The sequence below is a fragment of the Burkholderia metallica genome (genome assembly GCF_902832845.1).
GTDB lineage: Bacteria > Pseudomonadota > Gammaproteobacteria > Burkholderiales > Burkholderiaceae > Burkholderia > Burkholderia metallica.
The window spans coordinates 56,755-113,416 of the sequence record NZ_CADFDB010000004.1 but is presented as its reverse complement, the minus strand read 5'-3'; the positions used below and the strand labels follow the sequence as shown (position 1 = coordinate 113,416).

Annotated in this window: 53 protein-coding genes; 15 read left to right on the top strand and 38 right to left on the bottom strand. The window is 67.9% G+C overall.

The window, feature by feature from the left end; translation table 11 throughout:
* The first annotated feature begins 210 nt into the window (after positions 1-210).
* From cydP to HWX08_RS13305, 5 genes are all read left to right on the top strand, one after another.
* Entirely contained in the window at positions 211-492 is a 282-nt protein-coding gene (gene cydP / locus HWX08_RS13325) for a cytochrome oxidase putative small subunit CydP (RefSeq protein WP_174921515.1), read from the top strand.
* The gene (locus tag HWX08_RS13320) at positions 482-2,062 is read left to right on the top strand and encodes a cytochrome ubiquinol oxidase subunit I (protein ID WP_174921486.1); all 1,581 of its coding nucleotides are present in this window, start codon (positions 482-484) and stop codon (positions 2,060-2,062) included. The genes cydP and HWX08_RS13320 overlap by 11 nt, the downstream gene beginning before the upstream one ends.
* A gap of 31 nt (positions 2,063-2,093) precedes the next feature.
* Positions 2,094-3,230 (top strand): cytochrome d ubiquinol oxidase subunit II, encoded by a 1,137-nt coding sequence (gene cydB / locus HWX08_RS13315; protein WP_069257624.1) that lies wholly within the window; start codon positions 2,094-2,096, stop codon positions 3,228-3,230.
* A 63-nt stretch (positions 3,231-3,293) separates the two neighbouring features.
* Positions 3,294-3,416 (top strand): cytochrome bd-I oxidase subunit CydX, encoded by a 123-nt coding sequence (gene cydX, locus HWX08_RS13310; protein WP_174921487.1) that lies wholly within the window; start codon positions 3,294-3,296, stop codon positions 3,414-3,416.
* Between the two features lie 618 nt (positions 3,417-4,034).
* Entirely contained in the window at positions 4,035-6,518 is a 2,484-nt protein-coding gene (locus tag HWX08_RS13305; RefSeq protein ID WP_174921488.1) for a family 20 glycosylhydrolase, read from the top strand.
* Positions 6,519-6,705: 187 nt separating this feature from the next.
* On the opposite strand, the gene nagE is transcribed toward HWX08_RS13305, so the two are convergent.
* The 11 genes from nagE to HWX08_RS13250 form a co-directional block, all read right to left on the bottom strand.
* Positions 6,706-8,475 (bottom strand): N-acetylglucosamine-specific PTS transporter subunit IIBC, encoded by a 1,770-nt coding sequence (gene nagE, locus HWX08_RS13300; protein ID WP_069257627.1) that lies wholly within the window; start codon positions 8,473-8,475, stop codon positions 6,706-6,708.
* Between the two features lie 87 nt (positions 8,476-8,562).
* Positions 8,563-11,145, bottom strand: coding sequence for a phosphoenolpyruvate--protein phosphotransferase (gene ptsP / locus HWX08_RS13295; protein WP_174921489.1), 2,583 nt, complete (start codon positions 11,143-11,145; stop codon positions 8,563-8,565).
* A 15-nt stretch (positions 11,146-11,160) separates the two neighbouring features.
* Complete coding sequence (locus tag HWX08_RS13290) at positions 11,161-12,177, bottom strand: SIS domain-containing protein (protein ID WP_107313166.1); 1,017 nt, start codon at positions 12,175-12,177, stop codon at positions 11,161-11,163.
* Complete coding sequence (nagA, locus tag HWX08_RS13285) at positions 12,170-13,273, bottom strand: N-acetylglucosamine-6-phosphate deacetylase (protein ID WP_069257630.1); 1,104 nt, start codon at positions 13,271-13,273, stop codon at positions 12,170-12,172. Before nagA ends, HWX08_RS13290 begins: the two co-directional genes overlap by 8 nt.
* Positions 13,274-13,366: 93 nt before the next feature.
* Complete coding sequence (locus tag HWX08_RS13280; protein WP_069257631.1) at positions 13,367-14,101, bottom strand: GntR family transcriptional regulator; 735 nt, start codon at positions 14,099-14,101, stop codon at positions 13,367-13,369.
* A gap of 311 nt (positions 14,102-14,412) precedes the next feature.
* On the bottom strand, positions 14,413-17,616 hold the full coding sequence (locus tag HWX08_RS13275; RefSeq protein WP_174921490.1) for an error-prone DNA polymerase: 3,204 nt from the start codon (positions 17,614-17,616) through the stop codon (positions 14,413-14,415).
* 6 nt (positions 17,617-17,622) lie between these two features.
* A complete protein-coding gene (locus tag HWX08_RS13270; RefSeq protein WP_174921491.1) occupies positions 17,623-19,110 on the bottom strand; it encodes a Y-family DNA polymerase in 1,488 nt (495 codons plus the stop codon).
* Positions 19,043-19,750, bottom strand: a complete 708-nt coding sequence (gene imuA / locus HWX08_RS13265) for a translesion DNA synthesis-associated protein ImuA (protein ID WP_069257633.1) — start codon at positions 19,748-19,750, stop codon at positions 19,043-19,045. The genes HWX08_RS13270 and imuA overlap by 68 nt, the downstream gene beginning before the upstream one ends.
* Before the next feature lie 293 nt (positions 19,751-20,043).
* A complete protein-coding gene (locus tag HWX08_RS13260; protein ID WP_107309667.1) occupies positions 20,044-20,838 on the bottom strand; it encodes an ABC transporter ATP-binding protein in 795 nt (264 codons plus the stop codon).
* Between the two features lies 1 nt (position 20,839).
* The gene (locus HWX08_RS13255) at positions 20,840-21,736 is read right to left on the bottom strand and encodes an ABC transporter permease (protein WP_069257635.1); all 897 of its coding nucleotides are present in this window, start codon (positions 21,734-21,736) and stop codon (positions 20,840-20,842) included.
* 144 nt (positions 21,737-21,880) lie between these two features.
* Entirely contained in the window at positions 21,881-22,846 is a 966-nt protein-coding gene (locus tag HWX08_RS13250; RefSeq protein ID WP_011353263.1) for an ABC transporter substrate-binding protein, read from the bottom strand.
* A 330-nt stretch (positions 22,847-23,176) separates the two neighbouring features.
* Between HWX08_RS13250 and HWX08_RS13245 the strand changes: the two genes are divergently transcribed.
* The gene (locus HWX08_RS13245) at positions 23,177-23,485 is read left to right on the top strand and encodes a VF_A0006 family four-cysteine protein (RefSeq protein ID WP_107309670.1); all 309 of its coding nucleotides are present in this window, start codon (positions 23,177-23,179) and stop codon (positions 23,483-23,485) included.
* Positions 23,486-23,557: 72 nt separating this feature from the next.
* On the opposite strand, the gene HWX08_RS13240 is transcribed toward HWX08_RS13245, so the two are convergent.
* Together HWX08_RS13240 and HWX08_RS13235 are read right to left on the bottom strand one after the other, a co-directional pair.
* A complete protein-coding gene (locus HWX08_RS13240; protein WP_069257638.1) occupies positions 23,558-24,373 on the bottom strand; it encodes a MetQ/NlpA family ABC transporter substrate-binding protein in 816 nt (271 codons plus the stop codon).
* Positions 24,374-24,578: 205 nt separating this feature from the next.
* Complete coding sequence (locus tag HWX08_RS13235) at positions 24,579-26,219, bottom strand: methyl-accepting chemotaxis protein (protein ID WP_174921516.1); 1,641 nt, start codon at positions 26,217-26,219, stop codon at positions 24,579-24,581.
* A gap of 233 nt (positions 26,220-26,452) precedes the next feature.
* On the opposite strand from HWX08_RS13235, the gene HWX08_RS13230 reads away from it, so the two are divergent.
* A complete protein-coding gene (locus tag HWX08_RS13230; RefSeq protein WP_069257639.1) occupies positions 26,453-26,743 on the top strand; it encodes a YciI family protein in 291 nt (96 codons plus the stop codon).
* Positions 26,744-26,884: 141 nt separating this feature from the next.
* Here HWX08_RS13230 and HWX08_RS13225 read toward each other — a convergent pair whose 3' ends face one another.
* Genes HWX08_RS13225 through HWX08_RS13205 form a run of 5 tightly spaced genes read right to left on the bottom strand, consistent with a single transcriptional unit; the run spans position 26,885 to position 30,967 of the window.
* Entirely contained in the window at positions 26,885-27,502 is a 618-nt protein-coding gene (locus HWX08_RS13225; protein WP_174921492.1) for an SCO family protein, read from the bottom strand.
* A gap of 18 nt (positions 27,503-27,520) precedes the next feature.
* On the bottom strand, positions 27,521-28,423 hold the full coding sequence (gene cyoE / locus HWX08_RS13220) for a heme o synthase (protein ID WP_034189234.1): 903 nt from the start codon (positions 28,421-28,423) through the stop codon (positions 27,521-27,523).
* Between the two features lie 8 nt (positions 28,424-28,431).
* The gene (locus HWX08_RS13215; protein WP_069257641.1) at positions 28,432-29,544 is read right to left on the bottom strand and encodes a COX15/CtaA family protein; all 1,113 of its coding nucleotides are present in this window, start codon (positions 29,542-29,544) and stop codon (positions 28,432-28,434) included.
* A 25-nt stretch (positions 29,545-29,569) separates the two neighbouring features.
* Positions 29,570-30,196: an SCO family protein gene (locus tag HWX08_RS13210; protein WP_069257642.1), complete on the bottom strand. Its 627-nt coding sequence runs from the start codon at positions 30,194-30,196 to the stop codon at positions 29,570-29,572.
* A 60-nt stretch (positions 30,197-30,256) separates the two neighbouring features.
* Positions 30,257-30,967 (bottom strand): SURF1 family protein, encoded by a 711-nt coding sequence (locus HWX08_RS13205; RefSeq protein ID WP_069258077.1) that lies wholly within the window; start codon positions 30,965-30,967, stop codon positions 30,257-30,259.
* A gap of 84 nt (positions 30,968-31,051) precedes the next feature.
* Between HWX08_RS13205 and HWX08_RS13200 the strand changes: the two genes are divergently transcribed.
* Positions 31,052-31,261, top strand: coding sequence for a twin transmembrane helix small protein (locus tag HWX08_RS13200; protein WP_006477735.1), 210 nt, complete (start codon positions 31,052-31,054; stop codon positions 31,259-31,261).
* A 171-nt stretch (positions 31,262-31,432) separates the two neighbouring features.
* Here HWX08_RS13200 and HWX08_RS13195 read toward each other — a convergent pair whose 3' ends face one another.
* From HWX08_RS13195 to HWX08_RS13160, 8 genes are all read right to left on the bottom strand, one after another.
* Positions 31,433-32,290 (bottom strand): cytochrome c oxidase subunit 3, encoded by an 858-nt coding sequence (locus HWX08_RS13195; protein WP_039346195.1) that lies wholly within the window; start codon positions 32,288-32,290, stop codon positions 31,433-31,435.
* A 138-nt stretch (positions 32,291-32,428) separates the two neighbouring features.
* A complete protein-coding gene (locus tag HWX08_RS13190; RefSeq protein WP_021163748.1) occupies positions 32,429-32,629 on the bottom strand; it encodes a DUF2970 domain-containing protein in 201 nt (66 codons plus the stop codon).
* Positions 32,630-32,645: 16 nt separating this feature from the next.
* Positions 32,646-33,254, bottom strand: coding sequence for a cytochrome c oxidase assembly protein (locus HWX08_RS13185; RefSeq protein WP_039346202.1), 609 nt, complete (start codon positions 33,252-33,254; stop codon positions 32,646-32,648).
* Positions 33,255-33,289: 35 nt separating this feature from the next.
* Positions 33,290-33,430 (bottom strand): cytochrome oxidase small assembly protein, encoded by a 141-nt coding sequence (locus HWX08_RS13180; RefSeq protein WP_174921494.1) that lies wholly within the window; start codon positions 33,428-33,430, stop codon positions 33,290-33,292.
* Positions 33,431-33,515: 85 nt separating this feature from the next.
* The gene (gene ctaD / locus HWX08_RS13175; protein ID WP_021163746.1) at positions 33,516-35,123 is read right to left on the bottom strand and encodes a cytochrome c oxidase subunit I; all 1,608 of its coding nucleotides are present in this window, start codon (positions 35,121-35,123) and stop codon (positions 33,516-33,518) included.
* A gap of 43 nt (positions 35,124-35,166) precedes the next feature.
* Entirely contained in the window at positions 35,167-36,765 is a 1,599-nt protein-coding gene (gene coxB, locus HWX08_RS13170; RefSeq protein ID WP_069257643.1) for a cytochrome c oxidase subunit II, read from the bottom strand.
* A gap of 57 nt (positions 36,766-36,822) precedes the next feature.
* Complete coding sequence (locus tag HWX08_RS13165; RefSeq protein ID WP_069257644.1) at positions 36,823-37,347, bottom strand: DUF2244 domain-containing protein; 525 nt, start codon at positions 37,345-37,347, stop codon at positions 36,823-36,825.
* 195 nt (positions 37,348-37,542) lie between these two features.
* Positions 37,543-38,508, bottom strand: a complete 966-nt coding sequence (locus tag HWX08_RS13160) for a methyltransferase domain-containing protein (protein ID WP_174921495.1) — start codon at positions 38,506-38,508, stop codon at positions 37,543-37,545.
* 81 nt (positions 38,509-38,589) lie between these two features.
* On the opposite strand from HWX08_RS13160, the gene HWX08_RS13155 reads away from it, so the two are divergent.
* Both HWX08_RS13155 and trmL read left to right on the top strand, forming a co-directional pair.
* Positions 38,590-39,393 carry a ComF family protein gene (locus HWX08_RS13155; RefSeq protein ID WP_174921496.1) on the top strand — a complete coding sequence of 268 codons (804 nt, stop codon included), beginning with the start codon at positions 38,590-38,592 and terminating at the stop codon, positions 39,391-39,393.
* 103 nt (positions 39,394-39,496) lie between these two features.
* The gene (trmL, locus tag HWX08_RS13150) at positions 39,497-39,967 is read left to right on the top strand and encodes a tRNA (uridine(34)/cytosine(34)/5-carboxymethylaminomethyluridine(34)-2'-O)-methyltransferase TrmL (RefSeq protein ID WP_011353282.1); all 471 of its coding nucleotides are present in this window, start codon (positions 39,497-39,499) and stop codon (positions 39,965-39,967) included.
* Positions 39,968-40,008: 41 nt separating this feature from the next.
* On the opposite strand, the gene HWX08_RS13145 is transcribed toward trmL, so the two are convergent.
* The 5 genes from HWX08_RS13145 to HWX08_RS13125 form a co-directional block, all read right to left on the bottom strand.
* Positions 40,009-40,533, bottom strand: a complete 525-nt coding sequence (locus tag HWX08_RS13145) for an O-acetyl-ADP-ribose deacetylase (RefSeq protein ID WP_069257648.1) — start codon at positions 40,531-40,533, stop codon at positions 40,009-40,011.
* Positions 40,534-40,618: 85 nt separating this feature from the next.
* The gene (locus HWX08_RS13140; protein WP_174921497.1) at positions 40,619-41,617 is read right to left on the bottom strand and encodes an NAD(P)H-dependent glycerol-3-phosphate dehydrogenase; all 999 of its coding nucleotides are present in this window, start codon (positions 41,615-41,617) and stop codon (positions 40,619-40,621) included.
* Between the two features lie 28 nt (positions 41,618-41,645).
* A complete protein-coding gene (gene secB, locus HWX08_RS13135) occupies positions 41,646-42,128 on the bottom strand; it encodes a protein-export chaperone SecB (RefSeq protein WP_011353285.1) in 483 nt (160 codons plus the stop codon).
* A gap of 107 nt (positions 42,129-42,235) precedes the next feature.
* A complete protein-coding gene (grxC, locus tag HWX08_RS13130; protein ID WP_069257650.1) occupies positions 42,236-42,496 on the bottom strand; it encodes a glutaredoxin 3 in 261 nt (86 codons plus the stop codon).
* The gene (locus HWX08_RS13125; protein ID WP_069257651.1) at positions 42,493-42,915 is read right to left on the bottom strand and encodes a rhodanese-like domain-containing protein; all 423 of its coding nucleotides are present in this window, start codon (positions 42,913-42,915) and stop codon (positions 42,493-42,495) included. Before HWX08_RS13125 ends, grxC begins: the two co-directional genes overlap by 4 nt.
* Positions 42,916-43,050: 135 nt before the next feature.
* Here HWX08_RS13125 and gpmA point away from each other — a divergent pair, with 135 nt between their 5' ends.
* The 3 genes from gpmA to HWX08_RS13110 all read left to right on the top strand — a co-directional run bounded on the left by gpmA (position 43,051) and on the right by HWX08_RS13110 (position 46,480).
* Positions 43,051-43,797, top strand: coding sequence for a 2,3-diphosphoglycerate-dependent phosphoglycerate mutase (gene gpmA, locus HWX08_RS13120; protein ID WP_069257652.1), 747 nt, complete (start codon positions 43,051-43,053; stop codon positions 43,795-43,797).
* A gap of 277 nt (positions 43,798-44,074) precedes the next feature.
* Entirely contained in the window at positions 44,075-45,622 is a 1,548-nt protein-coding gene (locus HWX08_RS13115) for a S41 family peptidase (protein ID WP_107314119.1), read from the top strand.
* Positions 45,623-45,727: 105 nt separating this feature from the next.
* Positions 45,728-46,480 (top strand): HesA/MoeB/ThiF family protein, encoded by a 753-nt coding sequence (locus HWX08_RS13110; RefSeq protein WP_174921498.1) that lies wholly within the window; start codon positions 45,728-45,730, stop codon positions 46,478-46,480.
* A gap of 72 nt (positions 46,481-46,552) precedes the next feature.
* On the opposite strand, the gene ptsP (HWX08_RS13105) is transcribed toward HWX08_RS13110, so the two are convergent.
* From ptsP (HWX08_RS13105) to HWX08_RS13075, 7 genes are all read right to left on the bottom strand, one after another.
* Entirely contained in the window at positions 46,553-48,325 is a 1,773-nt protein-coding gene (gene ptsP, locus HWX08_RS13105) for a phosphoenolpyruvate--protein phosphotransferase (protein WP_069258078.1), read from the bottom strand.
* Between the two features lie 201 nt (positions 48,326-48,526).
* A complete protein-coding gene (locus HWX08_RS13100) occupies positions 48,527-48,796 on the bottom strand; it encodes an HPr family phosphocarrier protein (protein WP_006477716.1) in 270 nt (89 codons plus the stop codon).
* Positions 48,797-48,869: 73 nt separating this feature from the next.
* A complete protein-coding gene (locus HWX08_RS13095; RefSeq protein ID WP_069257655.1) occupies positions 48,870-49,340 on the bottom strand; it encodes a PTS sugar transporter subunit IIA in 471 nt (156 codons plus the stop codon).
* Positions 49,341-49,570: 230 nt separating this feature from the next.
* A complete protein-coding gene (gene gshB / locus HWX08_RS13090) occupies positions 49,571-50,527 on the bottom strand; it encodes a glutathione synthase (protein ID WP_069257656.1) in 957 nt (318 codons plus the stop codon).
* A 26-nt stretch (positions 50,528-50,553) separates the two neighbouring features.
* Complete coding sequence (gene gshA / locus HWX08_RS13085; RefSeq protein WP_069257657.1) at positions 50,554-51,843, bottom strand: glutamate--cysteine ligase; 1,290 nt, start codon at positions 51,841-51,843, stop codon at positions 50,554-50,556.
* A 246-nt stretch (positions 51,844-52,089) separates the two neighbouring features.
* Complete coding sequence (locus tag HWX08_RS13080; RefSeq protein WP_069257658.1) at positions 52,090-53,598, bottom strand: ammonium transporter; 1,509 nt, start codon at positions 53,596-53,598, stop codon at positions 52,090-52,092.
* 37 nt (positions 53,599-53,635) lie between these two features.
* On the bottom strand, positions 53,636-53,974 hold the full coding sequence (locus HWX08_RS13075) for a P-II family nitrogen regulator (RefSeq protein ID WP_027789049.1): 339 nt from the start codon (positions 53,972-53,974) through the stop codon (positions 53,636-53,638).
* A 355-nt stretch (positions 53,975-54,329) separates the two neighbouring features.
* On the opposite strand from HWX08_RS13075, the gene HWX08_RS13070 reads away from it, so the two are divergent.
* Both HWX08_RS13070 and HWX08_RS13065 read left to right on the top strand, forming a co-directional pair.
* Complete coding sequence (locus HWX08_RS13070) at positions 54,330-54,581, top strand: accessory factor UbiK family protein (RefSeq protein ID WP_006489451.1); 252 nt, start codon at positions 54,330-54,332, stop codon at positions 54,579-54,581.
* Between the two features lie 328 nt (positions 54,582-54,909).
* A complete protein-coding gene (locus HWX08_RS13065; protein WP_174921499.1) occupies positions 54,910-56,553 on the top strand; it encodes a YifB family Mg chelatase-like AAA ATPase in 1,644 nt (547 codons plus the stop codon).
* Positions 56,554-56,662 lie beyond the last annotated feature (109 nt).

Here is a 56,662-nt window from a genome sequence, read left to right as displayed (position 1 = left end):
GGTCGTTTTCCGGCCCCTTCCGCAAAACATTGATCTGCCTCAAGTTTCGGCCCGCGTTTCGCGACGGTCTGCCGCAGCGCAGCACTCGGCATCGGAAAGCCATCCTTTTAAAATTGGCATGTCAGGCGCAAAAGGATTAAAACAGCTTCACGGCCGTCACCAATCCGACGTAAAGTCGCCCCAAAATCCCGACCTAATCGATTCAGGATAATCGCCTTGATCTCGATCAATAAAGAGCCTGCGCCTCCCCCGCGGCCGGCCGGCACGATCGGCTGGCGCGCGCGCATCGCCGCGTGGGCACGCGGCCCGACCCTCGCCCGCGACATCACCCTGGTGCTGATCGTCAAGCTGATCCTCCTGATGTCGCTCAAATACGCATTCTTCAATCATCCGCAGGCCGAGCACATGTCGCTTCCGCCTGCCGCCGTCGCCGAGAAGCTGCTCTCGGTACCGGCGCCTGCACCCACCGAGGGAGACCACCATGATAAGTAGCGAAGTCGTCGATCTGTCGCGTCTGCAGTTCGGCATCACGGCGCTCTACCACTTCCTGTTCGTGCCGCTGACGCTCGGCCTGTCCTGGCTGCTCGTCATCATGGAAGCCGTGTACGTGATGACCGGCAAACAGGTCTACAAGGACATGACCCAGTTCTGGGGCAAGCTGTTCGGGATCAACTTCGCGATGGGCGTGACGACCGGCATCACGCTCGAATTCCAGTTCGGCACGAACTGGTCGTACTACTCGCACTATGTCGGCGACATCTTCGGCGTGCCGCTCGCGGTCGAAGGGCTGATGGCGTTCTTCCTCGAATCGACGTTCGTCGGCCTGTTCTTCTTCGGCTGGAACCGACTGTCGAAGGTCAAGCACCTGATGGTCACGTTCCTCGTCGCGCTGGGCTCGAACCTGTCCGCGCTGTGGATCCTCGTCGCGAACGGCTGGATGAACAACCCGGTCGGCGCCGAGTTCAACTATCAGACGATGCGCATGGAGCTGACGAACCTGTTCGACGTGCTGTTCAACCCGGTCGCGCAGGTGAAATTCGTGCACACGGTGTCGGCCGGCTACGTGACAGCCGCGATGTTCGTGCTCGGCATCTCGTCGTGGTATCTGCTGAAAAAGCGCGACACCGATTTCGCGCTGCGCTCGTTCGCGGTCGCGGCCGGCTTCGGCCTCGCGTCGACGCTGTGCGTGATCGTGCTCGGCGACGAGTCGGGCTACACGACCGGCGAAGTGCAGAAGATGAAGCTCGCCGCGATCGAGTCCGAATGGGAAACGCAGCCGGCCCCCGCGTCGTTCACGCTGATCGGCCTGCCGAACCAGGAAGAACAGCGTACCGACTACGCGATCAAGATTCCGTACGCGCTCGGCCTGATCGCGACGCGCTCGCTCGACGAACCCGTGATCGGCCTGCGCGAACTCGCGAAGCACAGCGAGGAGCACATCCAGAGCGGGATGGTCGCGTACGGCGCGCTGCAGAAGATGAAGGAAGGCGACACGAGCGCGGCCACGCGCGAACTGTTCGACCAGCACAAGCAGTATCTCGGCTACGGGCTGATGCTCAAGCAGTTCACGCCGAACGTGGTCGACGCGACGCCCGAGCAGATCAAGGCCGCCGCGAGGAAGACGATCCCGCCGGTCGCGCCCGTGTTCTTCTCGTTCCGGATCATGGTTTTCCTCGGCATCCTGTTCCTCGCGACCTTCATTGCCGCGTTCTGGTTCTGCGCGCGCCGCGAACTGCTGCAGGACAACCGCCGCTGGTTCCTGCGCTATGCGGTGTGGGCGATCCCGCTGCCGTGGCTCGCCGCGGAATTCGGCTGGGTCGTCGCCGAGCTCGGCCGCCAGCCGTGGACGATCGCAGGCATCCTGCCGACGCATCTCTCCGCGTCGAGCCTGACGCCCACCGATCTGTACCTGAGCCTCGCCGGTTTCATTGCCTTCTACACGGTGCTGTTCGTCATCGAGATCAAGCTGATGTTCAAGTACGCGCGCCTCGGCCCGTCGTCGCTGCATACCGGCCGCTATCACCACGAACTCGCGGCTGCCAGCGAGCGCGCCCCGGCGTGAGCACGCACCCGAAACGGAACAAGGAATCGCTATGGACTACGCAACTCTCAAGCTGATCTGGTGGCTGCTCGTCGGCGTGCTGCTGATCGGCTTCGCCGTCACCGACGGCTTCGACATGGGCGCGACCGCGCTGCTGCCGTTCCTCGGCAAGACCGACGAGGAACGCCGCATCATCGTCAACACGGTCGGCGCGACGTGGGAAGGCAACCAGGTGTGGCTGATCACGGCCGGCGGCGCGATGTTCGCGGCCTGGCCGCTCGTCTACGCGGCATCGTTCTCCGGCTTCTACTTCGCGATGCTGCTCGTGCTGTTCGCGCTGTTCTTCCGGCCGGTGGGCTTCGACTACCGCAGCAAGCGGCCCGACCCGCGCTGGCGCGCGGGCTGGGACTGGGGCCTGTTCGTCGGCGGCTTCGTGCCGGCGCTCGTGTTCGGCGTCGCGTTCGGCAACCTGCTGCAAGGCGTGCCGTTCAAGTTCGACAGCGACCTGCGCGTGACCTACTACGGCGGCTTCTGGGCGCTGCTGAACCCGTTCGCGCTGCTGTGCGGGCTCGTCAGCCTCACGATGCTCGTCGCGCACGGCGCGGCCTTCATCAAGATGAAGACGGAAGGCGTGATCGCACGCCGCGCGTCGGTCGCGCTGCGCGTGGCGTCGTTCCTCGCGGTCGTGCTGTTCGTGCTGGCCGGCGTGCTGATCGCGTTCACCATCGGCGGCTTCCACATCACGCACGCCGCGCCGACCGATACGGTCGCGAACCCGCTGCTCAAGGACGTCGCCGCCGGTTCGGGCCTGTGGCTCGCGAACTACGGCGAGTATCCGTGGATGATCGCGGCGCCCGTCGTCGGGATCGCGGGCGGCCTGCTCGCGCTGCTGCTCGCGGGCTCGAAGCAGGAAAAGACGGCGTTCTTCTGCACGGGCCTGATGATCGTCGGCGTGATCCTCACCGCCGGCTTCTCGATGTTCCCGTTCATCATGCCGTCGTCGCTCGACCCGCGCAGCAGCCTCACCGTGTGGGATTCGACGTCGAGCCACATGACGCTGCAGGTGATGCTGTTCGCGGTGATCGTGTTCCTGCCGATCATCCTGCTCTACACGAGCTGGGTGTATCGCGTGATGCGCGGCAAGGTCACGCACGAGGTGCTCGAAGAGAACAAGCATTCGATGTATTGATGCATTGAACCCGGGCCGGGGCGCGCATGCGCCCTCGCCCACCGTTTCGCAAGGAGTCGGATCATGTGGTATTTCAGCTGGATTCTCGGTATCGGCGTCGCGCTGTCGTTCGGCATCGTCAACGCGATGTGGCTCGAAGCGCGGCAGAAGACGGAACAGGCACCCGTACGCGCGCGCCGCGACTGACGCGCGGCACGCGCGGCCGATCGCGCCGCCGGCCGGAACGAACCTCGCCTCGCGCGAGGTTTTTTTTCGTCCCGGGCGCCCGCGGCAGGCGCTTCATGTCGATGCCAATTTAGCGCCAGATTGATACCACTTGAATACCAATAAAAGGTTTCATAAGATCGTTGGACACGGCCGCTGACAGGCCGATTCCTTCTGGGTGGGGGAGACATGCGAATCCCGTCTGTGGCGCGCGTGCGCGCGCCGTTTCGCCGTCGGCGCGCAGCGGCCGGTTGCGCGTGGCCGACGCGCGGTGCCGCAATCGTTCGCGCCGGTCGGGCGAGCGCCTGTGCCGCTGGCCATGCCGCCTCGCCCGCAGCACTTGCGAGCGCCGCTGCATCCGCAAGCGCCGTTGCATTCGCCGCCGTGCACCGCCGATGAAGACGCGCACCCGCCCGCGCCGATCCGACCGGCACGCGTGCCCGCCTCCCGTTCCATAGCGCACGCCCCGGCGTGCAGATTGCGCGCAGTGCGGCCGCATCGCCCTGCGTGCCGGTATCTCCCGCAGCTCCACTGAAAGACCCGCTCGCAGCGACGTCGCCTCACGACGCCGCCACGCCCCTTTTTTTCTCAGGAGTTCGAATGAAGCGTACCCTGCCTTCCCTCGTTGCCGGCCTGCTGGTAGCGGTGCTGTCGCCCGCTGCGATCGCCGCGCAGCCGACGTCGGTCACCGCCGCCGCCCCCGCCGGCACCGCGCAATCGGCCGCGCAGGCGGCCAGTCTCGCGGCGCAGCTGTCCAACGGCCTCGCACTGCGCGTCGCCGTCGACAACAACCACGCGGCCGCGGCCGGCGTGCCGTGCGCCGATCTCGGCGCCGACGGCGCGGCCTGCGCGACGGGTCGCCTGATCCTGCAGAACCGCGGCCATCAGGTGATCGCCGACGGCGGCTGGAAGCTCTATCTGCACAGCATCCGCCGCCTGCTGCGGATCGACCGCTCCGGCTTCGCGCTGCGGCGGCTCACCGGCGACCTGTACGAATTGACGCCGCAGCCGGGCTCGGTGCGGCTCGCCCCTGGCGAGCGCATCGAGCTGCCGTTCGTCGCCGAATACTGGCTGCTGCGCTACAGCGACGTGATCCCGCGCCCGTACGTGGTCGTCGATGGCGCGCCGCCCGCCGTGCTCCGTTACAACGACACCGACGACGAGCTGCGCTATGTCGAATCGCTGCCGGCCGACGCGCAGAACAACTCGACCGGCAATGCGCCGCCCGTGGCCGCCCGGCCCGATGCACGCCGCGCGCTGCCGAGCGTGAAGCGCGAGCTGCCGCTGCCCGGCGCGCTCGACCTGCGCGGCGTCGAGCTCGCGCTGCCCGATCTGCGGGACGCGCAGGTCGCGGCGCTGCGCGATCGCGCGACGACACTCGGGCTCGACGGCGCGCCCGTGCCGGTGCGCGGCGTCGTCGCGCCACGCCGGCTGCCGGCCGACATCGCGACGCCGGGCGGCTACCGGCTCGCGATCGGGCCGCGCGGCGTGCTGATCGAAGGCTACGATCGCGCCGGCCTCTACTACGGCGTGCAGACGCTCTACTCGCTCGCGCCGGCCGGCGGCGGCCCGATCCCGGCGATGCTCGTCGAGGATGCACCGCGCTTCACGCATCGCGGGATGCACGTCGATCTCGCCCGCAACTTCAAGCATCCGGCGACGCTGCGCCGCCTGATCGACCAGATGAGCGCATACAAGCTCAACCGCCTGCACCTGCACCTGTCCGACGACGAAGGGTGGCGCATCGAGATTCCGGGCCTGCCCGAGCTGACCGAGATCGGCGGACGGCGCTGCCACGACCCGAGCGAGACGCGCTGCCTGCTGCCGCAACTCGGCTCCGGCCCCGACAATCGTTCGGGCGGCGGCTACCTGACGCGCGACGACTACGTGGCCCTGGTGCGCTACGCCGCCGCGCATTTCGTCGAGATCGTCCCCGAGATCGACATGCCCGCGCATGCGCGCGCGGCCGTCGTGACGATGGAGGCGCGCTACCGGCGGCTGCACGCGGCCGGCCGCGAGCAGGAAGCGAATGCGTACCGGCTGCTCGACCCGCAGGACACGACGAACCTGACGACGGTGCAGTTCTACGACCGCCGCAGCGACCTGAACCCGTGCGTGCCGGGCGCGCTCAATTTCGCGTCGAAGGTGATCCGCGAGATCGCGGCGATGCATGCGGACGCGCAGGCGCCGCTGCACATCTGGCACTACGGCGGCGACGAGGCGAAGAACATCTTCCTCGGCGCGGGCTTCCAGCCACTGAACGGCACCGACCCGACCAAGGGCCGCATCGATCTCGCCGCGCAGGACAAGCCGTGGGCGCGTTCGCCCGCGTGCACGGCGCTGCTCCAGCGTGGCGAGATCAAGTCGATCGACGAGCTGCCGACGCGTTTCGCGCAACAGGTGAGCGCGGCGGTCAGTGCGAACGGCGTCGACACGATGGCCGCGTGGCAGGACGGCATCAAGCATGCGAACGGGCCGCAGGATTTCAGCACGCGCCACGTGATGGTGTCGCTGTGGGACACGATCTTCTGGGGCGCATCGGACAGCGCGCGCGACCTGAGCGGCAAGGGCTACCTGACGGTGCTCGCGCTGCCCGACTACCTGTACTTCGACTTCCCGTACACGCTCAATCCGCGCGAGCGCGGCTACTACTGGGGCTCGCACGCGACGGACGAGTACAAGGTGTTCTCGCTCGCGCCGGAGAATCTGCCGCAGAACGCGGAGGTGATGGGCGACCGTGACGGCAACACGTTCGAAGTGACGGGCACGGGCCCCGCGCCGCGCATCGAAGGCATGCAGGGCCAGGCGTGGGGCGAGGTGATGCGCAACGAAACCTTCCTCGAATACATGACCTATCCGCGGCTGCTCGCGCTCGCCGAGCGCGCGTGGCACCGGGCCGACTGGGAGCTGCCGTACGCGGCCGGCGTGCGCTTCAAGCGCGGCGACACGCACCACGTCGACACGGCCGCGCTGCAGCGCGACTGGGCCGGCTTCGCGACGCTGCTCACGCAACGCGAATTGCCGAAGCTCGACCGGGCCGGGGTCGGCTACCGGAAGCCGACCTTCACGCTGACGAATCCGTGATCGGCTGAGCAACTGAACGGCTGAGCGGCTGATCCGCCGATCGGCGACACAGTCGAGCGATGCGCGATGGGCAAACGCATCGCGCCATCCTCCCCGCCAAAGAAAAACGGCTTGCGACGTATCGCAAGCCGTTTTCGTTTTACCGCCCGGCCGACCCCGCATCGGGGATCGAGCCGGCTTCATCGCGTCAGGCCGGTTGCGCGGCGGCCCCGCCGCCCGACGGCGGCAAGCGTGCGCCGAGCTGCTCGGCATAACGCGCGGCCGCGTTGCCGCAGACGATGTGGAACGTATCGAGCGACACCCATGCGACGTCGAGCGCACCGAGACGATCGCGATCGACCGCCGACGGATCGCGCACCACCACCCGCAGGCGCGTGGTCGCCACCGCGTCGAGCGACACGACGTTCGTCGCGCCGCCGAACACCGCGAGCCAGCGCGTCGGCTCCGGATCGAGCGGGCCGGCGGCCGCGCCCGTGACGGGCTGCGCGGCGACGGCCGGCGCCGTCGATGCCGCGGCCGCCGCGCCGCTGCCGATCGCGGCGCGCATTTCGTCGGCGATGATGTCGGCCTCGGGCCCGATGATCACCTGCACGCTGTTGCCGCCGCGCTTGAGCACGCCGCGCGCGCCGATCGACTTCAGTTCCGGCTCCGACACCTTCTCCGGATCGACGACGGTCAGGCGCAGGCGCGTCGTGCACGCGTCGACCACCGACAGGTTGCCTGCCCCGCCGAGTGCGGCGATGTAGCGTTGCGCGCGCGGTGCGGCGGCAACCGCGGCTGCGCCCGCGGCCGGTGCGACGAAGCCGCCCGATGCGTACGATTCCGTGGCCGCGTCGGCCGATGCCGGCTCACGTCCCGGCGTGGCCATGTTGAACTTGCGGATGAAGAAGCGGAACAGCCCGTAGTACGCGGCGCCGTACGCGATACCGAGCGGAATCGCGATCCAGCCCTTCGTCGACAGCCCGTAGTTCAGCACGTAGTCGATCGCACCGGCGGAGAACGTGAAGCCGAGCTTCACGCCGAGGATCTGGCAGATCGCGAGCGACAGCCCGGTCAGCACCGCGTGGATCACGTACAGCACCGGTGCGAGGAACATGAAGCTGAATTCGATCGGCTCGGTCACGCCGGTCAGGAACGACGTGAGCGCCATCGAGAACAGCAGGCCGCCGACCATCGCGCGGCGTTCCTTCGGCGCTTCGTGCAGCATCGCCAGGCACGCGGCAGGCAGGCCGAACATCATGATCGGGAAGAAGCCGGCCATGAAGGTGCCCGCGGTCGGGTCGCCCGCGAAGAAGCGGTGCAGGTCGCCGTGCACGATCTCGCCGCCGGCCGGCGGCGTGAAGTTGCCGAACACGAACCATGCGAGCGAGTTGATGATGTGGTGCAGGCCCGTGACGAGCAGCAGCCGGTTCAGGAAGCCGAACACGAACGCACCGATCGCGCCCGCGGTCGTCAGCCACTGGCCGGCCGCGTCGATCGCATGCTGGATCGGCTGCCAGACGTACCCGAACGCGATGCCGAGTATCACGCACACCAGCCCCGTGATGATCGGCACGAACCGTTTGCCGCCGAAGAACGCGAGGTAGTCCGGCAGCTTGATGTCTTTATAGCGGTTGTACAGCAGGCCCGCGACCACACCCGCGATGATCCCGGACAGCACGCCCATGTTCAGCTTGGGATCGATGTCCTTCATGATCGCGGTTTCGATCAGATAGCCGATCGCGCCCGCAAGCGCCGCCACGCCGTTGTTGTCCTTCGCGAAGCCGACCGCCACGCCGATCGCGAACAGGAGCGGCAGGTTGTCGAAGATCGCACCGCCGGCGTCGGCGATCATCTTGATGTTGAATACGTCCGGCTGACCGAGCCGCAGCAGGATGCCGGCGACCGGCAATACCGCGATCGGCAGCATCAGCGCCCGGCCCAGGCCCTGTATTTTCAGAAACGGATTCCCGTTCATTCAGTCCTCCAATCCTTGTCTCATCGTTAATCGTCGTTGACCTAATTGCTTTCGTCGTGAAACCGGTCGCGAACCTGCCGTCGACGCTCAGTCGAGCGGCCAGACTTCGCGGCTTGCTGCCCTTACCGCCTGTGCCGAATCGAGCGCGAGCAGATCCTGCGCGCGCTGACGGCACAACTGGTAATCGAGACGGCGCACACGCGCCTTGATGCCCGGCACCGATACGGGGTCGACCGACAGTTCGGTCACGCCGAGGCCCACCAGGATCGGCACCGCGAGCGGATCGCCGCCGAGCGCGCCGCACACGCCGACCCACTTGCCGTGCTTCGCGGCGCCGCGCACCGCGATGTCGATCAGGCGCAGCACGGCCGGATGCAGGCCGTCGGCTTGCGCGGCCAGATCGGCCTGGCAGCGGTCCATCGCGAGCGTGTACTGCGTCAGGTCGTTGGTGCCGATCGACAGGAAATCCGCGTGCTGCGCGAGCTGGTCGGCCAGCAGCGCGGCTGACGGCACCTCGATCATCACGCCGACCTCGATCGGCTCGGTACGGCCCTGCGCGCGCGCGAATTCGTCGATGCGCTTTTTCAGGCGCACGAGCTCGCCCGCGTCGGTGACCATCGGCAGCAGGATGCGCACCGCGCCGAACGGCTTCACCGCGAGCAGGCCCTGCAACTGATCGTCGAGCAGGTCGGGGCGCACCTGCGCGAGACGGATGCCGCGCAGGCCGAGCGCCGGGTTCGGTTCGGGCGGCAGCGTCAGGTAGTCGACTTCCTTGTCGGCGCCGACGTCGAGCGTGCGGATGATCGCGGTGCGGCCCTGCAGCGCGTCGACGATCGACTGGTAGCTCTGCTGGTGTTCGACGACCGTCGGCGCGGCCTGGCGATGAATGAACATCAACTCGGTGCGCAGCAGGCCGACCGCGTCGGCGCCGTTGTCGACCGCGGTATGCGCGTCGTCGAGCGTCGCGATGTTCGCGGCGACCTCGATCGCGCGGCCGTCCACCGTCGCGGCGGCTTCACCCGCCAGCTGCCGGTTCGCCTCGCGCACGCCGTCCAGGCGCTGGCGCTCGTGCCGCGCGCGCTCGACGTCGAGTGCGGTCGGTGCGTGTTCGAGCCGGCCCGCGCTCGCATCGACGACGACCTGCGTGCCGTCCGGAATCGCGTACAGCGCATCGCCGACGGCGACCAGCGCCGGAATGCCGAGCTGGCGCGCAATGATCGCCGCATGCGACGTCGCGCCGCCGCGCGCCATCACGAGCGCGATCACGCGCTGGCGATCGAGCGACGACAGGTCGGACGGCGTGAATTCCTCCGCCGCGAGCACCGCTTCGTCGGGCAGCGCACGGGCGGCGCCGTTCGTGTGGCCGAGTGCGCGCAGCACGCGCTTCTCGATGTCGCGCAGGTCGGCCGCGCGCTCGGCGAGCAGTGCATCGTCGAGCTTCGACAGCGTGTCGATCTGCGTGCGGATCGTCGCGCGCCAGGCGAAGCCCGCGCTCTTGCCGAGGCTGATCAGGTCGCGCGCCGCGTCGATCAGCGTCGGATCTTCGAGCAGCACGCGGTGCACCGCGAAGATGCCCGCCTCGCCGACCGCGCCGCGCGCCGATGCGTTGCGCACCGTTTCGTCGAGTTCGGCGTCGACGGCCTTCAGCGCCTGGTCGAGCCGGCGGCTTTCCGCGGCGGGCGTGCCGGCAGCCTGCTCGGGCGGCACGATTTCCGCATCGTCGAGACGCACCAGCGTGCCGACCGCGATGCCGGGCGCCGCGCACACGCCCGCGAGCGTGTTCGGGTCGATGGGGGCGCCGAGGTTGCGCGCGATCGTCTGCGGCGCCGGCGAGCTCAGTCGCGCCGGCTTTTCCTCGACTTCGCCGTGCGCTTCGCGCAGCAGCTCGTGCTCGACCGCGTCGACGGCCTGTTGCGCGTGCGCGCCGCGGCCGACCAGTTCGACCGTCGCGCCTTCACCCGCGCCGAGGCCGAGCAGGCCGACGACGCTCGCGATCGACGCCTTGCGGCCGTCGAACAGCACGTCGACGGTCGCGTCGAACCCGCGCACGGCTTCGCGCGCCCGCGCGGCCGGCCGCGCATGCAGGCCGCCCGGCTGCGCCAGCACGATTTCGCGGCGCACTTCGTTCTGCGCGGCCGCGCCCGGTTGCGCCGCCTGGGCGGCCGCTTCGCCCTTCCCGCGCAACGCGAGCAGCGGCGTCTCGCCGGCCGTCGCGAAACCGCTCGCGCGATCGACGACTTCGAATGCGTCCGAGTTCGCGATCGCGATCACCGACACGAGCGAATGCGCGCTGCGCGCCACCGCGTCCTGGTCGAACTCGATCAACAATGCACCGGCTTCGACGCGCGCGCCGGCCTCGACGTGCGCGACGAAGCCCTGCCCGTTCAGCTCGACGGTGTCGATGCCGATGTGCAGCAACACTTCCGCGCCTTGCGGCGTCGTGATCGTCACCGCATGGCCCGTGCGCGCGAGATGCGACACGACGCCCGCGCACGGCGCGACGAGCCGGCCCGCGAGCGGGTCGATGCCGATGCCGTCGCCGAACATCCCGCCGGAGAACACCGGATCGGGCACGTCGGCCAGTGCGACGATCGGCCCCGTCAACGGGCTAAGCAGAACGATCTGATCGGGGGTGGGGTTCTTCAACTGGGACTCCTCGGCGCGTCTCATCGGCTGTCTCGGCTATCAGTGCGTTTCGGTGACTTTGTTCAGGTGGCGCGGCGTGTCGGGATTGCGGCCGCGCGCGACGGCGAGATCCGCCGCCATGACGTAGAACGAGAGAATGGCGGCGATCGGGTCGAGCGCCGCATGGGCGGACTGCGCCAGCGGCAGCACGGTGCCCGATACGCCGGGCGTGCCGGCGGGCGCCGCGAGCAGCACGGCGGCGCCGCGTGCGCGCATGTCTTCGGCGAGCTGCAGCAGCCCGGCCTGCTCGGGCCCGGGCGGCGCGAACACGAGCAGCGGATAGTCGCGGTCGATCAGTTCCATCGGGCCGTGACGGACTTCGGCGCTCGAGAACGCCTCGGCCTGGATGCCGGACGTTTCCTTCAGCTTCAGCGCGGCTTCCTGCGCGATCGCCAGGCCGAGGCCGCGGCCGATCACGATCATCCGCTCGACGCCGGCCAGCGCCGCAACGGCGGGCGACCAGTCGAGCCGGCCGGCCTGCGCGAGCACGTCGGGCAGGCCGCGCAGCGCGGTCATCAGCGCGGCGTCGCGCTGCCAGTACGCGACGATCTGCGCGGACAGCGACAGCATCGCGATATAGCTCTTCGTCGCGGCCACCGACAGTTCGGGACCGGCGAGCAGCGGCAACTGGTGTTCGCACGCGTCGGCGAGCGGCGACGGCAGCACGTTCACGGCGGCGACGGTGCGCGCGCCGGCTTCGCGCAGCGCGGCCATCGTATTGACGAGATCGGGGCTCTTGCCCGACTGGGAGAACGCGATCGCGAGCTGGTCCTGCACCTTCAGCGGCGCCTGCTGCAGCGTCGCGACCGACATCGGCAGCGACGCGACCGGCACGCCGAGGCGGCTCATCGTCAGGCTCGCGAAATAGCTCGCGGCGTGATCCGAGCTGCCGCGTGCGACCGTCAGCGCGACGGCCGGCGGGTGATCGAGCAGTTGGCCGGCGAGCGCTTCGACGCGCGTGGTGTCGGCGATCTGCGCGGCGACGACCTGGGCGGACTCGCGCGCTTCCTTAAGCATATTCGACAATCGATTCTCCTTCGACGTAGGTCGCGGTGAGGTTCAGGTCGCGGTCGAACACCGCGAGATCGGCCCATGCGCCGCGTTCGAGGCGGCCGCGATCGGCGATGCCGAGGTAGTCGGCCGCATAGCGCGACATCCGGTTCGACACGTCGGCGATCGGCAGGCCGAGCGACACGAGGTTGCGCAGCGCCTGGTCCATCGTCAGCGTGCTGCCGGCGAGCGTGCCGTCGGCGAGCCGCACGCCGCCGAGGCATTTGGTCACGTGCTGGCTGCCGAGCCGGTATTCGCCGTCGGGCATGCCGGTGGCGGACGTGCTGTCGGTCACGACGTACAGGCGCGGGATCGCGCGCAGTGCGGCGCGAATCGCACCAGGGTGCACGTGCAGCAGGTCGGGAATGATTTCCGCGTATTCGGCATGCGCGAGCGCCGCGCCCACGAGGCCCGGGTTGCGGTGATGCAGCGGCGACATCGCGTTGAACAGGTGCGTGAAACCGCATGCGCCGTGTTTGAGCGCGGCGACCGCGTCGTCGTAGGTCGCGAGCGAGTGGCCGAGCTGCACGCGCACGCCGCGCGCGGCCATCTCGCCGATGATCTCGATGTGGCCGGCGATTTCCGGCGCGAGCGTGACGACGCGGATCGGCGCGATCGACAGGTACTTCAGCACTTCGTCGAGCACGGCCGACACGGCCGCGTCGGGCTGCGCGCCGAGCTTGCCGGGATTGATGTACGGGCCTTCGAGGTGCACGCCGAGCACGCGCGCGCCACCCGGCGTACGCGTGCGTGCGACGGTGCCGAGATTCGCGACGACCTGCATCAGTTCGTCGCGCGGCGCGGTCATCGTCGTCGCGAGCAGGCTCGTCGTGCCGAACTGCGCGTGCGTGCGCGCGATCGTCTCGATCGCATCGCCGCCTTCCATCACGTCGGCGCCGCCGCCGCCGTGCACGTGCAGGTCGATGAAGCCGGGCAGGATGTAAGGTGCGTCGTTCTTCGCCGGATCGACGGGCTTGCCGTCGAGCGTCGTGATGCGGCCGTTCTCGCTATCGAGCGAACCGTGAATCCAGCCGTCGGGGGTAAGGATGTTTCCAGTCAGCATGACGTTCTCTTGATGATCTGGTGACGCGGGCAACCGCGTCGTGATGTGCCAATCCGTGTCGTCGCTTCACGCCGGTCGCGCAGGCAGCGCGCGTCAGCGTTTCAGTTCGGCGACGAAGTCGTAGTAATCGTCGCGGCAATACGTTTCACTCACTTCGATCGCGCGCTGGTCGGCGCCGTAGCCGATCCGCGTGATCACCAGCAGCGCCGAGCCCGGCTTCACCGCCATCCATTTCGCGATCGCGTGAGTCGCGTTCGCCGCGCGAAAGTGCTGCAGCGCGCGCACGACGGTCATCCCGCGCGCTTCGAGGTATTCGTACAGCGACGCGCCGAGCGCCTGCGGGTCGGGCACCACCGCGGCCGGCAGCGTCGAATGCTCGACGGCCATCACGATGCCGTCCGCGCGGCGCAGCCGTTCGAGCCGCGCCACCGTCGCGCCGGGCGCGAGGCCGAGATGCGTGATCTCGTCGCGGCTCGCGGCGCGCAGCGTGCGCGACAGCCACACCGAATCGGGCACGAAACCGCGCTGCCGCATCTTCGCGGTGAAGCCGACGAGACGCGACAGCGGATCGGCGACGCGCGGCGTGATGAAACTGCCCGCCCCGCGCGCCCGCTTGATCAATCCCTGCTCGACCAGCAGCGCGAGTGCGCGACGGGCCGTGATCCGCGACACGCCGACCGACACCGACAGCAGTCGCTCCGACGGCAGCGCTTCGCCCGCCTGCCACGCACCCGCATGGATCGCGCTCGCCAGATTGCGGGCGAGCTGCAGATAGAGCGGCGTGTCGCTGAGGGGATCGGGCGCCAGTTCGGGCCAGCCGGTTTCCATGTGCCTCCGGGTGTCGGACGACGACCTCAGGCCGTCGAAAGTGAGGGCATTATATAACCACAATAATACCAGTCAATGAACTGGTATTAGCGACGCCGAAATCGCCGAAAGCCTTGCCCGGCAAGCGTTTTAGTGCCGACAAACCCTTTGTTTACAACGAAGTGCGAGGTAGGGATTTACCCGAAGTGGTATGCAAGGGGACAGTTCCCCTGCGCGTTGCGGCCGTGTTTTGGGCAGGAATATGAGACCGGAATAGAACCAGTTGAGCCAACTGGTATGCCCGGCAGCAGCACGCGCATCCGCGCGAGGCATCAGTGGAATTCGCGGCTCGACGTGCGCAGGCCGCCGAGCAGCGGCGTCAGATCCTCGAAATGCTGCACGACCAGGTGCCTCACGTCGCTCGCGACCTGCCACACGCCGGACGCCGCGAGCAGCCGCGAATCGAGGGTTTCGCGGCGCTGCCGCGCGAGCAGCTCGGGCCGCACGATCAGGTTCACGCAGCCCGTCTCGTCTTCCAGCGTCATGAACATCACGCCTTTCGCGGTGCCCGGCATCTGCCGCGCGGTCACGATCCCGCACGCGCGGGCGAGCCGGCCGTCGGGGCGGTCGTGCAGTTCGGCAGCGGACGACAGCCGCCGCGCGCGCAGCGCGGGCCGCAGCAGCGCGACGGGGTGGCGGTTCAACGTGAGACCGGTGGTGTGATAGTCGGCGAGGATGTCATCGGCTTCCGACGGCGCGCCGAGCGCGGGCCGCTCCGCTTCGTCGATCGGCGCGACGGCCAGCAGGTCGCGCTCCGGCGCCGCGGCGACGGCCTGCCACAACGCATCGCGACGATGGCCCGCGAGCGTCGCGAGCGCGTTCGCGGCGGCGAGCGCTTCGAGATCGCGGCGTTCGAGCTGCGCGCGGCGCGCGAGCGTGTCGACGTCGTCGAACGGGCCGGCGGTGCGTGCAGCTTCGATGCGGCGTGCGGCGGCTTCGCCAAGGCCGCGCACGAGCGACAGGCCGAGCCGCACGGCCGGCTGGCCGTGTGGCGGCGGCTGGTCGGGCAGCGCTTCGAGCGCGGCTTCCCAGTTGCTGTGCGTGACGTCGATCGGCAACACCTGCACGCCGTGGCGCTTCGCATCCTGCACGAGTTGCGACGGCGGGTAGAAACCCATCGGCTGGCTGTTCAGCAACGCGGCAAGGAAGATTGCCGGTTCGTGGCATTTGAGCCAGCTGCTCGCGTACGCGAGTTTCGCGAAACTCGCCGCGTGGCTTTCGGGGAAGCCGTAATCGCCGAAGCCCTTGATCTGCTCGAAGATCTGTTCGGCGAATTCGGGCGGATAGTCGCGCTCGCGCATCCCGTCGACGATCTTGCGATGATATTGCTCCAGATTGCCCTTGCGCTTCCATGCGGCCATCGCGCGACGCAGTTTATCCGCCTCGCCCGGTGTGAAGCCGGCCGCGATCATCGCGATCTGCATCACCTGCTCCTGGAAGATCGGTACGCCGTACGTCCGTTCGAGCGCGGGCTTCAGGTCCTCCTTCGGATAACTGACCTTTTCGATGCCCTGACGCCGTTTCAGATAAGGATGCACGGCCCCGCCCTGGATCGGCCCCGGCCGCACGATCGCCACCTCGATCACCAGATCGTAGTAAGTCCGCGGGCGCAGGCGCGGCAGCATCGACATCTGCGCGCGCGACTCGATCTGGAACACGCCGATCGTGTCGGCGCGACAGATCATGTCGTAGGTCGCGTCGTCGTTCTGCGGAATGTGCTTCAGCGTGAACGGCTTGCCATCCGGTAACGGCGGCCCGCGCCACGCGGTACGCATGTCGAATGCGCGATGCAGCGCCGACAGCATGCCGAGCGCGAGCACGTCGACCTTCATCAGCCCGAGTGCTTCGAGATCGTCCTTGTCCCACTGGATCACGCGCCGCCCGTCCATTGCGGCGTTCTCGACGGGCACGAGCCGTGTGAGCTTGCCGCGGCTGATCACGAAGCCGCCCGAGTGCTGCGACAGGTGGCGCGGGAAATTGAGTAACCGCCCCGCCAGTTCGGCCCAGGTGCGAATCAGCGGCGTTGCGGGATCGAGCCCGGTCGACGCGAATTGCTGCAGCAGATCGCGGCTACCGTCGAACCAGCGATGCCCTTTCGCGACGCGATCGATCAGCATCGGATCGACGCCGAGCGCCTTGCCGGTTTCGCGCAGTACGCCGCGCGGGCGGTAAGTCGATACGGCGGCCGCGATGGCCGCGCGATCCTTGCCGTATTTCCTGTAGATATGCTGAATGACCTCTTCCCGGCGCTGGTGCTCGAAGTCGACGTCGATGTCGGGCGGCTCGCCGCGTTCCTCGCTGATGAAGCGCTCGAACAGCATCGTGCTCTGCTCGGGTTTCACCTCGGTGATACCCAGGCAGTAGCAGACGACCGAGTTCGCCGCCGAGCCTCGCCCCTGGCACAGGATGTTCTGGCTGCGCGCGTATTTGACGATGTCGTAGACGGTCAGGAAAAACGGCTCGTACTTCAGTTTCGCGATCAGGCCAAGTTCATACCTGATCTGCTTCGCCACTTTCTCCGGCACACCATTCCAATAACGTCGAGCGACCCCGGCCCACGTCTCCTGCTTCAGGTAACTGGTCGGCGTATGTCCGCGCGGCACGAGTTCAAGCGGATATTCATACTTCAACTCGTCGAGAGAGAAATGGCACGCATCGAGCATCGCGCACGTCTGCGCGATCTCGTCCGGCGCGAACAACAGTCCGATCCGCTGCCGCAAACGCAGATGCTGTTCCGCATTCGGCGCCAGCGCATAGCCGCATTCCGAAACCGGCATCCCGATGCGAATCGCCGTCATCACGTCCTGCAACGGCTTGCATGAGCGCCTATGCATCGTCACGTCGCCGAGCGCGACGATGGGCACGCCGCGCCGTTTGCCGGCCGCACGAATCTCGTCGCGCTGCACACCATCCAGCGCGCGCTGCAGTTGCACGAGTCCGAGCCGTGCCCGCTCGCCGAAGGTCGCGCGAAACCACGCGACCTGCGCATCGAGTACATCGGCACGCACCGGATACGTGGGCACGAGAATCGCAAAGCAGTCGGACATGCCGCGCAAGTGCGCAAACTCGGCAGGCGGTGCCGACAGCATCCGCGAAGTCAGCCGGTAAGTTCCCTTCGGCGCCTCCATCCGCCGCCACGAAATCAGCTCGGACAGGTTGCCGTAGCCCTCGCGGTTTTGCGCGAGCAGCACGAGCCCGAACGCGCCGGGGCCCGGATCGTGGCCGGGCGCGACCTCATCCGGCGTGACTTCGAAATACGACCCGATGACGAGCGGCAGCCCTTTCGCCTTCGCCGCGACATGCATGCGCGGCGCGCCGGCGAGCGAGCATTCGTCGGTGATCGCGATCCCGCGATAACCGAGTTCGGCCGCACGCTCGACCAGCTCCTCCGCATGCGACGCGCCATGCAGGAACGAAAAGTTCGAACGGCAGAACAACTCCGCGTAATCGGGCAGCCAGCTGAATTCCGCAACCATCGCCACTCACCCGAACAGGCCGTGCAGGAACCAGCGCGGCTCGGCCTCGCTCCCTGCCCGCTCCTTGAACACCCAGTAGCACGCACCGGCCTCGTCCTGCGCGACGCAGTAATCGCGCGCCGCGAACTGATCGTCGAACCACCCGGCCTCGATCCGTTCCACCGACGACATCATCCTGAGCGGCGTATGAAAGACCGGCCGATTCTCACGCATCAGCAACGGCAGCGGCTCGTCCAGCAGCCACGCGGGCCTCGGCGGCACCGCCGGCGGCCCGGCCGCCGGCTTGCCGGCCTGCGCATCGAGCGGCAGCCAGCGGTTCGCGGCCTCGGGCCGGTGATCGGCAACGGGTGCCGCGCGCAGCACGTTGTCCGCGCCGAGCCGCGCGACCAGCAGCTCGAACAGCCGCGCGCGTGTCTCGCGCGTGCCGCCCGGCTCGGGAAAGAGATCCTCGGCCGGCGGTGCGACCGATTCGACGCGCGTGGCTTGCAGACGCACCGCGATCACCGCGGCCGGCAACTCGACGCGCGCGAGCCGCTCGCCGAGCAGCCGCATGAAGTGCGCGTCGTCGCGCACGGGCACGGCGAACGCGAGTTCGAGCGGCGTCGGCGGCACGGCCTGGCGGCCGCGCTCGTGCTCGAGATCGAACGTCATCGCGGCCAGCGACAGTTGCCGCGCGGCCAGCCAGCCGCACAGCTGCGCGACGAGCCGCCGCGCGGCGAACAGCACGGCTTCCGCGTATTCGACGCGCTCCGGCAATTCGAGCCGCACGTCGAACACGGGCGGCACCGCCATCCATGCAAGCGGCTCGACCGCATCGCCGTACGCACGATCGAGCGCGGCCAGCAGCGCGGGGCCGCAACGGCGCTGCAGCCCCGCGCGCGGCAGGCCGCGCAGATCGGCGAGCGTGCGGCAGCCGAGGCCGTCGAACCAGCCCGCATACGGGCGCGCATCGGGCAGCAGCACGCACGGCAGCCTGTCGAGCGAACGGACGAGCGAAGCCGGGCTCGCGATGCGGCGCCGGATGCGCGCCCGGGCCGACGTGCGCGCGAGCAGCCACGCGCCGCGCCCGGTCGGCGCGGCGGACAGGCGCGCCGCATAGCCGAGCGCCGCGAGCGTCGCGCGCACCTGGCGGCACAGCGACGGCAACCCGCCGAACAGCCGCAGGCTCGGGCCGACGTCGACGATCAGCGTGGCTTCGTCGTCGAGCGCGACGCACGGCGAAAAGCGCAGCAACGCGAGCGCGACCGCGCGCAGCGCATCGGCCTCGCGGGCGGGATCGCGTTCGACGAGCTGCGTGTGCGGGGCGAGCGTGAGCACGCCGCCGCGCTTCATGCCCGCGCGCACGCCCTGCCGGCGCGCGGCCGCGTCGGCGATCAGCACGACACCCTGCTCGAGCACCGCCCGGCCGGCGCCGCCAGCCTCGCCGTCAGACGGAGGCGCGACGCACACGTCGAGCGGCAGGCGCGGCAGATGGATGCCGAGCAAGACGCGCATAGCGGCTCTCCACGATGGGCGACGGCAGGTCGAGCACGAGCGGCTCGCTGCGTGCGGGGCCGCGCCGCTTGACGATGTCGAGCGACACGCCGCCCGGCACCGGGTACAGCGCGACGCGCAGCACGGCCGGCGACGGTTGCCGCTCGGCCGACAGCGGGCGCAGCATCACGAACAGCGTGTCGCCCGTGCGCGCGGCCGCGAGATGCAGCCGCCGCAGCGCGTCGGGCCGCGCGTCCTGCCACAGCAGCAGCGCGCCGCAGCAGCCGGTCTTGAGCGCCTGCTCGGCGGCCCACAGCGCATCCGTGCGGGTGCCGGCGCGCAGCCACAGCAGCGCGTCGGCCGGCACGCCGAGACTGGCGAGCGCGGTTGCATGCGGGGCTTGCGGCGGCGCGACGAGCGCAAGTGGCCGCCGGGCGCTGACGGTGCGGGCAAGCGCGGGTGCGAGCAGCCGCATCTCGCCGCAGCCCGGCTGCGCGGCCAGCAGTTCGACGAGCCCGCCGACCGGCCAGCCGCCGCCCGGCAACTCGGCCGACAGCGGCGCGAAACCGGTCTCGATCGTGCGCGGACCGCCGCGCGCGAGCTGCGAGCCGCGCCAGAGCGATGGATGAAGGGATTCGGGAGAAATGGAGGATGCGAGCATGACGCCACCCACAACTGTATGGATATACAGTATATGGCAATGCGTGCACGTCGCACAGTCCTGGTACGAAACCGCTCTTTCGTCAGATCAAAGACCGGTGAAAAGCCGGCGAAGTCACCCTGTTACGGCGCGTCGTTCCCGGCCTCGCCGGATCGCGCGGGCGAATGCCCGCCACGCCTTTGCGGCGCCGGGGCGACCCACGTGAACCGGATCGCGCAACCGGGCCGGATCGTGCCGAGCGGCCAGCCGGCACGATGCGCACATCGCACACCGCGCCGGCCCGCCCGCCGCCGTCAGCCGAGCAGCAACGCGTCGTCGTCGAGCTGCTCGTGACGCACCTTCTCGAACATCTGCAGCAGATCCGGCACGTCGAGCCCCTTGCGCGCGTCGCCCGACACGTCGAGCACGACCTGCCCCTGGTGCAGCATCACCGTGCGCTCGCCGTAATCGAGCGCCTGCCGCATGCTGTGCGTGACCATCATCGTCGTCAGCTTGCTCTCGGCGACGATGCGCGCGGTCAGTTCCAGCACGAACGCGGCCGTCTTCGGGTCGAGCGCGGCCGTATGCTCGTCGAGCAGCAGGATCCGCGACGGCCGCAGCGACGCCATCAGCAGGCTCACCGCCTGCCGCTGGCCGCCCGACAGCAGCCCGATCCGGTCGGTCAGACGGTTTTCGAGGCCGAGGTTCAGCAGCCGCAGCTTGTCGCGGAACAGCTCGCGCGACGGCCGGTCGAGCGCGGCACGAAAGCCGCGCCGCGCACCGCGCGCCATCGCGAGCGCCATGTTCTCCTCGATCGTCAGCGCCTCGCAGGTGCCGGCCATCGGATCCTGGAACACGCGCGCGACGAGGTGCGCGCGATCCCACGCGGCCTTGCGCGTGACGTCCGTGCCGTCGATCGCGATGCGCCCCGAATCGACGCGCTGGTCGCCGCTGACCGCATTGAGGAAGGTCGACTTGCCGGCGCCGTTCGAGCCGATCACCGCGACGAACTGGCCGTCGGGAATGTCGAGCGACAACCCGCGCAGCGCGCGCGTCTCGATCGGCGTGCCGGGATTGAACGTGAGTTTGAGATCGTGTGCGGACAGCATGTCAGGCCCCTCCGTTCTTGCGCGCAAACAGCTTCTTGCGCGTCGCCGGCAGCACAAGCGCGATCGTGACGAGCGCGGCCGTCACGAGGTTCAGATCCTGCGCCTTCAGACCGATGAATTCGCTGTTCAGCGCGAGCGCGATGAAGAAGCGGTAGACGATCGCGCCGAGCACGACGGCGAGCGTCGTCAGCACGAGCCGGCGCGCGGGCAGCAGCGTCTCGCCGATGATCACGGCGGCCAGCCCGATCACGATCGTGCCGATCCCCATCGAGATGTCCGCGCCGCCCTGCGTCTGCGCGAACAACGCGCCGGCGAGCGCGACGAGCGCATTCGACAGCGCCATCCCGGCGAGCGTCGCGCGGCCCGTCGCGATGCCCTGCGCGCGCGCCATCCGCGGGTTCGCGCCGGTCGCGCGCATCGCGAGGCCGAGCTGCGACGAGAAGAACCAGTCGAGGCCGAGCTTCGCGACCACGACGACGATCGCGAGCAGCGCCGGGCGCAGCACGTAGTCGGGCATCCAGTCGGGCTGCAGCACGGTGAAGAGGGTGGGCTCGGTGATGAGCGGCACGTTCGGCCGGCCCATGATCCGCAGGTTCACCGAGTAGAGCGCGATCATCATCAGGATACTGGCGAGCAGATCCATGATCTTCAGGCGCACGTTGAGCCAGCCGGTGATGAAGCCGGCCACCGCGCCCGCGACGATCGCGATGCAGGTCGAGCTGAACGGGTCGTAGCCGGCCGAGATCAGCGTCGCGGCAACCGCGCCGCCGAGCGGAAAGCTGCCGTCGACGGTGAGGTCGGGGAAGTTGAGGATGCGAAACGAGATCAGCACCCCGAGGGCGACGAGGCTGAAGATCAGGCCGATCTCCAGTGCGCCCAGAAACGAGAACAGAGACATGATGGGGAAATCCTGTTGCTTCCCGGCCTCACGTGTACGGCCGGGCGAAGCGAACGGGCGGCCCCGGGTGGGAGCCGCCCGTCCGGCGGTGTCGTTCAGGCCCGGATCGGGCCCGCAAGCGCGGCGGTCGGACCGCTTACATGCTTACTTGATGACCGTCTTCGCGTCCTTGAGCAGATCCGGCGACAGCGTGACGCCCTGCTTCGCGGCCGCGCCCGTGTTCGCGAACAGTTCGAGGTTGCTGCTCGTCTCCGACGCGATCGCGCCCGGCTTCTCGCCCTTCAGGATGCGCGCGACGACCTTGCCCGTCTGGCGGCCGAGGTCGCCGTAGTTGATGCCGAGCGCCGCGATGCCGCCGCGCTTCACGCTGTCGGTGTCGCCGGCGACGAGCGGGATCTTCGCTTCGTTCGCGACCTTCACGAGCGCTTCGTACGCGGACACGACGTTGTTGTCGGTGTTCGTGTAGATCACGTCGACCTTGCCGATCAGGCTCTTCGCGGCCGGGCCGATGTCGACGGTACGCGGCGCGGCCGCTTCTTTCAGCGTCATCCCCTGCTTCGCGAGAATCTCCTTGAGCTCCTTCACGACGACGACCGAGTTCGCCTCGCCCGGGTTGTAGACCATGCCGACCGTCTTCGCATTCGGCACGACGCGCTTGATCAGCGCGACCTGGCGATCGAGCGGCAGCTTGTCGGATACGCCCGTCACGTTGGTGCCCGACGGGCCCCAGCCCTTCACGAGCTGCGCGGCGACCGGATCGGTCACGCCCGAATAGACGACCGGCACACTCTTCGTCGACGCGACCACCGCCTGCGCGGCCGGCGTCGCGATCGCGACGATCACGTCGGGCTGGTCGCCGACGAACTTGCGCGCGATCTGCGCGGCCGTGCCCGTGTTGCCCTGCGCGCTCTGGTATTCCCACTTGAGCTTGTCGTCGCCGTAGCCTTCCGCCTTCAGTTCGGCGCGCACGCCGTCGCGGATCGCGTCGAGCGCGGGGTGATCGACGATCGACAACACCTTGACGGTCTGTGCGTGCGCGGCGCCGGCCAGCGCGAGCGCGGCCACGCCGGCCGTGATCGAACGGATCGCGAAAGTCTTGAAACGCTTCATGGGTGTGTCTCCCCCGTATTGTGTCGGTTCTGGATGATGGATTCCCGCCGCCGTCGGACGGGCGCCGCCGCGCGTACGCGACGCGGCGATCGGCCCGCGCACGCCCCGGGAAAGGGTGCGGCGGCGAACGCACGAGGATACCATTTCCACAGACCACCGCCTGACTTCCAGCTTTCGCGCGACGCGCCGGGCGCAGCCTCCCCGAATCGTCGCGAATGCGCCCACAGCCCCGCCGGTGGCGGCACCGGCCCGAGCCGGCCAACGCGTCGGCCGCGCTCGCGACTTTACGCTATGCTGTCGGCCGACCCAATCCACTCCATCGGAGGGCAGATGAAACGGGGGATCCGAGCCGTCGCATTCGTCGCTGCCGCGCTGGCGCTGCCGGGCGCGGCGTTCGCACTGACCGACGGCAACGCGCAATACGACGACTGCATGCTCAATGCGCTGCGCGAAAGCCGCAACGGCGCGGCGGCCCAGTTGATCCAGCGCTCGTGCGATGCGCTGTACCGCAACAACGCGATGCTGCTGCCGCGCGAGCGGCGCTTTCACGAGTGCGTCGTGCAGTCACTGCCCGGCGTGCGCGACAACTACGCGATCCAGCAGATCATGTCGATCTGCTCGCGGCGCGGCGAGATGTGAGCGGGGCTGAACGCGCCACACGAAAAAAAGGCCTGCACACGTGCAGGCCTTCGTTCGATCATCCGATCGCGTTCAGAACGACGCGACCATCGAGCCCTTGAACTGCTTCTTGATGAATTCCTTCACTTCCGGCGACTGGTACGCCTTGACCAGCTTCTTCACCCACGGCTGATCCTTGTCCTTCGCACGCACCGCGATCAGGTTCGCATACGGGCTCGTCAGCGACTCGAGCGCGATCGCGTCCTTGGTCGGCTGCAGGTTCGCGGCCAGCGCGTAGTTCGTGTTGATCACGGCCGCGTCGACGTCCGACAGCACGCGCGGCAGTTGCGCGGCGTCGAGTTCGGAGATCTTCAACTTCTTCGGGTTGTCGGCGATGTCGAGCACCGTCGCGTTGTTGCCGCCCGTGCCGGCGCCCGCCTTCAGCTTGATCACGCCTTGCGTCTGCAGCAGCAGCAGCGCGCGATTCTCGTTCGACGGATCGTTCGGCACCGCGAGCTTCGCGCCTTGCGGCAGGTCCTTCAGCGCCTTGAACTTCTTCGAGTACACGCCGATCGGCGAGATGTAGGTCAGGCCCGCGCTGACGATCTTGTAGCCGCGCTGCTTCACCTGGCTGTCGAGGTAGGGCTGGTGCTGGAAGCTGTTCGCGTCGAGGTCGCCCGAATCGAGCGCCGCGTTCGGCTGCACGTAGTCGTTGAACTCGATGACCTTCACGTTCAGGCCTTCCTTCTCCTTCGCGACCTTCTGCACGAGCTGCCACACTTCCGAATCCGGGCCGGCCACGGTGCCGACCTTGATCACCTTGTCTTCGGCATGCGCGCCTGCCGACAGCGTCAGCGCTGCACCGGTGGCCAGCACGGAAAATACCTTCAGGAGACTGCGACGCTTCATCTGTTTCTCGCTTTCTTGCATGACTGAAATGGGGCGCGATACGGGTATGCCCCGACTCGCAGGAAGGGCCAAATGGTGTCACAGGATCGGCGGGAAGTGAAATACATCCCGCTCATATGGGTATGCACCGCAGCGGTGCCGGCGAAGGCCGGACGACTCGGCCGTTAGTTGCGTTTGTGCGAGCCGCGCCCAAGGCGGTCGCCCCTTACGCCAACGCGCGGCCGGCGTGCGCCCCGGCGGCGCCGAACGCGGGGTCGCCCGCCTGCCCGCCGGCCCCGCGCGATGACAGGCCGTCGGCATCGCCGACCCGGAACGCGCCGACCGCATCGTGCAGCCGCGCGGCCTGCTCCTGCAGCGACGCGGCCGCCGCCGCGGCTTCCTCGACGAGCGCCGCGTTCTGCTGCGTCACCTGGTCCATCTGCGTGACCGCGCGCCCGACCTGCATGATGCCGCTCGCCTGCTCCTCGGACGCCGCCGCGATCTCGCCCATGATGTCGGTCACGCGCGCGACCGCCTGCAGGATCTCGCCCATCGTCGTGCCGGCCTGGCCGACCAGCGTCGAGCCGTTGCGCACGCGCTCGACCGAGTCGACGATCAGCGCGCGGATCTCCTTCGAAGCCGTCGCACTGCGCTGCGCGAGCGAGCGCACCTCGCCCGCGACCACCGCGAAGCCGCGGCCCTGCTCGCCGGCGCGCGCGGCTTCGACCGCCGCATTCAGCGCGAGGATGTTGGTCTGGAACGCGATGCCCTCGATCACGCCGATGATGTCGGCGATCTTGCGCGAGCTGTCGTCGATCTCGCCCATCGTGCCGATCACGCGGTTCACGACGTCGCTCCCCGTGCGCGCGATCTCCGATGCGCTGTTCGCAAGCCCGCTCGCCTGCCGCGCGTTGTCGGCGTTCTGCTTCACGGTCGCGGTCAGCTGTTCCATGCTCGCGGCGGTTTCTTCCAGCGACGCGGCCTGCTCCTCGGTGCGCTGCGACAGGTCGTCGTTGCCGGCCGAGATCTGGCGGCTCGCCGACGCGATCGAGCCGGCCGACTGGCGAATCCCGCCGATCGTCGCCTGCAGCCGTACCTGCATGTCGTGCATCGCCGCCATCATGCTCGTGCGGTCGCCCGCGCGGACGGGCACCGGCTGCGTCAGGTCGCCCTGCGCGATGCGCGTCGCGAGCGCGGCCGCTTGGTCGGGCTCGCCGCCGAGGCTGCCGCGCACGTTGCGGATGATCACCAGCATCGCCGCGCTGATCGCGAAGCCGATCACGAACACCACCGCGAGGTGGCCGAGCAGCGTTCGGTAGTAGATAGTGTCGATGTCCTTCAGGAACACGCCGCTCGAGATGTTCCAGTCCCACGGCGCGAAACGCGTGACGTAGCTGATCTTCGGCACGGCGGTCTCGCTGTGCGGCAGGCGCCCGCGGTATTCGGCGAAGCCGCTGCCGGTTTCCTTCGCGGCGTTCAGGATCGTGACGAACAGCGGCTTGCCGTCCGGGTCGAGATAGTCGCCGACCTGCGTGCCGACCAGCTTGGGCAGCGTCGGATGCATCAGCACGACCGGCTTCGAATCCATCACGAACACGTAGCCCGAATCGCCGTAGCGCATCGCGGCCAGGCTCGCGAGCGCGTCGCGCTTCGCGTCGGCCTCCGGCAACGTGCCGTTCTGCGCGAGCGCGTGATACGCATTCACGATGCCGGCCGCCGAGTCGACGAGATTCGCGATGCCGGCCTTGCGTTCGGCGAGCATCGTCGCGCGCGTCTCGTACGCGCTCCACGCGCCGACGCCCAGGAGACCGATCCATACCAGCGCAAGCGCGAGCCACAGCTTGCGGTTCAAACTCATTCTGCTCATCTGCGTGCCCTTGTCGATGTCGATGCGCACGGTGCGCGCGAACGGCCTGCCGCGCGCAAACGCTTGCCCATTCATTTACGGCACCGAGGCTTACAACTTGAATACGCGCGATCGCGGCGAACCGGCCATCGACGCCCCCTCCCGCCGCGTGCCGGCGCGACAGCCCGCATCCGCTGTGCTACAAAGACCGGCCGACCGGCGCGCGACGCGCCGGCATCATTCCAGGGCCATCCATGTACGTCATCGACATCCACTACACCGCGTCGCTCGAGCGCATCGACGACGCGCTCGAACGCCACCGCGCGTTTCTGCAGCCGCAGTTCGACAAGGGCATCTTCATCGCGGCGGGGCCGAAAGTGCCGCGCGAAGGCGGCGTGATCCTCGCGGCCCGCATCGACCGCGACGAACTCGACGCGATCCTCGAGACCGATCCGTTCGTCACCGAGGGGCTCGCCACCTATCGCGTGACGGAATTCCGGATCACGCGCGCCGCTTCCGGCTTCAACGTGCCGGCGCTGCCGTAACGGCGCACCGGCGCATCACGCGCGCATGCCGACGCGCCGCCGGGCAGGCAGGCAGCGCATGCGGATGATGTGGGAAAAGAAACGTGACGGCGCGGAACGGCCGTCACGGGGTCGCCGGGCGGAGTGCCCGGCGGCGGCCGGTCAGTCGACCAGCAGCTTCAGGTCGTGAACCCACGGGCCGGGCCCCTGGCCGTCGCGCACGAACAGGCGCAGCTTGCCGTCGCGGTCGAACACGTAGCTCGCGGCCGTGTGATCCATCGTGTAGCTGCCGGACGTCTTGCCGGGCACCTTCGCGTAGTACACGCGGAAATCCTTCGTGACCTTCTTGAGCTGCGCTTCGTCGGCCGGCCGCAGGCCGATGAACGACGGATCGAACGCGGGCACGTACTGGCCGAGCAGCGCCGGCGTGTCACGCTCCGGGTCGACGGTGACGAACAGCACCTGCACGCGCTTCGCGGCATCGGGCCCGAGCTGCTTCAGCGCTTCGGACAGCTCGGCCATCGTGGTCGGGCACACGTCCGGGCAGTGCGTATAGCCGAAGAACATCACGACGGCACGGCCCTTGAAGTCGGCGAGCGTGCGCACCTTGCCGGTCGTGTCGGGCAGCGAGAAGTCGTTGCCGAACTGCGTGTTGCCGGTGATGTCGAGATTCTGGAATTTCGGCGCGTTGTCGCATCCGGCGAGCAGCAGCGCTGCCGTGACTGCGCAGGCGAGCATCCAGCCTTGGCGCGCGCGGCGCCCGAACCGTGATTGGAGCATTGCGTTCAAACCGTGCGGTTACACGCCGAGCAGCGGGCGTGCATAGTGATCGACGAGCAGCGCGGCGAACAGCAGCGACAGGTAGACGATCGAGTAGCGGAAAGCCTTGCGGGCGAGTTCGTCCGAATAGTCGCGGTGGATCTTCCACGCATACGCGAGGAACACCGCGCCGAGCAGCACCGCGCTCGTCAGGTAGACGGCCCCGCTCATTCCGGAGATGAACGGCATCAGCGTCACGGCGAACAGGATCACCGTATACAGCAGGATGTGCAGCCGCGTGAATTTCTCGCCATGCGTGACGGGCAGCATCGGCAGCCCCGCGTTCTCGTAATCCTTGCGGCGATACAGCGCGAGCACCCAGAAATGCGGCGGCGTCCACACGAAGATGATCAGCACGAGAATCCACGCATCGCCCGGCACCGCGCCGGTGACCGCGGCCCAGCCGAGCGCCGGCGGCATCGCGCCCGACGCGCCGCCGATCACGATGTTCTGCGGCGTCATCGGCTTGAGCAGCAGCGTGTAGATCACCGCGTAGCCGACGAAGGTGGCGATCGTCAGCCACATCGTCAGCGGGTTCGTGAACGTGTAGAGCGTCCATGCGCCGACGCTGCCGAGCACGGCCGAGAACAGCAGGATCTGCGGCGTGGTGATCTCGCCGCGCGCGGACGGGCGCCACGCGGTACGGCGCATCATCGCGTCGATCTTCTGTTCGACGAGGCAGTTGATCGCGAACGCGGCGCCGGCCAGCAGCCAGATGCCGATCGTGCCGCCGATCAGCACGTGCCACGGCACCATGCCCGGCGTCGCGAGGAACATGCCGATCACCGCGCAGAACACCGCGAGCTGCGTGACACGCGGCTTCGTCAGCGCCATGTACTGCGAAAACCGGCTACCGGGCGATTGGGAGAGGGTGCTTTGCATGGGGACGGTCACGCCGGGGCGGCGTCGCGCGCAGGCTGCGCGACACGGCCGGGGCGGCTTGAAAGGATGCGAAAGTTTAACATGACGACGAGCAGCAGCAGGATCGCGGCCCCGCCGTTGTGCGCGACGGCGACCGGCAGCGGCCACTGCAGCACGATGTTGGTCAGGCCCGTCACGAACTGCAGCAGCACGACCAGCAGCACGCCGTTCGCGGGCCGCCGCAGCGACTCGAAGCGACGCATTTTCAGCGCGAACGCGACCAGGTACGCGACCACCACGAACGCGAACGTGCGGTGCGTCCAGTGGATCGCGACCAGCGCGTCCTGCGTGATGGCCTCGCCGTCCTTCGTCATCCCGAGCGCGCGCCACAGGTGGAAGCCGTGCTGGAAGTCCATCGGCGGGATCCACTGGCCGTTGCAGGTCGGGAAGTCGGTGCACGCGAGTACCGCGTAGTTGGTGCTCACCCAGCCGCCGAGCGCGATCTGCACGACCAGCAGCACGAGCGCCGCGAGCGCGGCCGCGCGATAGCGGCCGGCTTCGGGGTCGTGCGACGGCAGCGGCGTCTGCCGCGCGGCGAGCCAGCCGAGCGTGCCGAGCAGCGTGAGGCCGAGCAGCAGGTGGATCGTGACGATCACCGGCTGCAGCTTCATCGTGACCGTCCACGCGCCGAACGCGCCCTGCACGAGAATCAGCAGCAGCAGGCTCGTCGGCCACCACGGCGACACGTGCAGCGGGCGGCGACGCAGCCGCGCGGCCCATGCGATCACGACCTGCGCGATGATCAGCACGCCGATCGCCATCGCGAAATAGCGGTGGATCATCTCGATCCACGCCTTCGTCATGCTCACCGGCCCGGTCGGCATCGCCTGGTGCGCGGCCGTGATCGCCGCATGCGCGATGAACGGCGACGACGTGCCGTAGCAGCCCGGCCAGTCGGGGCAGCCGAGCCCCGAATCGGTCAGGCGCGTGAAGCCGCCGAACATCACGAGGTCGAGGGTCAGGAAGGTGGTGATCCACACCAGCTTGCGAAACTTGTCGTCGTCGGCCTTCACCCACACGTACGACAGCGGCAGCAGCGCGATGCAGAAGCCGATCAGGCCGAGTTGCAGTAGATACGACATCGGAATGGTGCCTCGTTCTCTTGCCTTAACCGATGCTCGACCACTTCAGCAGCTTCGTCACGTCCGACTTGATCTTGCTGGGATTCGGGTCTTTCGGGAAACGCATCATCAGGTTGCCGTTCGGGTCGACCAGGTAGATGTGGTCGCTGTCCTTCGTGCCGGCGTCGGCCGGCAGCCATGCGGCCACCGCGGCCGGATCGGCGACCAGCCGGCGCGTGTCCGGATAGGCATCGAGCACCTTCTGCGGCGTCGCGCCCGCATCGCTGCGCAGCCACACCATCGTGATCCGGTGCCGCTCGCCCGCCTGCGTGACGCGGATCTGGCGCATGAAATAGAGCTTCTTCGCGCATGCGTCGTCGCACGCGCTGCGATCGGTCATCACGAACAGCCACACGCCGCGCAGCGACGACAGCGGCACGGTCTTGCCGGTTTCGTCGGTCACCTGCAGATCCGCCGGAATCGGGCGCTGCGGCTCGATCAGCGTGCCGTAGTTGGTCGACCCGCCCTTCGGCTTGATCACGTAATAGGTGAAGTACGACGCGATCATCGGTGCGGCGCACACGAGACCCAGCAGCACGAGCATCCAGCGGCCGCGCTTGCGGGCCGCCGGCGACATCGGCGCAGCGGCCGAACCCTGACGGGGGGATTGCATGGACAAATCAGACCTCTCGAAACGAACCCGCGGCGCCGGCGCCGCGTCCCGGCATGGCGTTCACGCGCCGGCCGACTTCTTCGCCGCACGCCGCGCGGCGTACAGGCCGAAACCGAGCGCGGCCGCCGCCATCGCCCACCATTGAAACATGTAACCGTAATTGCGCTCGACGCCGGTCGTCGCCGCCGGCCAGTCGCGCACGAGCTTGTCGCCGTCGTCGCTCGTCTGCTGGATCACGAACGGCTGCAGCGGCAGCCCCGTTTCCTTCGCATACGCGGCGACGTCCAGGTTCTGCCGGATCTTCTGGTGCGCGGCCGACCCGCCTTCGCCCAGCTCGAACGCGCGCGACGCATCGGCGCGCGCGATGCCGACGATCTCGACGTCACCCGCAGGCGTCGCAAACGGCTCGATCGCGGTGCGATCGGCGATATTGCGCGGCAGCCAGCCGCGGTTCACGAGCACGACGCCGCCGCCCGTGAGTTTAAACGGCATCACGACGTAAAAACCCGGCTGGTCGTTATACGGCCGATTGTCGAGGAACACGGCATGCTCGGGCAGGAAGCGGCCCGTTGCACGCACGCGATGGAATTCGATCGACGCGAGCGGCATCGGCTGCGCGCCGACGTCGACGGGCGCCGCCTGCTCGTAGCGCGCGATGCTCGCCTGCAGCGCTTCCTTCTGGTGCGCGCGGTCGCGCTGCCAGAAACCGAGACGGATCGTGACCGCGACGACGACGAGAATCAGCAGCGCGGGCAGCCAGCGTATCTTCATCATGCGGCCCGCCCGGCACCTGCTGACAAGCGAAGTGCGATAATTATCCCCTTCCTTCCGAATTGCCGTCGTCCGGTTCGTGCCATGCACATACTCGTTCCCATCGCCTTCGTCCTCATCATTGCCAGCATGGGCTCGGCGCTCTACTTCATGATGCACGACCGCGGCCACACGAAACGCATGGTCTGGTCGCTCGCCACCCGCGTCGGGCTGTCGGTGTCGCTGTTCCTGCTCATCCTGTTCGCGAACTGGATGGGCTGGATCCATTCGACCGGCCTGCCGATCGGGCGTTGATCGCATTGCCGCCGCGGCCGCTGTGACATTTCGCCGCACAGCCGCGCCACCAAGCAAAAGCGCCGCCTGACTGAGTCGCGGCGGCGCCGGGTGGTGAAGGCCGGCAGCCACGCTGCCCGGCCGCCTCCAATGAAAACGGCCCGCGCATTGCTGCGCGGGCCGTTTTTCCATTTACAGCCAGTAGACGACGACGTACAGGCCGAGCCAGACGACGTCGACGAAGTGCCAGTACCACGCGGCGCCTTCGAATGCGAAGTGGTGATCGGGCTTGAAGTGGCCGCGGATCATCCGCACCAGCACCACCGCGAGCATCGTGCCGCCGAGGAACACGTGGAAGCCGTGGAAGCCGGTCAGCAGGAAGAACGTCGAACCGTACACGCCCGAGTTCAGCGTCAGGTTCAGTTCGTTGTACGCGTGGTAATACTCGAAGCCCTGCAGGAACAGGAAGCAGATACCGAACACGAGCGTCGCGGCCAGCCACGCGATCGCCTTCTTGCGATGATCGTCACGCAACGCGTGGTGCGAGATCGTCAGCGTCACGCCCGACGACAGCAGGAACGCGGTGTTCAGCGTCGGGATCGGCCACGGGCCCATCGTCTTGAAGTGCCCGGCGAGCGCGGCGGGGCCTTCGTTCGGCCACACGGCGGAGAAATCCGGCCAGATCAGCTTGTAGTCGAGGCTGCCGAGCTGGTGCAGCGCGATTTCACGCGCATAGAACAGCGCGCCGAAGAACGCACCGAAGAACATGACTTCCGAGAAGATGAACCAGCTCATGCTCCAGCGGTACGACTTGTCGACGTTCTTGCCGTAGTGACCGCCTTCCGATTCGGCGATTGCGTCGCCAAACCAGTGATACAGCGTGAAGAGCAACCAAAGCAGGCCGAGCAGTGCCGTAAACGGCGCCCAGTCGTGACCGTTGATCCACAGCGCTGTCGATCCGAGCATGACCAGCAGGCCGATGGCCGCGCTGATCGGATGCTGCGACGGATGCGGCACGAAATAGTACGGGGTCTGGTTTTGACCGCTCATGCTTGATTCTCCACTTCAGTCCAATTTGTGTACCGGAAACCGCTCCGGCTTTATTTCTTGCGCGGCGTGACCACCACCGCGCCTTCCTGCACGCGCCGCCGTGGCGCCGCGCACTGCATTCTTTCGTGGCCGCGGGCGTCAGCCCACGACCGCACGCACGATCAGGATCAGCACCCCGATGAACACACCGGCCGCCAGCAGCGCGACGATCAGCACGTGCAGCGGATTGAGCTGCGTCGCGTCGGCCTCCAGGTCGCGCCGCTTGCGCACCCCGAAGAACGACCACAGCACGGCTTTCAGCGCCTGGCCGAACGACCCGCCCCGCTTGACCTCCGTCATCGCCGCGCCTCCGTCGTCATGCGTCCGGCTTCGCCGCGCCCTGCGCCGCGGTCTTGCCCGGCGCGGGCGCCGGCGTGGCCGGCGTATTCAGCTCGAAGAACGTGTACGACAGCGTGATCGTCTTCACGTCCTTCGGCAGTTTCGGATCGATCACGAACACCACCGGCATCTTGCGAGACTCGTTCGCGGCCAGCGTCTGCTGCGTAAAGCAAAAGCACTCGATCTTCTTGAAGAACTCCGTCGCCTGCTTCGGCGCGTAGCTCGGAATCGCCTGCGCGACGACCGGCCGGCCCTGCCCGTTCGTCACGTCGTACACGATCGTCGTCAGCTCGCCCGGGTGCACGTCGAGGCTGTTGTGCTCCGGCTTGAAGCCGAGCGGCCCGCGCGCGTTCGCATCGAACTCGATCGAGACCGTGCGGCTGGTGTCGACCTGCGAGTTCTTCACCTCGCGCTCGCTGACGTCGCGCTGCACCAGGTTGTTGATGCCGGTGATCTGGCAGATCGCCCGATACATCGGGATCAGCGCGAAGCCGAAACCGAACATCAGCCCGGCCACGACGAAGAGCTTCACCAGCATCGAACGATTGAACGCGCGATCGACGGCGCCCTCTTCCGGCTTCGACATACGACAACTTCCTCGCTACTGCGTCAGTTACTGCATCAGTGGGTGGACAGCCACCACTGCTTGATCACGACACCCACAAAAAAAACGGCGGCGATGACGAGCAGGATGAGACCGAGCCGCTTGTTGCCCGCGCGGATCTGCTCGGGCGTTCGTCTTTGTTGTGGATTCCGGGTCATCTGAAACTTCGCTGAAACCTCGATTCGGCGCCCGCCGCTGCCCGCCTGCTCGGCAAGCAGGCAGCGGCCGGGCGCACCGTAATACTTACTCGACGTGCGGCGGTTGCTCGAACGTGTGGAAGGGAGCCGGGCTCGGCACCGTCCACTCGAGGCCCGTCGCGCCGTCCCACGGCTTGTCCGACGCCTTTTCCAGCTCGCCGCCGCCACGATAGGCCGGCAGCGCGACCGCGAACAGGAAGTACACCTGCGCGAGACCGAAGCCGAATGCGCCGATCGTCGCCACCTGGTTGAAGTCCGTGAACTGCGCCGGGTAGTCCGCATAGCGGCGCGGCATGCCCGCGAGACCGACGAAGTGCATCGGGAAGAACGTCAGGTTGAAGAAGATCATCGACGCCCAGAAGTGGATCTTGCCGCGCGTCTCGTTGTACATCCAGCCCGTCCACTTCGGCGCCCAGTAGTACCAGCCCGAGAACAGCGCGAACAACGAGCCGGCCACCAGCACGTAGTGGAAGTGCGCGACCACGAAGTAGGTGCCGTGATACTGGATGTCGAGCGGCGCCATCGCGAGCATCAGGCCCGTCAGGCCGCCGAACGTGAACACGAACAGGAAGCCGATCGCGAACAGCATCGGGGTTTCGAACGTCATCGAGCCGCGCCACATCGTCGCGAGCCAGTTGAACACCTTCACGCCCGTCGGCACCGCGATCAGCATCGTCGCGTACATGAAGAACAGCTGGCCGGTAACCGGCATGCCCGTTGCGAACATGTGGTGCGCCCAGACCATGAACGACAGGATCGCGATCGAAGCCGTCGCGTACACCATCGAGCTGTAGCCGAACAGCGTCTTGCGTGCGAACGCCGGGATCACCTGCGACACGATCCCGAACGCCGGCAGAATCATGATGTACACCTCGGGGTGCCCGAAGAACCAGAAGATGTGCTGGTACATCACCGGGTCGCCGCCGCCAGCCGCGTTGAAGAACGACGTGCCGAAGTGGCGGTCGAACAGCACCATCGTGATCGCGCCTGCCAGAACCGGCATCACGGCGATCAGCAGGTAGGCCGTGATCAGCCACGTCCACGCGAACATCGGCATCTTCATCAGCGTCATGCCCGGTGCGCGCATGTTCAGGATCGTCACGACGATGTTGATCCCGCCCATGATCGACGATGCGCCCATGATGTGGACCGCGAAGATCGCGAAGTCCATGCCCGGGCCCATCTGCGTCGACAGCGGTGCGTACAGCGTCCAGCCGGCGGCCGTCGCGCCGCCCGGCGCGAAGAACGAACCGACCAGCAGCACGGCCGCGACCGGCAGCAGCCAGAAACTGAAGTTGTTCATCCGCGCGAACGCCATGTCGGATGCGCCGATCTGCAGCGGAATCATCCAGTTCGCGAAGCCGACGAACGCCGGCATGATCGCGCCGAACACCATGATCAGGCCGTGCATCGTCGTGAGTTCGTTGAAGAACTCCGGACGCATGATCTGCAGGCCCGGCTCGAACAGCTCGGCCCGGATGCCGAGCGCCATCACGCCGCCCGACAGGAACATGATGAACGAGAACAACAGGTACAGCGTACCGATGTCCTTGTGGTTGGTGGCGAACAGCCAGCGCCGCCAGCCGTGCGGCATTTCGTGCGCGTGGTCGTCGTGCGCGTGGTCCGCGGCTACGTCGTGCCCGATGCTAGACATGAGAATCTCCTAATGCGAATACGTCGACTAACTCAGCGACACGTCAAGCCGCCGGACCGATCTCGACACGCCGGGCTTCCTTCGCGTCCGCCCCGCCCGTGATCGTTTCCGGCTTTTTGAGAATAATGTGGTCTTCCGCCACGCCTGCTGCCTTCAGCGCGTCGCGCACGGCTTGCGCGCGATGCTTCGCCAGTTCGGCGTTCGCGTCGGCCGAGCCCGTCTTGTCGGTAAAGCCCGACAGCGCGAGCTTCGCGTCCGGATGTGCCTTCGCATAGTCGGCCGCGGCGGCGATCGCCGCCTTCGCATCGGCCGGCAGCGTGCTCTTGCCCGTCTCGAAGTAGATCGTCGACAGGGCGGCCGAGGCCGACGCTGCCGCCGGCTGCTCCGCGCCCGACGCAGCCTGCGCCGGTGCGGAAGCGGCTTGCTCCGGTGCGGCTGCCGCCGCGCCGGCCGCGTCTTCCGGCATCTTGCCGTTACGCGCGTCGGCCACTTGCTTCGGCTGCAGCAGGTCGTTCTTGTGGTTGCCCCACGAATTGCGCTCGTACGTGATGACCGACGCGATGTCGAGATCCGACAGCGACGCCCACGACGGCATCGCACCCTTGCCGTGCAGCACGCGCTCGACGTGGCCGGCGATCGGGCCGTTCACGATCGGGCTGCCGTCCATGGCCGGGAACGCGCCGAGGCCCTTGCCGCTCACCTGGTGGCAGGCCGCGCAGTTCGCCTTGTAGACTTCCTCGCCGTGCGCGACGAGTTCGGCCATCGTGTAGACCTTGTTCGGGTCGACTGCGGCGCTGGCCAGCTTGGCCTTCTGCGCGGTGACCCACTTCGCGTAGTCGTCATCCGACAGGACTTCGACGACGACCGGCATGTACGCGTGTTCCTTGCCGCACAGCTCGGTACAGAAACCGCGGAACGTCCCGACCTTGTCGGCCTTGAACCACGTGTCGCGCACGAAGCCGGGGATCGCATCCTGCTTCACGCCGAACGCGGGCACGTACCACGAGTGGACGACGTCGTTCGCGGTCGTGATGATGCGGATCTTCTTGTTGACCGGCACGACGAGCGGGTTGTCGACTTCCTGCAGATAGGTGTCGGTGATCGGCTTCTTGCCCATCACTTCGTCGCGCGGGGTGCTGAGCGTCGACAGGAAGCCGATGCCCTCGCCCGGGCCCTTCACGTAGTCGTAGCCCCACTTCCACTGGTAGCCGGTGACCTTGATCGTGAGATCGGCGTTCGTCGTGTCCTTCATCGCGACGACGGCCTTCGTGGCCGGCAGCGCCATCAGCACGACGATGACGAACGGCACGATCGTCCAGATGATCTCGACGGTCGTGCTTTCATGGAAATTGGCGGCCTTGTGGCCCTTGGATTTGCGGTGCGCGAAGATCGAATAGAACATCACGCCGAACACGCCGACGAAGATCACCGTACACAGGATCAGCATCATCGTGTGGAGATCGTAGAGCTCCTCGGCGATCTTCGTGACCGGCGGCTGAAAGTTGATCTCGTTGACGCGGGGGCCGCCCGGGCTATCACCGACCGCCAGGGCGGCACCGGCAAAGAGCAATCCGCTGCATGCCAGCACGCCCGTGAGGGCTCGCTTGATTGTTTTCATAGCATCCTTACCCAAAATTTCCATTCAAACCCTCCCCCGTCGCAAGCCGCCGGCCGGTATCCGGCCGGTGCCCGCGCCTCGTCAGCCGCAGCGCCTGAGCGATACGCGCAGTTCGTCGGCGAACTGCGCGCGCTTGTACTGCGCGAGATGCTGCCCGATTACGACGGTCTGCCCGCGCGATACCAGCCGAATCGGATCGCGTGGCGTCGCACCCGGCTCGACCCGCACCCAGCGCGGGTTGAATTCGATCTGCGTGAGCCGCTCCGCATCCATCCGCTCGATCACGAGCCGGTGCGGATACAGCCTGATGCGTTCGTAATCGACCGCATGGCGAGCATAGATCGCAAATGCGACACCCACAGCCAGCAACTCGATTCCGGTGAAGGGCATGACGAGCCAGGCCCCCCGCCACATCAGCAGTGTTGCGATCACCAGCGAGAAGCCCGCGAGCGACGCGTAAAACAGCATGAACTGGCGCGGCGACGCCGAACAATTGCGTTTCATGAGCCAGTCTTCGAGGACCGGCTCGTCGTTCGTCGTCTCCGCCAAAACCCTCGCTGCTCCCATCGCCGCCTCACGCGAATGGCATGCGATGCATGCCTGCATCGGACTCGTCGCCCCGTATTGCGGGGACCCCGGGACGACAAGCTGACGCATTATAGGCGGGTTCAATGGCATCCACAAGCAAGCGACTATCGGCCCGCGAGCCAAGCGCGACAAGCTTTCCGGCCATTTCAGGCGCCAATTCGACCCCGCTTTGCGCTGCTAATTTCAGACATAACAAAACCCCTCTTTACCGCTTTACCGATTCTTCGGACGGCCCTTTCCGATGTCCTCGATGCGCACGATCCCGTGCCCTTCGGCGGTCGTGCGCGGCACGGCCTTCCACGCGTGGCCGTAGATCACTTCGAATGTGAGCGGAATCGTGCCGTCCTCGCGCCGGCGCGCGTCCAGCGCGTCGCCGAGCGCCGCGCGAAAGCGCCGCCCCGCGTGCTGCGGCGCCGTCCGCTCGAACGGATAGGCGCCCCAGCGGCGCACGTCGGCCAGCAGGGAATCGGGGGATTTGTAGGTGACGGTCAGCACTTCCTGGTCCATCACGGGAATCTCGAAGCCGCTCTCGACGAGCATGTCGCCGAGGTCGTGCATGTCGACGAAATCGATCACGCGCGCGGCGGGCGGCGCGTTGCCGAGCGCCGCTTCGGCGTCCGCGCAGGCCGCGCGCAGTTCGCGCAGGGTATCGGGGCCGAGCGTGCTGAACATCAGCAGCCCGTTCACGCGCAGCACGCGCTGCCATTCGGGCAGCACCGCGTCCGGGCGCGAATGCCAGTGGAGGGCGAGATTCGACCAGACGAGGTCAAACGCGCCGCCGGGGAACGGCAACGCGGCGAAATCGGCCTGCGCGACGCGCGGGCCGCGCTGGCCCAGCGCACGGCCGAGCGACGCCGGCAGCCAGCGGCGCCAGCTCGTCTGCTCGACCTCGCGCTGGCCGGCCCGCGCGAGCATCGTGCCGGACAGGTCGACGCCGAATACGGGCGCCTCCGGAAAGCGCGCGCGCAGCGCCGGCAGGTCGTCGCCCGGGCCGCAGCCCGCGTCCAGCACGGCTGTGGGGCTCACCTTGATGTATTCGAGGCGCTCGTTCATCCGCTGCGCGATCTCGCGCGGCAGGAACGCGACCGCATCGAACGTGGCGGCACGGCGGTCGAAGATCCGCCGCAGGCGCCTTGCGTCATTGGCCGGACGGCCGGTTGAAGTCGAAGCTGGGGACATGTCGGGCACACTGGCGAAGAGCCCGAAGTATACTCGCTCGCCCCGCGGGCTTCATTGAGGCGGGGTGTCAGGAGTGTTGCGATGATCCGTCGTTCCGCCCGACGCACGATGCGCGTCGCTTTGTCGCAGGTTGTTGCGCTGGCCGCGCGCGTCGCCGCGCTCGCGCTGCCGAATCGCTGCGCACTGTGCGGCAATTTGTCACACGCCGTGATGTGCAACGCTTGCGACGCCGCGTACTGGAACGAAGCGCGGCTGCGCTGCGACGTCTGCGCGCTGCCGCTCGGCGCCGGCCCATCGCGTTCGCAGCCGTCCCGCGGCATGCGCGCCGGTGCCGGCCGAGCGGCCGCCTACCGTTGCGACGCGTGCCGCACGGCGCCGCCGCCGTTCGATGCGACGCTGGCGCTGGCGGATTACCGCGCGCCGCTGGATGCGCTCGCGCGCGGCCTGAAGTTTCACCGGCAACTCGCGCTCGGCAGCGAATTCGCCGCGCGACTCGCGCGGTTGATCGACGATACGCCCGGCGCCGGCGGCTTCGACCTGGTCGTGCCGGTGCCGCTGTCGTCCCGGCGGCTCGTCGCGCGCGGCTATAACCAGGCGTGGTCGATCGCGCGCCCGCTCGCGCGGCGGCTCGGCGTGCGCGCGGATGCGGCGCTGCTCGCGCGCGTCGCCGACACCGCGCCGCAGTCGCGGCTCGACCGGCGCGCCCGGCACGACAACGTGACGGCGGCATTCGCGGTAACAAGTGCGGTCGCCGGCCGCCACGTCGCGCTCGTCGACGACGTGATGACGTCCGGCGCGACGCTCGAGGCCGCCGCGCACGCGCTGAAGGCGGCGGGCGCCGCACGCGTGACGAATCTGGTTGCGCTGCGCACCGCCAGGGATTAATTAGATAGAGAGGCCCGCCGCCCGTACACGGCGGCGGCCGTCACGAACCGGCCGGCCCGGAGCGCGCGTTGCGTCGCCCCGTCCGGCCCAGCCAGACAGAAACATGTTCAACGTCGTCCTCGTCGCCCCCGAAATTCCGCCGAACACCGGCAACGTGATCCGCCTGTGCGCCAACACGGGCGCGCGCCTGCACCTGATCGAGCCGCTCGGCTTCCCGCTCGACGACGCGCGGATGCGCCGCGCCGGCCTCGACTATCACGAGTATGCGCAGATGCGCGTGCACCGCGACTGGGACGCATTCGTCGCGGCGGAAACGCCCGATCCCGCCCGGATGTTCGCATTCACGACGCGCGGCTCGGGCCGCTTCCACGATCACGCGTTCCTGCCGGGCGACTGGTTCGTGTTCGGCTCGGAAACGCGCGGCCTGCCCGCCGAACTGCTCGAACGCTTTCCGAACGAACAGCGCGTGCGCCTGCCGATGCGGCCGGACAACCGCAGCCTGAACCTGTCGAACACGGTCGCGGTGGTCGTGTTCGAGGCGTGGCGCCAGGCCGGCTTCGAAGGCGGCGCCTGACGCGCGAGCCACCCTGCCCGCGGTGCGGAACGCGGGATGCATCACGCCCGCGCGAGCCGCGCGCGATACAGGTCGTAGATGTCGGGGGAAAAGCACGCGAACACCACGCGTGCGAGATTCGGCGCCTGCGGCAGCATTTCGGCGACGGTGCCCACCGCGATGTCGACGGCGTCGCCCACCGGATAGCGATACACGCCGCAGCTGATCGCGGGGAACGCGATCGACGTCGCCGCCACCTCCTCGGCCAGCTCGATCGCGCGCCGGTAGCACGACGCGAGCAGTTCGGGCTCGCCGCGCCCGCCGCCGTACCAGACGGGCCCGACCGCATGGATCACGTAGCGCGCCGGCAGCGCGTGGCCGCGCGTGAGCTTCGCGTCGCCGGTCGCGCAGCCGCCGAGCGTGCGGCATTCGGCAAGCAGGCCGGGGCCGGCCGCGCGGTGGATCGCGCCGTCGACACCGCCGCCGCCGAGCAGCGAGCCGTTCGCGGCGTTGACGATCGCGTCGACATCGAGCGTCGTGATGTCGACGACCTGCGCATCGAGCGTGGTGGAATGGATCCGCAGCATGACAACCTCCCGGAACGCCGGAGACGGTTCAAGCGTAGCGCGCTTTGACGCCGCGCGCCCGCGGCGAACCCGGCGCCGGGCCGCGCTATTCGGCGCGCGCGTCGCGCCGCAGCAGGCCGCTGACGGCGTCGCGCGGCGCGATGCCGTCGAACAGCACGCCGCACACGGCTTCGGTGATCGGCATTTCGATCGACTGCGCGCGCGCGATGGCCAGCACGGCCTGCGCGCAGCGCACGCCTTCGGCCACGTGGCCGAGCGCGCCGAGGATATCGTTCAGCGTGCGGCCGGCCGCCAGTTGCAGGCCGACCGTGCGGTTGCGCGACAGGTCGCCCGTAGCGGTGAGGATCAGGTCGCCGAGGCCAGTCAGGCCCGTGAAGGTTTCCGCGCGACCGCCGAGCGCGACGCCGAGCCGCGACATTTCGGCGAGGCCGCGGGTGATCAGCGCGGCGCGTGCATTCAGCCCGAGGCCGAGGCCGTCGGCAATGCCGGTCGCGATCGCGAGCACGTTCTTCACCGCACCGCCGACCTCGACGCCGACCACGTCGTCGCCCGTATAGATGCGCATCGCGCCGTGATGGAACGCGGCGAGCGTGCGTTCGCGGCATTCGGCGGACGCGCTCGCCACCGTCAGCGCGACGGGCAGCGACTGCCCGACCTCGCGCGCGAAGCTCGGGCCCGACAGCACGCCGTTGCTCTGCTGTTCGGGCAGCTCGGCCGCGATCACCTGATGCGGCAACAGATGCGTGTCGGCCTCGAAGCCCTTGCAGACCCAGACGACGTGCGCCGGCACGCAGCCGGCGTCGCGCATCGCGTGACACAGCGTGCGCAGCCCGGCCACGGGCGCGGCGATCACGCACAGCGCGTCGTCCGCGGCGCCATGCGCGAGCGCGGCGCCGAGATCGGCGTCGTAGCGCAGCGCGTCAGGCAGCACGATGCCGTCCAGATAGCGGGAATTTTCGTGCCGGGCCTGCAGCCCGGCGATGAGCGCGGCGTCGCGCGCCCATAGAAGCGTGTCGTGCCGCGCGGCCAGATGGCCCGCGAGCGCGGTGCCCCACGCACCGGCGCCGAGAACGGCTACTTTCATACCCAGCACCGGTCCTCCGAGGGAATCGTCAGTTCAGCGTCGTGCCGTTCGGCGCGCCTGCGGCGGCGCCGGCTTGCTGCTGAAGCTGCGCGAGGCGCTGCTCGTACAGCGCCTGGAAGTTGATTTCCGCCAGGTGGATCGGCGGGAAGCCCGCACGCGTGATCGCGTCGGCGATGTTCGAGCGCAGGTACGGGAACAGGATCGTCGGGCAGGCGATGCCGACGAGCGGGTCGAGCTGTTCGTCCGGAATGTTGCGGATGTCGAAAATGCCGGCCTGCTTCGCTTCGATCAGGAACGCGACCTTGTCCTTCACCTTCGCGGTGACGGTACCCGACACGACGACTTCGAACACGCTTTCCGCGAGGCGGTCGGCCTTCACGTCGACCTCGACTTCAACCGAGGGCATGTCCTGCTCGAGAAAGATCGCCGGAGAATTCGGCTGCTCGAGCGACATATCCTTCAGGTAGACGCGCTGGATGTTGAAGAACGGTTGGTTTTCGACGTCGGACATGGTGTTTCCCTAAAAGTGGTAACGGGGCGGCCCGGCATGTCGCCGGCCGCCACGGATGAATCCTGCGCGCCCAAGCCGCGGCGCGGCCGGCGGCCATTCTGCCCTAATCAGGCTGCTTGCAGAAGCGGGAGGAGGCCGCCGTCGCGGTCGAGCTTCGACAGATCGTCGTAGCCGCCGACGTGCGTGTCGCCGATATAGATCTGCGGCACCGTGCGGCGCCCGGTGCGCGTCATCATTTCATCGCGGCGGGCCGGATCGCGGTCGATCAGCACCTTCTCGATCTGCTCGACACCGCGCAGCTTCAGCAGGCGCTCGGCCTGAATGCAATACGGACACACCTGCGTGCTGTACATCAAAACCTTGTTCACTTCGCCACTCCTTGTTTGACGACCGGCATCCCGGCCTGCTGCCAGGCGGCCACGCCGCCCTCGAGCACGTGCACCTCGGCGTAGCCCGCCGCCTCGACCTCGCGCGCCGCCTTCTGCGACTGCTGGCCGTTCTGGCAGACGAGCAGCACCGGCGTGCTCTTGTTCTTCGCGATCTGCGCAATTTTCGCGCCGATCTCGCCCGCCGCGACCTGGCGCGCCGACGGCAGATGGCCGGCCGCGAAATCGGGTGCGGCGCGCACGTCGATCACGACCGCGTTGCGGCGGTTGATGAGTTGCGTCGCCTCGGCGGCGGACAGGCCGCCACGGCCGCGGCGCAGCGCGGGCCAGGCCAGCAGACCGCCGGATACCACCAGGATCGCGATAAGGGCCAGGTTGGTGTAATCGGTAAAGAACGTCACGGAATTCCGCCGGAAAAAGAGAAATCGGATGAGGACAATCCCGCCATTATAAAATAACCGTCTTGCGCGATGGCGGGCCCCCGGTCGGGTTCCGCGCGACGCGCCCCGCTTCCTTCACTACCGACCGCAAGATCCATGTACAAACTCGTTCTCATCCGCCACGGCGAATCGACGTGGAACAAGGAAAACCGCTTCACCGGCTGGGTCGACGTCGACCTTACCGAACAGGGTCGCAACGAGGCCTACCAGGCCGGCGAACTGCTCAAGGAGGCCGGCTACACGTTCGACATCGCATACACGTCGGTGCTCAAGCGCGCGATCCGCACGCTGTGGCACGTGCAGGACAGGATGGACCTGATGTACCTGCCGGTCGTCCACTCGTGGCGCCTGAACGAGCGTCACTACGGCGCGCTGTCGGGCCTGAACAAGGCGGAAACGGCCGCGAAGTTCGGCGACGAACAGGTGCTCGTGTGGCGCCGCAGCTACGACACGCCGCCGCCCGCGCTCGAGCCGACCGACGAGCGCGCGCCGTTCAACGACCCGCGCTACGCGAAGGTGCCGCGCGAGCAGCTGCCGCTCACCGAGTGCCTGAAGGACACGGTCGCGCGCGTGCTGCCGCTGTGGAACGAGTCGATCGCGCCGGCCGTGCGCGCCGGCAAGCAGGTGCTGATCGCCGCGCACGGCAACTCGCTGCGCGCGCTGATCAAGTACCTCGACGGTATCTCGGACAGCGACATCGTCGGCCTGAACATCCCGAACGGCGTGCCGCTCGTGTATGAACTCGACGAGAACCTGAAGCCGATCCAGCACTACTACCTCGGCGACCAGGAAGCGATCGCGCAGGCGCAGGCCGCCGTCGCGAAGCAGGGCAAGGCGGGCTGACGCGCGCCGGCCGGGTGAGCCGGGTGAGCCTGGGATGCCGCGCCCGGCGCGGCGCGCCCGGCCCCGGCGGCGGCCCGGCCACCGCGCGAACCTTCGCGCCCCCGGTGCTGTCGAATCCGCTTTCGAACCCGCAGCGCACCCGGCGGTGCCCCGCCGGGCCGGCTCCGGACCCTTTCGACGCTTTTCGCGCCGTTCCACTGAGTCATCGGACGAACAGTTATACTTGTCCGCTCCATCCCCGCTACCGCCACGCGCTTCCCGACCGCACCAGATCTCTATGCGAATGAAATTGAAGAACATCGGCCTGATTGCCGCGGGCCTCGCCACGGGCGTGTTCGCCACGCTGCAGGTTTCCGCATCGGCCGAGCAGACCGCCACGGCGCCGCTTCCCCTCGACCAGCTCCGCCTGTTCGCGGAAGTATTCGGACAGATCAAGCGCGAGTACGTCGAACCGGTCGACGACAAGAAGCTGCTGACGGCCGCGATCAAGGGCATGGTGTCGAGCCTCGACCCGCACTCGTCGTTCCTCGACAAGACCGACTATGACGAGCTGCAGGAGCAGACGAAGGGCCGCTTCGCGGGTCTCGGCATCGAGATCTCGCAGGAAGACGGGCTCGTCAAGGTGATCTCGCCGATCGAGGACACGCCCGCGTTCCGCGCCGGCATCCGTCCGGGCGACCTGATTACCCGCATCAACGACAAGCCGGTGCGCGGCATGACGCTCGACAAGGCCGTCAAGCAGATGCGCGGCGAGCCGGGCACGAAGGTCACGCTGACGATCTTCCGCAAGAGCGACGACCGCACGTTCCCGGTCACGGTCACGCGCGCGATCATCAAGGTCCAGAGCGTGAAGATGAAGATCCTCGATCCGGGCTATGCCTACATCCGGATCACGAGCTTCCAGGAACGCACGACGCCGGATCTCGCCGCGAAGCTGCAGGACATCGCGCGCCAGCAGCCGAACCTGAAGGGCCTCGTCCTCGACCTGCGCAACAACGGCGGCGGCCTGCTGCAGAGCGCGGTCGGCGTGGCCGGCGCGTTCCTGCCGCCCGACTCCGTCGTCGTGTCGACCAACGGCCAGATCGCCGATTCGAAGCAGGTCTACCGCGATACGTACGACAACTATCGCCTGCCGTCCTTCGACGGCGATCCGCTGAAGAACCTGCCGCCGGTGTTCAAGACCGTGCCGATGATCGTGCTGACGAACGCCTACTCGGCCTCCGCGTCGGAAATCGTCGCCGGTGCGCTGCAGGATTCGAAGCGCGCGCAGATCATGGGCAAGACGACGTTCGGCAAGGGTTCGGTACAGACGGTGCGCCCGATGACGGCCGACACCGCGCTGCGCCTGACCACCGCGTACTACTACACGCCGAGCGGCCGTTCGATCCAGAACAAGGGCATCACGCCGGACGTGCCGGTCGATCAGTATGCGGACGGCGATCCGGACGACGTGCTCGTGACGCGCGAGGTCGATTATTCGAACCACCTCGCGAACACGCAGGATCCGAACGAGAAGAAGGAACAGGAAGATCGCGAGCAGCGCCGGATGGATCAGCTGCGCATCCTCGAAGAGCAGAACGACAAGAAGACGCCGGAGCAGCGCCAGAAGGATCGCGATCGCAAGCCGATCGAGTTCGGCAGCGCCGACGACTTCATGATGCAGCAGGCGCTCAACAAGCTCGAAGGCAAGCCGGTTCAGGAATCGAAGTCGCTGCTCGCCGAGAGCACGAAGAATCCGGGCGGCAAGGCCGCTGCCGCGTCGAAGGCATCGGGCGCTACCGCAAAGCCGGCTTCCGCACCGAAGCCCGCGTCGGCACCGAAGTAAGCGCCGGCCGGCATCCGACGGGCCATCGCGGGAAGACCGCGATGGCCCGTTTTTCATGCGCGCCTAAAATAACGACACGTCCGCCCGCCTCGCCCACGACTCCCCATGAACGACGATCAACTCCTTCGCTACTCCCGTCACATCCTCGTCGACGAAATCGGCATCGAGGCGCAGCAGCGCTTTCTCGATGCGCATGCGATCGTCGTCGGCGCGGGCGGCCTCGGCTCGCCCGCCGCGATGTACCTCGCGGCATCGGGGGTCGGCACGATCACGCTCGTCGACGCCGACACGGTCGACCTCACGAACCTGCAGCGGCAGATCCTGCACGTGACGGCATCGGTCGGCCGCAGCAAGGTCGAATCGGGGCGCGACACGCTCGCGCAGTTGAATCCCGACGTGCAAGTGAATGCGGTCGCCGCGCGCGTCGACAATGCGTGGCTCGACACGCACGTACCGCGCGCGACCGTCGTGCTCGACTGCACCGACAACTTCGCGACGCGACACGCGATCAACCGCGCGTGCGTCGCGCACGGCGTGCCGCTCGTGTCGGGCGCCGCGCTGCGCTTCGACGGCCAGATCAGCACGTTCGACTTTCGCGATGCGGCCGCGCCCTGCTATGCGTGCGTGTTTCCGGAAGACCAGCCGTTCGAGGAAGTCGCGTGCGCGACGATGGGCGTGTTCGCGCCGACCGTCGGGATCATCGGCGCGATGCAGGCGGCCGAGGCGCTGCGCGTGATCGGCGGTATCGGCAAGACCCTCAACGGGCGGCTGATGATGCTCGATTCGCTGCGGATGGAATGGACGACGATGAAAATCGCGCGCCAGGCCGACTGCCCCGTGTGCGGCGGCCGGCACTGACGCGCGACGCGCATGCGCCCGGCGGCGCATGCTTGGTGACACTTCGCAACATTTAACGGCGGCGCCGGAGCGTCAGGCAGCAGCGTCCGCCCGCGGCTCCGCGACCGACAGCCGCTGCAGCGCGGCCTGCACTTCCTCCGGCTCGAACGCGGCGAGCACGTCGGCCGTCGGCTTTTCGAGCGCCTTCAGGTGCGCGCGCAGGATCTCCTGCTTCACGACCAGCAACTGGCTCGGGTGCATCGAGAACTCGGTCAGCCCCATCCCGAGCAGCAGGCGCGTGAGCGCCGGATCGCCGGCCATCTCCCCGCACACCGACACGGATACGCCCGCGCGCTTCGCTTCGCGCAGCGTATAGGCGATGAGGTGCAGCACGGCCGGGTGCAGCGGGTCGTACAGGTGCGCGACCGCGTTGTCGGCGCGGTCGATCGCGAGCGTGTACTGGATCAGGTCGTTCGTGCCGATCGACAGGAAATCGAACCGCTTCAGGAACAGCGGCAGTGCGATCGCCGCGGCCGGAATCTCGATCATCGCGCCGATCCGCACGTTCGGGTCGTACGCAAGCCCCGCGTCGTCGAGCTGGCGCTTCGCTTCGCGGATCAGGTCGAGCGTCTGGTCGATTTCCTGCGCATGCGCGAGCATCGGGATCAGGATCTTCACCTGGCCGAACGCGGACGCGCGCAGGATCGCCCGCAGCTGCGTGAGGAACATCTGCGGCTCGGACAGGCTCCAGCGGATCGCACGCAGGCCGAGCGCCGGGTTCGGCGCCGTTTCATAGCCTTCGTCGAGCGCCTCGAGCGGCTTGTCCGCGCCGACGTCGATCGTGCGGATCGTCACCGGCATGCCCTTCATCCACTCGACGGCCCGCTTGTACGCGGCGAACTGCTCCTCCTCTTCCGGCATCTCCTTCTGATGCATGAACAGGAACTCCGAGCGGAACAGCCCGACGCCGACCGCACCGGCCTCGACGGCCGCCTTCGCGTCGTCGGGCAGCTCGATGTTCGCGTACAGATCGATCTTGGTGCCGCACAGCGTTTGCGTCGGCGAGAACTTCAGGCGCTGCAGCTTGCGTTGCTCCAGCAGCTTCTCGGACTGCCGGTACGAATATTCCTCGAGGACGATCGGCGCCGGATCGACGATCACGATGCCCTGGTCGCCGTCGACGATGATCAGGTCGTCCTGGCGGATCAGCGCGCTCGCGTGCTGCACGCCGACCGCGGCCGGAATGCCGAGGCTGCGCGCGACGATCGCCGTGTGCGACGTGCGCCCGCCGAGATCGGTGACGAATGCCTGAAACGACTGCGACTTGAACTGCATCATGTCGGCCGGCGCGATGTCGTGCGCGACGACGATCATCTCGTTCGTGCCGTTCTTGGCCGCGCGGTCGAGTGCCTGCGACGCGGACGGCGCGCCGGCGAGCGCCTTCAGCACGCGCTCGACCACCTGCTCGATGTCGGCCTTGCGCTCGCGCAGGTATTCGTCCTCGATGTCGTCGAAGTGGCGCGTGAGCAGCTCGAGCTGCTCGGTCAGCGCCCACTCGACGTTGTAGCGGCGCGTGCGGATCAGGTCGATGGTTTCCTGCACGAGCATCTCGTCGCTCAGGATCATCGTGTGGACGTCGATGAAGGCGGCGACTTCGCTCGGGGTGTCGTCGGTCAGGTCGGCGCGCAGCGCTTCGAGTTCGTGATGCACGACCTCGAGCGCCGTGCGGAAGCGCTCGACCTCGGCATCGATCTGGTTCGCGTCGACCAGGTAATGGGCGACGTCGAGCGCGGCCGGCGCGATCAGATACGCTCGCCCGATCGCGATACCACGTGAGACGGGAATGCCATGCAGCGTGAAGGACACGCGCACCTCCTCTGTACAAGTAAAGCCGCGGCACACTGCTGCGATGCGCTTATGACCCCGGTTAGTGATTATAAATTCCGCGACTCCCCGCTGGCTGCATGCACCGCAGCATTGCGCATTCCGCATCAATGCTTCAGACGAAAAAAATGCCGCGAAGATCGCGGCATTCCGGCTGAAAACGGCAACGATCCCGCGCGGCGATCACTGGCCTTCGCCGAACTTGTCGGCGATCAGCTTCAGCAGTGCGTCCATCGCTTCGCGCTCGTCGGGCCCTTCGGTCTCGATCGTCACCGTGCTGCCGATGCCCGCCGCCAGCATCATCACGCCCATGATGCTCTTCGCATTGATCTTGCGCCCGTTGCGTGTCATCCAGACTTCCGACTGGAAGTTGCCGGCCAGTTGCGTAAGCTTGGCCGATGCGCGCGCATGGAGCCCCAATTTGTTGACGATGGTGGTTTCTTGTTGAAGCATGATTCTCGGTCGGGTCGGTCGGGGCCGCCGGCGGCGCGCGTCGGCGGAGCGGTCTAAAACGGAAAACGGTGGCTCAGTGCGACTCGGTGCGCGGCTGCGGTTCGGGCGGAATCGGCGCGCATTGGCCGCAGCCGGTTTCGGACGGCGGCGGCGGCGTGCCGGCCGATACCTCGTGGACGCCCTTCGCGCCGCCGGACAGCGCCTTGTCGACCAGCTTGTCGAGCGGCACGGTGCGGTAGCAGACGGCCCGCACGAGCATCGGCAGGTTCACGCCCGCCAGCACCCGCACGTTGTCGATCTTGGCCAGCTGGCCCGCGATGTTCGCGGGCGTCGCGCCGTACATGTCGGTCAGCACGACCACGCCGTTGTCTTCCTTGAGCCGCGCGAGTTCCGCGTGCGCGAACGCCATCACCTGGGTCGGATCGCTGTCCGCCATCACGTCGATACAGCCGATGCGGGCAGGCACGCCGCCATAGATGTGCGCGATGCAGTCCCGCAGCGCGGTGGCGAGCGGGGCGTGCGCGATGATCAGAATCCCGGCCATGTCAGATCGCTCCCGGCCGCCCCTGGCGGGCCGACGCCCCGCGGCGGGGCAATGAGCGTAGCGAGTGTGGGGAACGTTTCATGTTCAGCCTTGCAACAGTGTCGGCCCGACCGCCGGGCCTTCGGTGCGCGATCGCGGCACCGGACAAGCGGGCATTGTAGCAGGCCGGTCAAGCTGCGCCGGCGACGGGGGACCTGCGCGGCCGCCGCCGGAGTTGCGCGGGAGACGGCCTACGCGGCCGCACGCTCCAGCGCGTCGATGAACATCGCGGCGACGTCGAAGCCCGTCTGCTCCATGATCTCGCGGAAGCACGTCGGGCTCGTGACGTTCACCTCGGTCAGCCAGTCGCCGATCGCGTCGAGCCCGACCAGCAGCAGCCCGCGCGCCGCGAGCACGGGCCCGAGCGTTTCGGCGATCTCGCGATCGCGCGCGGTCAGCGGCTGCGCGACGCCGAGCCCGCCCGCCGCGAGATTGCCGCGCACCTCGCTGCCCTGCGGAATCCGGGCGAGCGAATACGGCACCGGCTCGCCGCCGATCAGCAGGATGCGCTTGTCGCCGGCCTTGATCTCGGGGATGAATTTCTGCGCCATCACCGAGCGCGTGCCGTCGTGGCTCAGCATCTCGATGATCGAACCGAGGTTCATGCCGTCCGGCTTCACGCGGAACACGCCCATCCCGCCCATCCCGTCGAGCGGCTTCAGGATCACGTCGCCGTGCTCGGCGTGGAACGCGCGCAGCCGTTTCGCATCGCGCGTGACGAGCGTCGGAGCGACGAACTGCGGAAACTCGCCGATCGCGAGCTTCTCCGAATGGTCGCGGATCGACTGCGCTTTGTTGAACACGCGCGCGCCGGCGCGCTCGGCCAGCTCCAGCAGCCAGGTCGACGTCACGTATTCCATGTCGAACGGCGGATCCTTGCGCATCAGCACCGCGCCGAACGATTCGAGGCGGCGCGCGTCGACCGGGCCGGCTTCGTACCACGTCTCGCGATGCAGGTCGTCCGCTTCGCCGACGAACGTGATGCGCCGGACGTCGGCCTCGACGGCCGAACCCGTCCACGCGAGGTGGTTCGGCTCGCATGCGTACACCGCGTGCCCGCGGCGCGCGGCCTCGGCCATCATCGCGTAGGTGGAATCCTTGTAGATCTTGAAGCGCTCGAGCGGGTCGGCGATGAAGAGAATGTCCATGAGGTCCTGTACGTAGCGAAGGTCCGTTACACCTGGATGGCTTCGGGGTCGGTCTTTTCCAGTTCGATCGACGACGCGATCAGCGACAGCCGCGCGACCACACCGTACATGTAGAAACGGTTCGGCGGCGCGGCGCCCGGCTTGGCGCCCGCATCCGGCAGCGCGGTGTGCTCGAAGCCGAGCGGCACGTAGTGCATGCCGGGGGCGTTCAGGTTCTGGTCGCGCTCGCGGCCGCCGTGCGTGCGGTAGAAGCCGCCGACCACGTAGCGGTCGATCATGTACACGACGGGCTCCGCGACTTCGTCGCCGACGCGCTCGAACGTGTAGACGCCTTCCTGCACGATCACGTCGCGCACCGCGAGGCCGGCCTTCGACTCGGCCATCTGTGCGCGCTCGGCCTTCGACATGCGGCCGATCTCGGCCGCGTCGTGCACGGTCATCACGCCGCGCCCGGCGGTACCCGCGTCGGCCTTCACGACGACGTACGGCTTCTCGCTGATCCCGTATTCGCGGTACTTGCGCGCGATCTTCTTCAGCACGCCGTCGATCGCATCGGCGAGCGCCTGCTCGCCTTCATGCGCCTGCCAGTCGACGCCTTCCACATGCGCGAAATACGGATTCACCATCCACGGATCGACGCCGACCATCTTCGCGAACTTCTTCGCGACGTCGTCGTAGCACGCGAAGTGCGTGGACTTGCGGCGCACGGCCCAGCCCGCGTGCAGCGGCGGCAGCAGGTACTGCTCGTGCAGGTTTTCCAGCACGGCCGGGATGCCGGCCGACAGGTCGTTGTTCAGCAGAATCGAGCACGGGTCGAAATTCTTCAGGCCGAGGCGGCGCTGCGAACGTTCGAGCGGTTCGAGCACGATCTTCTGGCCGTCGGCCAGCGTGATCGGCGTCATGTCGGTGATGCTCGGGTCGAGCGAGCCGAAGCGCACGTTCAGGCCGGCCTGACGCATGATCGTCGCAAGCCGGGCGACGTTTTCGAGGTAGAACGCGTTGCGGGTCGGCAGCTCGGGAATCACGAGCAGGTTCTTCGCGTCCGGGCAGATCTTCTCGATCGCGGCCATCGCGGCCTGCACGGCGAGCGGCAACACTTCGGACGGCAGATTGTTGAATGCGCCGGGAAACAGGTTCGCATCGACGGGCGCCAGCTTGAAGCCGGCATTGCGCAGGTCCACCGAACAATAGAACGGCGGGGTATGTTCCTGCCATTCGAGCCTGAACCAGCGTTCGATCGCAGGCGTCGCGTCGAGGATCTTCTGCTCGAGTTCGAGCAGCGGACCGTTCAACGCGGTAACGAGGTGGGGAACCATGAATCACTCGCGAGCGGGAGAATGAAGATTGTAGAGCAATTGCCCTGCCCATTTGGGGATTGTTCCCGGCTTCGCAAGGGTTTTGAGGAAGTTTTCGGCTATTGACCCGATAGCGCGAAGGGTTATGCGCTCCCGCAGCGAATGACGGGAGAAAAAAAATGCCCGCCGGGTGGGGCGGGCCGAAGTCGCTGCGCTCATTCAGGGCGGGCGCCGTCGTCGCGGCGGCCCGCCGGTCATCCTTGTGACTTATTCGACGTGCTCGCCGTGCAGGATCACGTCGAGGCCTTCGCGCTCCTCTTCTTCCGACACGCGCAGGCCCATCGTCAGGTCGATCACCTTCAGCAGCACGAAGCTCAGCACGCCGCTGTAGACCAGCGTGATCACGACGCCCTTGGCCTGCAGCAGCAGGCTGCCGTCGGCGCCGCCGATGTCCTTGACCGCGAACACGCCGGTCAGCAGTGCGCCGAGAATCCCGCCCACGCCGTGCACGCCGAACGCGTCGAGCGAATCGTCGTAGCCGAGCTTCGACTTGAGCCACGTCGCCGACCAGAAGCACACGACGCCGGCCGCGATGCCGATCACGAGTGCGCCCGCCACACCGACGAAGCCGGCCGCCGGCGTGATCGCGACGAGACCCGCGACCGCGCCCGATACGATGCCGAGCACCGACGGCTTGCCCTTCGCGATCCACTCGGCAAACATCCAGCCGAGCGCCGCGCAGGCCGTCGCGACTTGCGTCGTCAGCATCGCGAAGCCGGCACGGCCGTCAGCCGCGACCGCCGAACCCGCGTTGAAACCGAACCAGCCGACCCACAGCATCGAGCCGCCGATCATCGTCAGCACGAGGTTGTGCGGCGCCATCGATTCGCGACCGTAGCCGACGCGCTTGCCGAGCACCAGGCACGACATCAGGCCCGCGATACCGGCGTTGATGTGCACCACCGTGCCGCCCGCGAAGTCGAGCACGCCGTCGGCCGACAGCCAGCCGGTCGGCTCCCACACCATGTGCGCGATCGGCACATAGACGATCAGCGACCAGAGCGTCATGAACACGAGCATCGCCGAGAACTTCATCCGGTCGGCGAACGCGCCGCAGATCAGCGCCGGCGTGATGATCGCGAACGTCATCTGGTAGACGAAGTAGACCGATTCCGGAATCGTCGTCGCGAGATGGCTGACCGTCAGCGTCGTCGCCTTGTCGCCCTTCACGTAGTTCATCCCGTGCAGGAACGCGCGCGACAGGCCGCCGATGAAGCCGTTGCCCGGCGTGAACGCGAGGCTGTAGCCGACCACCGTCCACAGCACCGTGATCAGCGCGGTGATCGCGAAGCTCTGCATCACGGTCGCGAGCACGTTCTTCTTGCGGACCATGCCGGCGTAGAACAGCGCGAGGCCCGGGATCGTCATGAACAGCACGAGCGCGGTGGAGGTCAGCATCCACGCGGTGTCGCCCGAGTTGATCTTCGACGAATCGACGGAGAACGGTGCGGTCGGTGCGGCGGGGGCGGCCGGTGCCGAAGCGGCGGCGGCAGCCGACGCGTCGGTGGCGCCCGAGGCCGGTGCGGCGGCAGCGGCGGATGCGTCGGTCGCGGCCGGCGCCGAAGCGGCCGGCGCGGCGGCCGCCGACGCGTCGGAAGCCATGGCGGCTGGCGCGGATGCAGCCGCGGCCGACGCCGCGTCATCGGCGAGCGCGGGGCCGACACCGGCCGCGATCAGCGAGCCGGCCATCAGCAGGGACATCAGAAGTTTGCGCATCTTGGTTTTCCTCTTCTCGCTTGTCTTGTCTGTTCTGTTACAGCGCGTCTGCGCCGGTCTCCCCGGTGCGAATCCGGATCACCTGTTCGATCGCCGTGACGAAGATCTTGCCGTCGCCGATCTTGCCGGTGCGTGCGGCCCGCTCGATCGCCTCGACCGCCTGGTCGACGAGATCGTCGGACACGGCTGCCTCGATCTTCATCTTCGGCAGGAAATCGACCACGTATTCGGCGCCGCGGTACAGCTCGGTGTGCCCCTTCTGGCGCCCGAACCCTTTCACCTCCGTCACCGTGATGCCCGAGACGCCAAGCGCCGACAGCGCTTCGCGCGTCTCATCGAGCTTGAACGGCTTGATGATTGCGGTAATGAGTTTCATGAAGTCCTCTCGCTGGGTTGTCCCGTCGAAGTGATTGGAATGTTGTAACGGACTCTTCTCAGCAACTCGCATGCCATGTCGGTTCGAGCACCGTTTCAAAAGGCTTCATCACGGGGTCGCATCGTCCGATGAAAGGTGCGGAAGCCCGGCCGAATGGCCAACGTGGCCCGGTTTGCTGGCGCGGCGAAAGGATCGTTGCTAGAGTGCACGCACGTCCCGGATCGCCGGGCCATTCACCCATGCGGGCGCCATGCCCGGAATTCGCGCCGTCGGCGCACCATTTCCGGTCATGCGTGCATCATGGGCACGTACGCAACTGAAGATGCACATTTTTTGTGCAAAGAAGGGGAATCACATGAAGCAACCCAGCGACGTTTTCAATGATCTGCAGTCGCGCGTCAGCGACCTGCTGAAAAACTCGCCGGCCAAGGACGTCGAGCGCAATGTGAAGGCCATGCTGTCGCAAGGCTTCTCGAAGCTCGATCTCGTCACGCGCGAGGAATTCGACACGCAGGCACAAGTGCTCGCCCGCACCCGCGTGCGCCTCGAGGAACTCGAAAAGCGCGTCGCGGAACTCGAGCAGAAGCTCGCCGCACCGCAAGCCTGACGCGCCACCCGGCCGCAAGGTCCGGGCGCGGGCCGCCTCGCGCGGCTCGCGCCCGCCGCCTCGAAATCCTGGGGCACGGGTGAACTGAAGCCGTCCACGCGCTTCGTCGTCCATCGTTTTCCGCAGCACCGCAGCTCTTCGCCGCACCCCGTTCTTCGTAGCACCTCCGCTCTTCGTAGCACCTCCGCTCTTCGCAGCACCCCGCTCTTCGCAGTCCCTCGTTCTTTTCCCGCGCCACGCCGGCAAGCGCGCACCGATTCCTCCGATTCCCGCGGCATGCGGCCCCGAACGGCCGTCGTCCGTCCGCCTCGCTTACAGGAGCCTCGCCATGTCGCTCGCCGTGGTGCGCAGTCGCGCGCCCGCCTCCGGCCGTGCGCCGGACGTCACCGTCGAAGTCCATCTCGCCAACGGGTTGCCGTCGTTTTCCATCGTCGGCCTGCCCGATCTCGAAGTGCGCGAAAGCCGCGAACGCGTACGCGCCGCGCTGCAGAACTGCGGCTTCGAATTCCCGGTGCGGCGCATCACCGTCAACCTCGCGCCGGCCGACCTGCCGAAAGAATCCGGGCGATTCGACCTGCCGATCGCGCTCGGCATCCTCGCCGCCAACGGCCAGATTCCGGCCGATGCGCTGGCCGGCCGCGAATTCGCGGGCGAGCTGTCGCTGACGGGCGCGCTGCGGCCAATGCGTGGCGCGTTCGCAATGGCGTGCGGGGTGGCGCGCGATCGGCAGGTTGCACAAGACGGCGCGGCTGCCGGTTTGCGCTCCGTCTCACCGTCCGGTTCGGACTCCGGTTCGGACGACAGCGGCCGCGTGGCCGGCCCGGCGCCGGGTGCCGCCGTCGCGTCGAAGGCCCCCGAGCTGTATCTGCCGCTCGAAAGCGCCGCCGAGGCCGCGCTCGTGCCGGGCGTCACCGTGTTCGGCGCGCCCGACCTGCCCGCGCTGTGCGCGCACCTCGCCGATGCGCCGGACGGGCGGCTCACGCCGGTCGCGGCGCCGTGCCTCGACGGCCTGCCGGTGCCGGCCGCCCCCGATCTGGCCGACGTGGTCGGGCAGCGCGGCGCGCGCCGCGCGCTGGAAGTCGCGGCCGCGGGCGGCCATCACATGCTGATGATCGGGCCGCCGGGAGCCGGCAAGTCGATGCTGGCCGCGCGGCTGCCGGGCCTGCTGCCGCCGCTGACCGACGACGAGGCGCTGACGTCGGCGGCGCTCCTCTCCGCGAGCCGCCTCGGCTTCTCGCCCGCGCAGTGGCGCCGCCGGCCGTTCCGCGCGCCGCACCACTCGTCGAGCGCGGCCGCGCTGGTCGGCGGGCGCAACCCGCCGCAACCGGGCGAGATCACGCTCGCGCACCTCGGCGTGCTGTTCCTCGACGAACTGCCGGAATTCGACCGGCACGTGCTCGAGATGCTGCGTGAGCCGCTGGAGGCCGGCCGCATCACGATTTCCCGCGCGGCCCAGCAAGCCGACTTTCCGGCCGCGTGCCAATTGATCGCCGCGATGAACCCGTGCCCGTGCGGCTGGCATGGCGATCCGTCCGGGCGCTGCCGCTGCTCGCCGGATGTCGCCGCGCGCTACCTGCGCAAGCTGTCGGGGCCGCTCGTCGACCGCATCGACATCCAGATCGACCTGCCCGCGCTGTCGCCGGCCGAGCTGGCGACGCGCGCATCGGCCCCCGGCGAGCCGAGCGCCGCGGTGGCAGCGCGGGTCGCGCGGGCGCGCACGTTGCAGCTCGATCGGCAGGGCAAGACGAATCACATGCTGAGCGGCCGCGAGACCGACGACCTGTGCCGGCCGACCGACGAAGGCGAACGGCTGCTGCGCGAGGCCGGCGAGCGCTTCGGCTGGTCGGCGCGCGCGTATTACCGCGTGCTGAAGGTCGCCCGGACGATCGCCGATCTGGCCGGCGACCCGCTGCCGACGGCCGCGCAGATCGCGGAAGCGATCCGCTACCGGCGTGCGCTCACGGCGCTCTGAATGCCCTGGAAGGACAAAATCCGGCTGTCAAGACTTGACTTATGCACAATTCCACGAATCCGGCCCCGGATTGGGACGCGGCGGGGTCTTTGCGGCACGGAATCCGTAT

Coding starts and splice junctions, on each gene's coding strand:
- HWX08_RS13320 (WP_174921486.1), top strand. CDS start 482: ATGATAAGTAGCGAAGTCGTCGATCTGTCGCGTCTGCAGTTCGGCATC.
- cydB (WP_069257624.1), top strand. CDS start 2,094: ATGGACTACGCAACTCTCAAGCTGATCTGGTGGCTGCTCGTCGGCGTG.
- cydX (WP_174921487.1), top strand. CDS start 3,294: ATGTGGTATTTCAGCTGGATTCTCGGTATCGGCGTCGCGCTGTCGTTC.
- HWX08_RS13305 (WP_174921488.1), top strand. CDS start 4,035: ATGAAGCGTACCCTGCCTTCCCTCGTTGCCGGCCTGCTGGTAGCGGTG.
- nagE (WP_069257627.1), bottom strand. CDS start 8,475: ATGAACGGGAATCCGTTTCTGAAAATACAGGGCCTGGGCCGGGCGCTG.
- ptsP (WP_174921489.1), bottom strand. CDS start 11,145: ATGAGACGCGCCGAGGAGTCCCAGTTGAAGAACCCCACCCCCGATCAG.
- HWX08_RS13290 (WP_107313166.1), bottom strand. CDS start 12,177: ATGCTTAAGGAAGCGCGCGAGTCCGCCCAGGTCGTCGCCGCGCAGATC.
- nagA (WP_069257630.1), bottom strand. CDS start 13,273: ATGCTGACTGGAAACATCCTTACCCCCGACGGCTGGATTCACGGTTCG.
- HWX08_RS13280 (WP_069257631.1), bottom strand. CDS start 14,101: ATGGAAACCGGCTGGCCCGAACTGGCGCCCGATCCCCTCAGCGACACG.
- HWX08_RS13275 (WP_174921490.1), bottom strand. CDS start 17,616: ATGGTTGCGGAATTCAGCTGGCTGCCCGATTACGCGGAGTTGTTCTGC.
- HWX08_RS13270 (WP_174921491.1), bottom strand. CDS start 19,110: ATGCGCGTCTTGCTCGGCATCCATCTGCCGCGCCTGCCGCTCGACGTG.
- imuA (WP_069257633.1), bottom strand. CDS start 19,750: ATGCTCGCATCCTCCATTTCTCCCGAATCCCTTCATCCATCGCTCTGG.
- HWX08_RS13260 (WP_107309667.1), bottom strand. CDS start 20,838: ATGCTGTCCGCACACGATCTCAAACTCACGTTCAATCCCGGCACGCCG.
- HWX08_RS13255 (WP_069257635.1), bottom strand. CDS start 21,736: ATGTCTCTGTTCTCGTTTCTGGGCGCACTGGAGATCGGCCTGATCTTC.
- HWX08_RS13250 (WP_011353263.1), bottom strand. CDS start 22,846: ATGAAGCGTTTCAAGACTTTCGCGATCCGTTCGATCACGGCCGGCGTG.
- HWX08_RS13245 (WP_107309670.1), top strand. CDS start 23,177: ATGAAACGGGGGATCCGAGCCGTCGCATTCGTCGCTGCCGCGCTGGCG.
- HWX08_RS13240 (WP_069257638.1), bottom strand. CDS start 24,373: ATGAAGCGTCGCAGTCTCCTGAAGGTATTTTCCGTGCTGGCCACCGGT.
- HWX08_RS13235 (WP_174921516.1), bottom strand. CDS start 26,219: ATGAGCAGAATGAGTTTGAACCGCAAGCTGTGGCTCGCGCTTGCGCTG.
- HWX08_RS13230 (WP_069257639.1), top strand. CDS start 26,453: ATGTACGTCATCGACATCCACTACACCGCGTCGCTCGAGCGCATCGAC.
- HWX08_RS13225 (WP_174921492.1), bottom strand. CDS start 27,502: ATGCTCCAATCACGGTTCGGGCGCCGCGCGCGCCAAGGCTGGATGCTC.
- cyoE (WP_034189234.1), bottom strand. CDS start 28,423: ATGCAAAGCACCCTCTCCCAATCGCCCGGTAGCCGGTTTTCGCAGTAC.
- HWX08_RS13215 (WP_069257641.1), bottom strand. CDS start 29,544: ATGTCGTATCTACTGCAACTCGGCCTGATCGGCTTCTGCATCGCGCTG.
- HWX08_RS13210 (WP_069257642.1), bottom strand. CDS start 30,196: ATGCAATCCCCCCGTCAGGGTTCGGCCGCTGCGCCGATGTCGCCGGCG.
- HWX08_RS13205 (WP_069258077.1), bottom strand. CDS start 30,967: ATGAAGATACGCTGGCTGCCCGCGCTGCTGATTCTCGTCGTCGTCGCG.
- HWX08_RS13200 (WP_006477735.1), top strand. CDS start 31,052: ATGCACATACTCGTTCCCATCGCCTTCGTCCTCATCATTGCCAGCATG.
- HWX08_RS13195 (WP_039346195.1), bottom strand. CDS start 32,290: ATGAGCGGTCAAAACCAGACCCCGTACTATTTCGTGCCGCATCCGTCG.
- HWX08_RS13190 (WP_021163748.1), bottom strand. CDS start 32,629: ATGACGGAGGTCAAGCGGGGCGGGTCGTTCGGCCAGGCGCTGAAAGCC.
- HWX08_RS13185 (WP_039346202.1), bottom strand. CDS start 33,254: ATGTCGAAGCCGGAAGAGGGCGCCGTCGATCGCGCGTTCAATCGTTCG.
- HWX08_RS13180 (WP_174921494.1), bottom strand. CDS start 33,430: ATGACCCGGAATCCACAACAAAGACGAACGCCCGAGCAGATCCGCGCG.
- ctaD (WP_021163746.1), bottom strand. CDS start 35,123: ATGTCTAGCATCGGGCACGACGTAGCCGCGGACCACGCGCACGACGAC.
- coxB (WP_069257643.1), bottom strand. CDS start 36,765: ATGGAAATTTTGGGTAAGGATGCTATGAAAACAATCAAGCGAGCCCTC.
- HWX08_RS13165 (WP_069257644.1), bottom strand. CDS start 37,347: ATGCAGGCATGCATCGCATGCCATTCGCGTGAGGCGGCGATGGGAGCA.
- HWX08_RS13160 (WP_174921495.1), bottom strand. CDS start 38,508: ATGTCCCCAGCTTCGACTTCAACCGGCCGTCCGGCCAATGACGCAAGG.
- HWX08_RS13155 (WP_174921496.1), top strand. CDS start 38,590: ATGATCCGTCGTTCCGCCCGACGCACGATGCGCGTCGCTTTGTCGCAG.
- trmL (WP_011353282.1), top strand. CDS start 39,497: ATGTTCAACGTCGTCCTCGTCGCCCCCGAAATTCCGCCGAACACCGGC.
- HWX08_RS13145 (WP_069257648.1), bottom strand. CDS start 40,533: ATGCTGCGGATCCATTCCACCACGCTCGATGCGCAGGTCGTCGACATC.
- HWX08_RS13140 (WP_174921497.1), bottom strand. CDS start 41,617: ATGAAAGTAGCCGTTCTCGGCGCCGGTGCGTGGGGCACCGCGCTCGCG.
- secB (WP_011353285.1), bottom strand. CDS start 42,128: ATGTCCGACGTCGAAAACCAACCGTTCTTCAACATCCAGCGCGTCTAC.
- gpmA (WP_069257652.1), top strand. CDS start 43,051: ATGTACAAACTCGTTCTCATCCGCCACGGCGAATCGACGTGGAACAAG.
- HWX08_RS13115 (WP_107314119.1), top strand. CDS start 44,075: ATGCGAATGAAATTGAAGAACATCGGCCTGATTGCCGCGGGCCTCGCC.
- HWX08_RS13110 (WP_174921498.1), top strand. CDS start 45,728: ATGAACGACGATCAACTCCTTCGCTACTCCCGTCACATCCTCGTCGAC.
- HWX08_RS13100 (WP_006477716.1), bottom strand. CDS start 48,796: ATGCTTCAACAAGAAACCACCATCGTCAACAAATTGGGGCTCCATGCG.
- HWX08_RS13095 (WP_069257655.1), bottom strand. CDS start 49,340: ATGGCCGGGATTCTGATCATCGCGCACGCCCCGCTCGCCACCGCGCTG.
- gshB (WP_069257656.1), bottom strand. CDS start 50,527: ATGGACATTCTCTTCATCGCCGACCCGCTCGAGCGCTTCAAGATCTAC.
- gshA (WP_069257657.1), bottom strand. CDS start 51,843: ATGGTTCCCCACCTCGTTACCGCGTTGAACGGTCCGCTGCTCGAACTC.
- HWX08_RS13080 (WP_069257658.1), bottom strand. CDS start 53,598: ATGCGCAAACTTCTGATGTCCCTGCTGATGGCCGGCTCGCTGATCGCG.
- HWX08_RS13075 (WP_027789049.1), bottom strand. CDS start 53,974: ATGAAACTCATTACCGCAATCATCAAGCCGTTCAAGCTCGATGAGACG.
- HWX08_RS13070 (WP_006489451.1), top strand. CDS start 54,330: ATGAAGCAACCCAGCGACGTTTTCAATGATCTGCAGTCGCGCGTCAGC.
- HWX08_RS13065 (WP_174921499.1), top strand. CDS start 54,910: ATGTCGCTCGCCGTGGTGCGCAGTCGCGCGCCCGCCTCCGGCCGTGCG.